We start from the raw sequence: 50038 nt of genomic DNA, 5'->3' as shown, positions 1-50038 counted from the left end.
CTCGCGGAGCCATGCGTGCCCGGCCGAGCTCAGCGATGCTCGCCGAGCCATCGGCGCGCGGCCGAGTCCGGCAGCGCTCGCGGAGCCCATCCGTGCCCAACCGAGTTCGGCGACGCTCGCCGAGCCGGAGCACACCCGCCCGCCTGGGCGGCACCCGCACCTTGCACGGCCGTCCGCGCCCGGCCGAGCTCCGGCGACCTTCGCCGAGCTGTCCGAGCCCGGCCAGGCCCACCGGTGCTCGTGGAGCTATCCGCGCCAGCCGAGCCCCGGCGACCCTCGCCGAGCCACCCGCGCCCAGCCAATCCCGGCGGCCCTCGCCGACCCGAAGCACCCCCGCCCACCAAGCCCCACGTCCCCTCCCACCAGCCCGCCCCCGAGCCGGCCCCTCCTCCTCCGGACCTTCCACTCCACCTATCTCCGCAATCGGCACTAGAGTCGGGCGGTATGTCGCCGGCCGTTGTTTGGGACCGTGCCCTGCTGGGTTATGACCTGGGTGGGGATCACCCCTTCAATCCCGTCCGGCTGGAGCTCACCGTCCGGCTGGCCACCGAACTCGGCGTGCTCCGGGACGTCGAACTGCTCGTCCCGACCGGCGCCGGGGACGAAGAGCTGCTCCGGATCCACGCCCCCGAATACCTCGCCGCCGTGCGGGAGGCTCCGCTCGTCGGGTGGGATGTCGGGCACGGGCTCGGGACCTCCGACAACCCCGTCTTCTCCGACATGCACGACGCCTCCGCCCTCGTCGTCGGCTCCACGCTGCTCGCCGCCCGGAAGGTCGCCGAAGGGGAGGCTCGCCGGGCCGTCAACATCGCCGGGGGCCTGCACCACGCCATGCGGGACCAGGCCGCCGGCTTCTGCGTCTACAACGACTGTGCCGTCGCCATCTCCTGGCTGCTCGACCACGGCTTCGACCGCATCGCCTACATCGACACCGACGTCCACCACGGCGACGGCGTCCAGGCCGCCTTCTACGACGACCCGCGTGTCCTCACCATCTCGATGCACCAGCACCCCTTCACGCTCTGGCCCGGCACCGGCTACTCCGCCGAAACCGGCCGCGGGAAGGCCGATGGCACCTCCGTCAACGTCCCGCTGCCGCCGCGCACCCGGGACCCGGGGTGGCTGCGGGCCTTCAACGCCGTCGTCCCCTCGCTCCTCGCCGACTTCGAACCGCAGCTGCTGTTCACCCAGTGCGGTGTCGACTCCCACGAGGAAGACCCCCTCGCCGACCTCTCGCTCAGCGTCGACGGGCACCGCACCATCTATGCCACCCTCCGCGACCTCGCCGAGACCTACGCCGGCGGGAAGTGGATCGCCGTCGGCGGGGGCGGGTACCAGCTGATCCGGGTGGTGCCGCGGTCGTGGACGCACCTGATCGCCACCGTCCTCGACCGGGACGTCGACCCGGCGACGCCGCTGCCGCCCGAATGGGTCGCCACGGTCGGCAAAGCCGCGCCGCACGCCGAGCTGCCACGGGCGATGACCGACGAGCGCGACACCGGGTTCAAGCCGTGGGGTGACGGCGAGGACGACCCGGTCGACGTCGCCGTCCGGGACACGCGCCGCGCCGTCTTCCCGCTGCACGGCCTCGATCCGGACGACCCCAGGGACTGACCATGGCCGGACGAGATCCCTTCGACTACCCCCGCGACTGGGAGGCCGACGTCGTGCTGTCCGACGGCGGCACCGTCCACCTGCGCCCGGTGGTGCCCACCGACGCCGACGGTCTCGTCGCCTTCCACGCGAAGCTCTCCGAGCGCACCCGCTACTTCCGCTACTTCGGCGCCTACCCCCGCATCCCGGAGAAGGACCTGAAGCGCTTCTCCACGGTCGACCACCACGACCGGGTCGCGTTCGCCGCCTTCCTGGGTGACGACATCGTGGCCGTCGGCCGGTACGAACGGCTCGACCACGGGCCGTCGGCCGAGGTCGCCTTCGTCGTCAGCGACGCCCACCAGGGCCGCGGGCTCGGCTCGATCCTCCTCGAACACCTGGCCGCGGCCGCGTCGGAATGCGGGCTGCGCCGGTTCGTCGCCGAGGTGCTCGCCGAGAACGCCGCGATGGTGCGGGTCTTCCGCGACGCCGGTTACCAGGTCAGCCGCGAGATCGAGGAAGGCGTGCTGCACCTGGAGTTCGACATCGACCCGACCGAGGAGTCCCTCGCCGTCGCGCGCTCCCGTGAACAGGCGGCCGAGGCCCGCAGCGTGCACAACCTGCTGCACCCGTCCTCGGTCGCGGTGATCGGCGCGTCCGCCGAGCCGGGCAAGGTCGGCCACGTCGCCTTCGTGAACCTGCTGGCCGCCGCGTTCACCGGCACCGTCTACCCGGTCAACCCGGAGCATCGCTCGGTGCGCGGCGTCCGCGCGTACCCGTCGGTGCTGGACATCCCGGACTCGGTCGACCTGGCCGTCGTCGCGGTGCCCGCCGAGGCCGTCGAGTCCGTTTTGGACGCTTGCCTGGCGAAGGGCGTGAAGACGCTGCTGATCCTGTCCAGCGGGTTCGCCGAAGCCGGCCCGCGCGGCCTGCACGCCGAGCTGCGGCTGGTCGGCGAGGCGCGGGCGCACGGCATGCGCGTGGTCGGCCCGAACGCGCTCGGCGTGCTGAACACCGCGCCCGGGATCCGGCTGAACGCCACGCTCGCGCCGCGGCTGCCCGGCCGCGGGCGCACCGGCTTCTTCTGCCAGTCCGGTGCGCTGGGCACCGCGATCCTCGCCGACGCCGAAGCGCGCGGCCTCGGCCTGTCGACGTTCGTCTCGGCCGGCAACCGCGCCGACGTCTCGGGCAACGATCTGCTCCAGTACTGGGAAACCGATCCGGACACCGACCTGGTGCTGCTGTACCTGGAGTCCTTCGGCAACCCGCGCAAGTTCGCGCGGCTGGCCAGGCGGCTCGCCCGGACGAAGCCGATCGTCGCGGTCAAGTCGGGGCGGCACGCGGTCCGGCCGCAGCTGGCGGCGACGTCGACGGAGATCGACGAGGCCAGCGTCCAGACGCTGTTCGAGCAGGCCGGGGTCGTGCGCGTGGAGTCGCTGGCGCAGCTGTTCGACACCGCGCTCGTGTTCGCCCACCAGCCGCTGCCCGCCGGGCCGCGGGTCGGCATCGTCGGCAACTCCAGCGCGATCGGGCTGCTGGCCGCCGACACCGCGCGGATGCAGGGCCTGCGGCTGGCGTCGGACCCGGTGGACGTCGGGCCGCAGGCCGGGCCGGAGGAGTTCGCCAAGGCCGTCCGTGAGGCCCTCACCTCGCCGGAGACCGACGCGCTCGTCGTCGTGTTCGCGCCGCCGGTGGCGATCCCCGGCACGGCTTATGCGCGGGCCCTGCGGGAGACCGTCGTCGAACTGGGCCAGCACAAGCCGATCGTCTCGACGTTCCTCGCCGCCGAAGGCGTTCCGGACGAACTCGCGGTGCTGTCCGGCGACGGCGTGCCGACGCGGGGGTCGATCCCGTCGTACCCGAGCCCCGAACGCGCGGTGAACGCCCTCGCCCGGGTCATCCGGTACGCGGCGTGGCGGCAGCGCCCGCAGGGCAACCTGGTGCGCCCCGCGGGGATCCACACCGAACAGGCCCAGGGCATTGTGCGCGAACTCCTGGAGGCCGACAGCGGCAAGACGACGATGCTCTCGGACGCCGAAGTCGTGCGCCTGCTGGACTGCTACGGCATCGACGTCGTGCCCTTCCGCATCGTGTCCACTGTGGACGACGCGGTCGCGGCGGCGGCCGAGCTGGGCTACCCGGTGACGCTCAAGGCGGTCGACGAACGGCTGCGCGGGCGGCCCGACCTGGCCGGTGTCCGGCTCGACCTGGCGTCCGAAGACTCGGTGCGCACGGCCTACGAGTCGTTGCGCGAGGTCTCCCGCGACGACGAGGTGTACGTCCAGCGGATGGCACCCAAGGGCCTGTCGTGCGTGATCGGGCTGCAGGACGACCCGTCGTTCGGCACGCTCGTGTCGTTCGGGCTGTCCGGGCTGGTCAGCACGCTGCTCGGCGACCGCGCCTACCGGGCCGTGCCGCTCACCGACGTCGACGCCGCGACGCTGCTGCGCGAGCCGCGGACGGCGCCGCTGCTCACCGGTTACCGCGGCGACGAGCCGGCCGACCTCGCCGCGTTGCAGGACATGGTGCTGCGCGTGGCCGCGCTGGCCGAGGACAACCCGGAGGTGCGGTCGCTGGTGCTGGACCCGATCCTGGCCTCGCCGGAGGGCGCCTTCGCCGCCAACGCCCGCGTGGTGCTGGGGGCGCCGCCGTCCCGGCCGGACACCGGTCCGCGCCGGCTGCGTGCGATCAACCCCCAGGACTGAGAACGTCGTTCCGGTCGGGATGGCGCCACGGAACGCGACCCGCCCGCGCGAGCGAACCTCGCGCCGGCCGGCGGCGACATAAGGTGCTGAGCATGGCCCCGCTGACCGAACTGCTGACCCCCCACGTCGGCGACCTGCCGGGCGCGGTGGCGCTCGTGGCCCGCGGCGAGCAGGTCGAGGCCGCCTCCGTCGGCTCGGCCGACGCCGAGGGCACCGTGCCGATGGCGCGCGACTCGCTGTTCCGCATCGCGTCGCTCACCAAGCCGATCGTGGCCGCGGCGACCCTGCTGCTCGTCGACGACGGCGACCTGTCCCTGGATGACCCGATCTCCCGGTGGCTGCCGGAGCTGGCGTCGCCGGTGGTCGTCCGGACGCCGGCGGGCCCGATCGACGACGTCGTGCCGGCCGCCCGCCCGATCACGGTGGCCGACCTGCTCACCTTCCGCTGCGGGTACGGCCTCACCGAGGACATGACGCTGCCCGCGGTCGACCTGCTGCTGCAGGTGCTGGGGCACCCGGCCGCGTCGCCGCGGGCGCTGTCGCCGGACGAGTGGCTGGCGGCGCTGGCGCAGGTGCCGCTGCTGCACCAGCCGGGGGAGGCGTGGCTCTACGACACCGGCTCGGACCTCCAGGGCGTGCTGATCGCGCGGGTCGCCGGCCGTCCGCTGCCGGAGTTCCTGGCGGAGCGGCTGTTCGAGCCGCTCGGCATGGCCGACACCGGGTTCACCGTGCCGACCGCGGCGCTCGGCCGGTTCACCAGCGCCTACCGCCGCGGCGAGGACGGGCTGCGGCTGATCGACTCGCCGGAGGGCCGGTGGAGCACCCCGCCGCCGTTCCCGTCCGGGGCCGCCGGGCTCGTCTCGACGGCCGACGACCTGCTGGCGTTCGCGAGGTTCCTGCGCGACGAGGGCACGGCGGGCGGCCACCGCCTGCTGACGCCGGAGTCGATCCACCGGATGACCACCGACCACCTGACGCCGGCCCAGCGGGCCGCGGGCCGGCCGTTCCTGCACGGCCAGGGCTGGGGCTACGGCGGATCGGTGGACGTCGACGCGAAGGAACCGTGGGAGGTCCCGGGCCGCTACGGCTGGGTCGGCGGCGCGGGCACGTCCCTGCACCTGATCCCGGCGACGGGCACGGTCTCGGTGCTGCTGACCCAGGTCGAGCTGACCAGCCCCGAGCCCACCCCGCTGATGCGCGAGTTCTGGACCTACGCGGCGAGCTGACCCGCCCGTACCCGGAGGGTCGGCCGGCGTACCTGGAGGGTCGGTTCGCGTACCTGGAGGGTCGGCCGGCGAGCCGACCACTCAGGTACGTGGGCCGACTGTCCGGGTACGCGAGCCGACTGCCTGGGTACGGGGGCCGACCGTCAGGGTTCGCGGGCGAGGAGGTCGCCCAAGGCCAAGAGCTGGTGGGTGGCCGGGCCGAGCTGGAACTCCAGGCGCTTCGCCGCCGTGAAGTACCGGTGCACCACGTGGTCGACGTCGATGCCGACGCCGCCGTGGACGTGCACCGCCGTGTGGGCGACCCGGTGGCCCGCTTCCGCCGCCCAGAACTTCGCCGTCGCCACCGCTTCGGCTGCCGGGACGGCCGCGGTCAGCTGCCAGGCCGCCTGCTGCGTCGTCAGGCGGACCGCTTCGACGTCCAGGTAGGCGTCCGCCAGGCGTTGGCGGACCGCCTGGAACCCGCCGATCACGTGGTCGAACTGCTTCCGCTCGGCCGCGTACGCCGCCGTCAGCTCCAAGGCCCGCTCGACCACGCCGAGCTGCTGGGCGCACACCCCGACCGTCCCGCGCAGACGCAGCCACTCGCCGATGTCGCCCAGCGACACTCCGGGCACTTCGGACAGGGAAAGCAGGCCCGCGTCCGCGTGGTCGACCGTCTGCTGCGGCCGCACCGACACCCCGGACGCGGCCGCGTCGACCAGGAAGACCTCGTCCGCGGTGGCGACCAGGAACCCGTGCGCGAACGCCGCGAACGGCACCGCCGTCTGCGTACCGGACACCCGGCCGTCCGACGCCGTGAAGCCGGACAGCGCCACCGCGAGAACACGTTCGCCGCGCAGCACCGGCAGCACCCAGCGGTCCACCAGTTCCGGCGTGCCGAACTCCGCCAGCGCCGACGCCGCCATCGTGATCGACGGCAGATACGGGACCGCCGCCACCGCGCGGCCGACCTCGGTCAGCACCGCGCACTGCTCGAGCAGCCCGAACCCGCCGCCGCCGAGCGACGACGGCAGGGCCGCGTCCAGCACGCCCGCCTGGCCGAGCGCCGTCCACGCGACCGTGTCGAAGCCGCCGGTGCCGTGCGGGTCGTGGGTGGCCTTGTCGGCCAGCAACCGCCGGGCCAGCGCCGCGAGGTCGGCCGACGCTTCGGAAGGGGTGAAGTCCATAGGTGCTCCTAGCGCGTGACGGGCAGGCCGAGGGCGGTGGCGGCGATCATGTCCCGCTGGATCTCGTTGGTGCCGCCGCCGAAGGTGAGGATCAGCGCCGACCGGTGCAGCCGCTCGATCCGCCCGGCCAGCAGCGCCCCCGGCGAGCCTTCGCGGACGACGGCCGCCGCGCCGAGCACCTCCATCAGCAGCCGGTAGGCCTCGATCGCGAACTCCGTGCCGAACACCTTCGTCGCCGACGCCTCGGCCGGGCCGAGCTCACTGGCCGCGGCCGCCCAGGCGATCCGCCAGTTCCGCAGCTTCAGGTACTCCGCGCCCGCGTGCACCCGCGCGAGGTGCAGCCGCACCCATTCGTGGTCGATGGCGCCGGTCTCCTTCGCCCACGCCGTGACGTCGGCCAGTGCCTTGCGGATCGGTGCCGACGACGTCAGCGCGACGCGCTCGTGGTTGAGCTGGTTGGTGATCAGCGGCCAGCCCGCGTTCTCCTCGGCGACGCGCGAAGACACCGGCACGCGCACGCCGTCGTAGTAGGTCGCGCTCGTCCCGGCCCCCGCGACCGTGTGCACCTTGGTCCAGGAAAAGCCGTCCGCGGACGTCGGCACGATGAGGATCGACAGCCCGCGGTGCTTCTTCGCGTCCGGGTCGGTCCGGACCGCGAGCCAGACGTAGTCGGCGTACTCGATCAGGCTCGTCCACATCTTCTGGCCGGTGACGACGTACTCGTCGCCGTCCAGCTCGGCGCGCGTACGCAGCGACGCCAGGTCGGTGCCGGCCTCCGGCTCGGAGTAGCCGATCGAGAAGTGCAGCTCGCCCGCGGCGATCTTCGGCAGGTAGAACGCCTTCTGTTCTTCGGTGCCGTAGCGCATGATCGTCGGGCCCACGGTGTTGACCGTGAGGAACGGGACCGGCACCCCGGCGACGGCCGCTTCGTCGGTGAAGACGAGCTGGTCGAGCATCGACCGGGCCTGCCCGCCGTACTCCTTCGGCCAGCCCAGCGCGAGCCAGCCGTCCTTGCCCAGCTGTCGCACGATCTCCTTGTACGCCAGGCCATCGCCGTACTCGCCGCCGCCCGAGCGGAGGCTCGCCCGCCGCTCGGGCGTCATCAGCTCGGCGAAGTACTCCCGGAGCTCCGCGGCCAGCGCGCGTTGTTCCGGCGTGTAGTCGATCCGCACCCGTCACCTCCACCCGGTCCGGCTCGTTGTGGTGCCGTACCGGCTCCCGGCGTTACAGTAGAACCTGTTCTAGTTGTACCAGGGCTCGAGCGGCGGAGGAAGCATGGAGATCGGCGTCGACCGGCAGCTGTGCGAGGCGAACGCGGTGTGCGTGGGGCTCGCCCCGGGCGTCTTCGACCTCGATGACGAGGAAGAACTGGTGGTCCAGCCGGGTCCGGTACCGGCCGACCAGGTAGAACGCGTTTCGAGTGCGGTCAAGGGGTGCCCGAAGAATGCGCTGTTCATTGCCAGTTAGCACCGTTCACTCAGGGGCTTGCCCTGAACGAGAACAGATTCTACTGTAGGCGCGACATCCAGGACTCGACGAGGAGGTCCGCGGTGAGCTTGACCGGCAGGACGGCGATCGTCACGGGCGCCGCCGCGGGGCTGGGCCGGGCCGAGGCGCTCGCCTTGGCCGGGCGGGGCGCCACGGTCGTCGTCAACGACATCGGCGAGCCGAAGGACGTCGTCGCCGAGATCGAAGCGGCCGGCGGCAAGGCCGTCGCGGTCGCGGGTGACGTCGGCGACCGGGCCACGGCCGACGCGCTCACCGAGGCCGCGCTCGACCTCGGCGGACTCGACATCGTGGTCAACAACGCGGGCGTGCTGCGCGACAAGATGCTGTTCTCGATGTCCGACGACGACTGGGACACCGTGCTGCGCGTGCACCTGCGGGGCCACTTCCTGTTGTCGCGCAACGCCGCGAAGCACTGGCGGGACCAGGCCAAGGCGGACGGCGCGCCGGTGTACGGGCGGCTGGTCAACACGGCGTCCGAGGCGTTCCTCATCGGCTCGCCCGGCCAGCCCAACTACGCCGCGGCGAAGGCGGGCATCACGGCGCTCACCATGTCGGCCGCCCGGAGCCTGGCCAAGTACGGCGTCCGCGCCAACGCGATCTGCCCTCGCGCGCGGACGGCGATGACCGAGGGCGTGTTCGGTGCTCCTCCCGCCGAGGGTGCCGATCCGCTCTCGGTCGAGCACGTCGCGCCCTTCGTGGCCTACCTCGCGTCCCCGGCGGCCGAGCACGTCAACGGCCAGGTGTTCGTCGTGCACGGCGGCACCGTTGCGCTGGTCGAGCCCCCGCGGATCGAGCAGCGCTGGAAGCTCGACGAGCTCGAGACGTCCCTCAGTGCCTATTTTGCCGACCGCGACCCCGGCCGGATGTTCGCCGCCACCGAAATCCTGGGAGAGTCATGAGGCTGGACGGGAAGATCGCCCTGATCACCGGCGCCGCCCGCGGGCAGGGCGAGGCCGCCGCGCGCGCGTTCGTCGCCGAGGGCGCCAAGGTGGTGATCGCCGACATCCTCGACGACGAGGGCAAGCAGCTGGCAGCCGACCTCGGCGAGCAGGCCGTCTACCAGCACCTCGACGTCGGCGACGAGGACGGCTGGGCCGCCGCGGTCGAGCGCGCGACCACGGAGTTCGGCGCGCCGAACGTGCTGGTCAACAACGCCGGCATCCTCCATTTCTCGGAGCTGGCGCAGACGACGCTGGCCGATTACGAACGCGTGATCCGGGTGAACCAGATCGGGGCGTTTCTCGGGATGCGTTCGGTCGTTGAACCGATGACCGCCGCCGGCGGTGGCTCCATCGTCAACGTGTCCTCTGTGGAGGGTCTGGCCGGGATGCCCTACCTCGTCGCCTACACCGCGAGCAAGTTCGCGATCCGCGGGATGACCAAGGTCGCGGCGATGGAGCTCGGCAAGAAGCACATCCGCGTCAACTCGGTGCACCCCGGCGCGATCGACACCAAGATGGTCGAGACCGCGGCGGGCGGCCAGAAAGTCGACATGTCGTACGTCGGGAAGAAGGTCGCCCTGAAGCGGGTCGGGCAGCCCGAAGACATCGCCAAGCTGGTGCTGTTCCTGGCCAGCGACGAGAGCGCGTACTGCACGGGTGCGGAATTCGTCGCGGACGGCGGGGCGACGGCGACGCACGCGCTCAACTTCTGAAGGAGAACTGCCGAAGAGGTTGAGTGAACACCGCTAACCAAAAGCGGGAACCGGGTGTGGAGAAGACTCGGAGGTCAACGGCGACTTACTGGGAGGTGTGGTGAGCGGAGGCACTGGCACGCTCCCGGGAACCGCGGCCCTGACCCAGGTCGGCCGCCTGGCGACGCTTTCCTGGGAAGTCCTGCGCGCGATCTTCAAGCGCCCGTTCCAGGCCCGCGAGTGGATCCAGCAGTGCTGGTTCTTCGCCAGCGTCACGATCCTCCCGACGGCCCTGGTCGCCATCCCGTTCGGCGCGGTGATCGCCCTGCAGCTCGGCTCGCTCACCGCGCAGATCGGCGCCCAGTCGTTCACCGGCGCGGCCAGCGCCCTGGCCATCGTGCAGCAGGCCAGCCCGCTGATCACCGCGCTGCTCGTCGCGGGCGCCGGCGGCAGCGCGGTCTGCGCGGACATCGGCGCGCGCAAGATCCGCGAAGAGATCGACGCCATGGAGGTCCTCGGCGTCAACCCGATCCAGCGGCTCATCGTGCCGCGGGTGCTCGCCGCGATGGTCGTTTCGGTGCTGCTGAACGGCTTGGTCAGCGTGGTCGGCGTGCTCGGCGGCTACTTCTTCAACGTCGTCCTGCAGGGCGGCACGCCCGGCGCGTACCTGGCCAGCTTCAACGCCCTCGCCCAGGTGCCGGACCTGTGGGTCAGCGAGATCAAGGCGCTGCTGTACGGCTTCGTCGCCGGGGTCGTCGCCGCCTTCCGGGGGCTGAACCCGGCGGGCGGGCCGAAGGGTGTCGGCGACGCCGTCAACCAGGCCGTGGTCATCACGTTCCTGCTGCTGTTCCTCATCAACGTCGTGCTCACCGCGATCTACCTGCGGATCGTCCCGCCGAAGGCGATGTGATGACCGCGGAACCCCTGGACGCCGACCGGACGCTCGAGTACATCGCGCGGCCCGGCCAGAGCCTGGAAGGACTCGGCAAGCAACTCGCGTTCGCGGCGAAAGCGCTCGCCTGGTCGCCGCGCACGATCCGCCGCTACAGCCGGGAGACGCTGCGGCTGCTCACCGAGGTCTGCTTCGGCACCGGCGGCCTCGCGGTCATCGGCGGCACGCTCGGCGTGATGATCGGGATGACGCTGTTCACCGGGCTCATCGTCGGCCTGCAGGGCTATTCCGCGCTCAACCAGCTCGGCACGGCCGCGCTCACCGGGTTCATCTCCGCCTACTTCAACACCCGCGAAGTCGCGCCGCTCTCGGCCGGACTCGCGCTGTCCGCCACCGTCGGCTGCGGCTTCACCGCCCAGCTCGGCGCGATGCGGATCTCCGAGGAGATCGACGCGCTGGAAGTCATGGGCGTGCCGAGCATGCCGTACCTGGTGACGACCCGGGTGCTCGCCGGCGTCGCCGCGGTGATCCCGCTGTACGCGGTCGGCCTGCTCTCGAGCTACCTCGCGTCGCGGCAGATCACCATCTGGCTCTACGGCCAGTCCGCGGGCACCTACGACCACTACTTCACGCTTTTCTTGCCACCCGGCGACGTTCTCTGGTCGTTCGGGAAGGTGATCGTGTTCAGCGTGCTCGTGATCCTGTCCCACTGCTACTACGGCTTCAACGCCAGCGGCGGCCCGGCCGGCGTCGGCGTCGCGGTGGGCCGCGCGGTGCGGACGTCGATCGTGCTGATCTCGGTGCTGGACTTCTTCTTGTCCCTCGCGATCTGGGGCGCGAACACCACGGTGAGGATCTCGGGATGAGGCGCGAGCTCTGGCAGCGGCTCCGGTACCAGGTGCTGGGGCTCGTCTTCCTGCTCGTCGCCGCGTTGTTCATCACGCTCACCCTCGCCGTCTACAACAAGGTGTTCACGCCGGTGACGCTGGTGAAGCTCGAAACCGACCGGGTCGGCAGCCAGCTGCGCACCGGCGGCGACGTCAAGGTCCGCGGCATGCTCGTCGGCGAAGTCCGGTCGGTGCTGGCGAAGGGCGACCACGCCGAGCTGGAGCTGGCCCTCGACCCGGACAAGACGCCCGTCATCCCGGCGAACGTGTCCGCGCGGCTGCTGCCGAAGACGCTCTTCGGCGAGCGGTACGTCGCCCTGCAGCTGCCCGGGAAGCCGGAACGCGCGATCCAGGCCGGTGACGTCATCCCGCAGGACCGCAGCAGCGCCGCGATCGAGCTGCAGAAGGTCCTCGACGACGTGATGCCGCTGCTGCAGGCGGTCCAGCCGGAAAAGCTGTCGAGCACGCTCACCGCGGTGGCGACCGCGCTCGACGGCCGCGGCAAGCAGCTCGGCGAGACCCTGGCCGGGCTGTCGGACTACCTCGGCAAGCTCAACCCGTCGCTGCCCGACGTCAAGGCCGACATCACCGGGCTCGCGAACGTCGCCGCCACCTACGACAAGGCGGCGCCGGACCTGCTGCAGGCGCTCTCCGACCTGACGACCACGAGCCGGACGATCGTCGACCAGCGCGCGCAGCTGAGCGACCTCTACGCCACGGTCACCGCGGCTTCGGTGGACCTCACGAGCTTCCTGCAGGTCAACGAGGACAACCTGATCCGGCTCACCACGGCGATCCAGCCGACCCTGGACGTCCTCGCCAAGTACGCGCCCGAGTACCCGTGCCTGATGCGGCAGCTCGCCGAGTCGGTGCCGCGGGCGGAGCTGGCGTTCGGCAAGGGCACCGCGCACCCCGAGGTCAGCCGGGTCACCATCGAGTTCGCCGCCAGCCGCGGCAAGTACCTCCCCGGTGTCGACGAGCCGAAATACGAAGACAAGCGCGGCCCGCGCTGCTACCCGACCGTGCCGAAGCCCGGGGTGTGGCCGCAGTACCCGCCCGACGGCGCCATCAAGGACGGCTCCAGCAAGCCGGCGCCGCCGAAGAACCCGCCCGAGAAGCTGCCCGGCCCGATCACCGCGGGCGGCGGGGCCGTCGGCGGGGACGGCACGATCGTCGGCTCGGCCTACGAGAACGACCTGATCGACCTGCTCGCCTCGCCCGCGCTCGGCACTTCGCCGGGTGCCGTGCCGGGCTGGGCCGGCCTGCTCGTCGGGCCGCTCTACCGCGGGGCGGAGGTGGAGCTGAAGTGAGGAGCTTCGTCCCGTCCCTGCTCAAACTCGTGGTGTTCGCCGTCGTCACCGTGCTGTTCACCGGGATCCTCGCGGCCACCATCGCGAACACCAACTTCGGCGAGACATCGGGTTACCTGGCGAAGTTCACCGACGCGTCCGGGCTCAAGGAAGGCGACGACGTCCGCATCGCCGGGGTCAAGGTCGGCCAGGTCGACACGATCGAGGTGGTCGAGGGCGAGCGGAACCTCGCCGAGGTCCGGTTCGACGTCGAGCACGCCTACCGGCTGCCGGAAACGGTGACCGCGACGATCAAGTACCGCAACCTGGTCGGGCAGCGCTACCTCGCGCTCGGCACCGACGTCCCCGGGGACAAGGCGCTGCCCGAAGGCGGCACGATCCCGCCGGAGCGCACGAAACCCGCGTTGAACCTCACCGTGCTCTTCAACGGCTTCAAGCCGCTGTTCAAGGCGCTGAGCCCGAAGGACGTCAACCAGCTCTCGGCCGAGATCATCAGCGTTTTCCAGGGCGAGGGCGGCACGATCACCAGCCTGCTGCGGCACACGGCGTCGCTGACGTCGGCGATCGCGAGCAAGGACCAGGTGATCGGCCAGGTCATCGCCAACCTCAACACGGTGCTCGGCACGGTCAACGCCCGCGGCCCGCAGCTCGGCGACCTCATCGAGCAGACCCAGAAGCTGGTCAGCGGGCTGGCCGAGCAGCGCAAACCGATCGGTGACGCGGTCAGCGCCCTCGGCGACCTCGCCGTGTCGACCACCGGGCTCCTGGCCGACGCGCGCCCGGCTCTCAAGGACGACGTCGCCCAGCTCGGCGTGCTCTCGCAGAACCTCGGCGACTCCGGCGAGCTCCTCAACCACCTCCTCGAAGTACTGCCGGGCAACCTCCAGAAGTTCACCCGGACCCTGAGCTACGGCAGCTGGTTCAACTACTACCTGTGCGGGATCACCGGCACCATCGGCATTTCCTCGCTGGACATCACCCTGCCGATCATCCCGATCCCCGGCACCGAGCGCGCGGAGAGGTGTGGTCCGTGAAGCCGCTGAAGGAACGCAACCAGGCGATGGTCGGCGCGGTCGCGCTCGTACTGATCGTGCTCGTCACGGCCACGACGTACTTCTCCGACCAGCTCCCGTTCTTCGGCAACGGCACGACGTACTCGGCGTACTTCGGCGAGTCCGCCGGGCTGGCCGCGGACAACGAGGTCGAGGTCGCCGGGGTCAAGGTCGGCACGGTGTCGTCGGTGAAGCTGGCGGGCAAGCAGGTCCTGGTCAAGTTCCGCGTCAAGGACGTCCGGGTCGGCGACGCGACGACGGCGTCCATCGAGATCAAGACGCTGCTGGGGGAGAAGTACCTCGCGCTCGACCCGAAGGGCGGCGGCGCGCAGGAGCCGAACCAGACCATTCCGCAGGCCCGCACGCGCACCCCGTTCCAGCTGCAGGACGCCTTCGAGCAGCTGTCGACGACGGTCGGCGACATCGACACGAAACAGCTCGCGGACAGCTTTAACGCGTTGTCCGACAGCCTCAAGGACAGCCCGCAGTACCTGAAGGACACGCTCACCGGGCTGTCGTCGCTGGCCCGCACGGTGTCCTCACGGGACGCCGACCTGCACACCCTGCTGGCGAACACCAGCCAGGTCTCGAAGACGCTGTCCGACCGCAACGCCCAGCTGCAGCGCGTGATCAGCGACGGCAACCTGCTGCTCACCGAGCTGCAGAACCGCAAGCAGGCCATCAACGCCCTGCTCACCGGCACCCAGCAGCTTTCGGCGCAGCTGACCGGGCTCGTCCAGGACAACCGCGAGCAGCTCAAGCCGACGCTGGACAAGCTCGGGAAGGTGACCGACATCCTGCAGCGCAACCAGGGCAACCTCGACCAGAGCCTGCAGCTGATGGCGCCGTTCGCCCGCGTCGGCGCGAACGCCACCGGCAACGGCCGCTGGTTCGAGGGCTACCTGTGCGGGCTGCTGCCGCCGACGATCACCGTGGGCGGGCTGCACATCAACCCCGAAGGCTGCACCCCGCCGATCGCGGCGCCGAACCAGGGGGTGGGCCGCCGATGACCATCCACACGTCCCGCGGCCGCAGCCTGGTGACCTGGCTGGCGTTCGCCTGCATCCTCGCGCTGGTCGTCACCGCGGGGCTGTACCTGGTGTTCCGGTCGTCGAACGGCACCAAGCTTTCCGCGTACTTCGGCAAGACCGTCGGGCTGTACGCCGGTTCGTCGGTGCGGGTGCTCGGCGTGCCGGTCGGCGAGGTCACCGACGTCACGCCGCAGGGCGACGCGGTCCGCGTCGACATGCGGGTCGACGACGTGCCGCTGCCGGCCGACGTCGGGGCCGTCGTCGTCGCGCCGAGCCTGGTCAGCGACCGGTACGTCCAGCTGACCCCGGCCTACGACAGCGGACCTGTCCTCGCTTCGGGCACGGTACTGGCGAAGGACCGGACGGCGACTCCGGTCGAGCTGGACGACCTGTATTCGAGCCTCGACAAGCTGTCGACGGCGCTGGGCCCGAACGGTGCCAACAAGGATGGCGCGCTGTCCGGTGTGCTCGACACCGCCGCGAACACGTTGAAGGGCAACGGTGCTTCGCTGAATTCGACGGTCGGGCAGCTGGCCGACCTCGCGAAGACCCTCGACGGCTCGAAGGACGACCTGTTCTCGACCGTGCAGAACCTGAACTCGTTCACCGGGGCCCTGGCCCAGAGCGACCGGCAGCTCAACGAGTTCTACGGCCGCGTCGCCGACGTCAGCCGGTTCCTCGCCGCGGACTCCTCAGAGGTGGGCGCCGCGCTGCAGTCCCTCGGCGGCGCGCTCGGCGACGTCCAGCAGTTCGTCAACGACAACAAGACGGCCTTGGAATCCAATGTGGACAAGCTGGCGTCGCTGTCGAAGGTCCTGGTCGACCAGCGCGCCGCGCTCGCCGAGGTGCTCGACATCGCGCCGACCGGCGCCACGAACTTCATCAACTCCTACGACGCGGCGTCGGGCACCATCGCCGTCCGCGACAACCTGAACGAGCTGACCAACCCGCCGATCCTCACCGTGTGCCGGCTGATCAGCGCGGTCACCCCGAAGGAAGTCCCCGACGCGCTCGGGAACATCTGCAAGAAGCTCGCGCCGATCCTGGACGGCGCGCTCAAGCTGCCGACGATCCCGCAGGTGCTCAACTCCCTGCAGAACGGGACGCTGCCGCCGTTGCCGCTCCCGCTGGTCGACGTGATGGAACAGCTTTCCGGCGGTGCGAAGTGAAGGGGCGCCGGCGGATCGCCGGGGCGCTGGCCGGGGTGCTGGTGCTGGCCGGCTGCAGCGACGGCGGGTTCAACGGCCTCTACGGCACACCGCTGCCGGGCGGCGCCGACGTCGGCGACCACCCGTACCACGTCACCGCGTTGTTCACCGACGTGCTCGACCTGGTGCCGCAGTCCAGCGTGAAGGTCAACGACGTCGCCGTCGGGCGGGTCGACAAGATCACGCTGACCCCGGACACGCGGTCGGCGCTGGTGGCGATGACCGTCAACGGCGACATCGCGCTGCCCGCCAACGCCCGCGCCGAACTCAAGCAGTCGAGCCTGCTGGGGGAGAAGTTCGTCGAGCTGAGCGTGCCGACCGCCGAGCCGGCCGCTGGTCGCCTCGCCGACGGCGGGCAGATCCCGCTCGGGCGCACCAACCGCAACCCCGAGGTCGAGGAGGTGCTCGGTGCGCTTTCGCTGCTGCTCAACGGCGGCGGCGTCGAGCAGATCCAGAAGATCAGCCACGAGCTCAACGACGCCCTGTCGGGCAACGAGCCGGAGATCCGCGCGCTGCTGTCCCGGGTGGACGAACTGGCGACCCAGCTCGACGGGCACAAGAGCGAGATCCTCCGCGCGATCGACGGCCTCGCGAAGCTGTCCCACACCTTGACGGGGCAGACGCAGAACCTGACGAACGCGCTGGACAACCTCGCGCCGGGCCTGAAGGTCGTCACGGACCAGCGCGACCAGCTCGTGGGGATGCTGAATGCGCTGAACACGCTGTCCGGCGTCGCGGTGGACACCGTGACGAAGAGCCGCGACCAGCTCGTCGCGAACCTCAAGGCCCTGCAGCCGACGCTGGCCAAACTCGGGGAGGCCGGCCAGAACCTGCCGAACGCGTTGCAGATCCTGCTCACCTACCCGTTCCCGGACTACGCGGGCAACGTGATCAAGGGCGACTACGCGAACGTCGAGGCGAACGTGAACCTCGACCTCGACACGCTGATCTCGAACTTCACGAACTCGTCGCAGCCGCCGATCGCGCTGCCGTCCGGGATCGGCGGCCAGCCTTCCGCCGTCGCGCCGCCCCTGCCGCTGCCCGACCTGGGTTCGGCCCCGCCGGCGGCCGGTCCCGGCCTGCTGGGCGGGCTGCTCGGCCTGATCGGGGGCGGCCGGTGACCCGCAAGATCCGGATCCAGCTCTTCGCGTTCGTCGTCATCGCGGTGGTTTCGGTCGTCTACGCCGGCGGCCGGTACGCCGGGCTGGACCGGCTCTTCGGCAACCGCGGGTACGTCGTCACCGCGCAGCTGACCGACTCCGGCGGCGTCTTCGTCAACTCCGAGGTCGCCTACCGCGGGGTCACGGTCGGGCGGGTGACGTCGATGACGCTCACCGAGCACGGCGTCGACGTCGCCCTCGACATCGACTCCGGCGCCCCGGACATCCCGGCCGACGCGCACGCGCAGGTGGCGAACCGGTCGGCGGTGGGGGAGCAGTTCGTGGACCTGCTGCCCCAGCACGACGGCGGGCCGTTCCTCAAGGACGGCTCGGTGATCACGGCGGACAAGACGTCGTTGCCGCCGTCGCCGGACACCGTGCTCACCCACCTCGACGACCTCGTCGCCAGCGTGCACCCGGACTCGCTGCGGACGGTCGTCGACGAGACGTACAACGCGTTCGCGGGCGCGGGCCCGGAACTGCAGCAGCTGCTGGACAGCACCGGGTCGTTGACGGCGGTGGCCGCCCAGTACGTGCCGCAGACGCAGGGGCTGCTGGCGAACTCGCGGATCGTGCTCGGCACCCAGGAGCGCCAGGCGGCGAACATCACCGACTTCGCTTCGGGGCTCCGCACCATCGCCGGTCAGCTCAAGAAGTCCGATCCGGACCTGCGGCGGGTGATCGCGGAAGCGCCGCGGCTGAGCCGGCAGATCAGCGACGTGCTGGCCGCGTCCGGGACCGATCTGGGCGTGCTGTTCGCCAACCTGCTGACCACCGCGCAGATCACGACGTCCCGGAAGGATTCGATCGAGGAGCTGCTGGTCGCGTACCCGATCATTTCCGCGTTCTCGCCGTCGACGTCCCCGGACGGCACCGGTCACCTGGGCGTGGTGTTCAACTTCTTCGACCCGGCTTCGTGCACGAAGGGGTATGAGGGGACGAAGCAGCGTCCGGCGAACGACGAGACCGAAGCGCCGGTCAACATGAACGCCTACTGCGCCGAGCCGCCGGGCAGCCCGACCGGGGTGCGCGGGGCGCAGAACGCGCCCTACGCGGGGAAACCGCCGGCGATTCCGGCCGCGCCGCAGCAGCAGGCCGCGCCGGCGCCGCAGCAGCTGCCCGGGATGCTGAGCCTGCTCACCGGGCCGTCGGCGGGCGGGCTGGCCCGGTTGCTGGGCGCGCCGTGAAGCTGCGGTTCCTGGTGGTGCTGGCGGTCTTGTCGGTCTTGGCGGCGGCGTTCTCGGGCTGGTCCTGGTGGCGCGCGGCGGCCGACGATTCCTACGCCCGGGGCCGCGAGCGTGACGCGGTGCTGGCCGCGTCGGGTCCCCAGCTGGTCACGTTGAACACGATCGACTACCGCACGGCGGCGGCGGACGTGGACCGCTGGATCACGGCGACCACGGGCCAGTACGGGAAGGACCTGGCCGGGGACCGCCAGCTGCAGATCGACCGGGCCGCCACGGCCCGCACGGTGTCGTCCGCGTCGCTGGTCCAGGCGGCGGTGACGGAGATCGACGTGCCACGCGGGACAGCGCGGCTCCTGGCCGTGGTGGACGTCCGGGTGTCGACGGGCGGATCTCCCGCCGCACCGCGCTTGAACCGGCTGACGGTGGACGTGTCCCGCGCCCCGGACGGGTGGAAGATCGCGGGTGTCCAGGCGGCGGGCTCATGACGAGGGTCCTCGTGGCGATTGTGGTCCTGGCGCTGGGCTGCACGGCGTGGTTCGGCATCGAAGCGGCCTCGCTGACCCCGGGCGACAACCTCGCCTTGGTGGATCCGCCGGCGACGGCGGCGGTGTCGTCCGAGGTGAGCGACGCGGTGAAGGCGGTGTTTTCGTACGACTACGCGAACCTGCCGCGCACCGAGCGGGCGGCTTCGGAGGTCCTGACCGGAGACGCGGTCCGGCAGTACCAGGCCCAGTTCGCCTCGGCCCGCACCCGTGCGACGGCGGAGAAGCTGACCCGCACGACCACGGTCCGGGCGATCGGGGTCCGGTCGTTGCGGGGCGACTCCGCGGATCTGCTCCTGTTCCTGGACCAGCAGACGGTGGCCCACGGCGGGGGAGCGCCGACGTCCTCGGTGGCCCAGCTGGCGGTGACGGCGAAACGGGTCGACGGCCGCTGGAAGCTGGCCACCCTGACGGCGCTCTGAAAATCGCGCCGGCGATCGGGCTTGCCCCTCGTCACTCGTCAGTCAGGTGGCCATCCGCCGCGCGGAATGTCGCCCTCGGTGCGCCGCAGTTTCTCGAGGTCGTCGATGATCTTCTTAATCAGTTCGTCGCTTTGCGGTGCCGGCAGCTCACGCGCGAGCGCGAACCGGTCGTGGAGTGAGCGGTAGCTGTCGCGGAGACGACGGTGGTAGCGCCAGCGTTCCCCGAAGTTCAAAGCGCGTTCGACGCCGATCAAGAAAGCGGCGAGGCCGGAGAATGCGCGTGGTAACCACGAGAAGTCGGCCGGCCAGCTTGCCGCGGTCGCCAGGATGGTCGCGCCCAACGCGAGGACCGTGCCCCCGTTGAACAGCGCGGAATCGAGACGAGGATCGTGCTCGGCGATCGACTTCTTGAGGGATGCGTCGATGGCCTCGTGGCTGCCGGACCGGTTCATGGTCCCTCCGGGTCTCGGGTAGCGGGATTCCGCTCGGCCGAGGTGGTGCTCGACGGGGACCGGCCGGTACCCGCGTGGTCCATCACCCATTCGACGACCGCGACGGTGTCGGGCTCGCGCCAATGTGTGTGGTGGTCGAACCCGCAGTCGCGATGTTTCCAGCCACGTGACCGGGGCTCACCGCGGAGACCGACCGCTTCGCTGCGGGGGGAGTAGGGGGCGGCGAACTTCTGCCCGATCCCGAAGACCTGCCGGAGCACCTTGTCCGAGGGGCTGTACTCGACCGCCTCACGGCGAGCGAGTGGCACGACGGTGAAGGAACCGTCGTTTTCCATTTCGGCGACGTCCACCGCGGCGCCGAGCAGGGCGAAACCACGCGCGGTTCCCCGGCCGCGCAGCCGGTCGGCTGCGGTCAGCGCCACGAGGCAACCCAGCGAATGGCCGACCAGGACCGCCGAATCCCGGTTCCGGGTGGCGAGGTAGTCGCCGAGCTGCCGGCCGGAACGGGCTGCGCGATCGATCATCGCGGGGTAGGCCATCCTGGACCACGAACGGCTGAAGTACCGGTCGCTCGGCCAGAGGAAGGCACCCTTCTGGATCCGGCTCGGCGGATTTCCCCCGAACAGGTTGGTCCAGAGGGTGCGTCCCTGGTGCAGTGCCCGCTCCTGATCCACGTTGAAGCCGTGGATGTAAATGACCCAGATCTGATCACCGAGAGGCCGCGGTTCTTCGAGGATGGAGGCTCGCCGCCCGCCTCCGCGCGGCTTTTCCCGCACACTGATGACGAAGTCGTGGCCGGTCATCTCCGGGCACCCCGCTCGATGATCCGGATGATGTCCCGCACCGTCCAGGACACCGGGCCGCCGACGACCAGGCCGAGCGCCAGAGCGATCGCGATGGCCGGTACGGAGGCGCCGCTGGCCAATGTTCCGGCTCCGGAGAGGGCGCAGGCGATCAGTGCGGATGCCGCCCGCAAAGACGAATGCCAGTGTGCGGTGGCCTCGATCTGGAAAGCGTCGACCCGTCGTTCGATCTGTTCGTCGGCGAGCTGCAACAGTTCTTCGTAGCTGAGTCGCTCGACCAGCCGAGGTGAGAGCATCGGCCACTGCGGACCCAGCGAGCTGATGAACCGGCGAAGGGCGTCACGATCCTCCGTCGCTTCGCTGAGGTCGGCGCGGCACTGCTCGCGCAACGACTGTGAAACCTGGGCGGCCACTTGGCGGAGATTCCCGGCGTAGGAGATCTTGGTGGGCAGCCCGGAGAGCTCGGAGAAGGCCGCACCGGAGCGGAATTTGCCGTCTTCGATCTTCGTGCCGAAGCTCGACACGACGGCTCTCCGGTTGAACCGCATCGCCAGTGGGGACAGCTTCTTGACGAATTCCAGTGCGGCGCAGGACAGCGCCCCGGAGATGAGGGCGATGACCGCGAGGTGCCAGGCGTTGACGGCCGGATCCGCCGGCGTGGTTGTCTGGGGTAGCCGGAGGCCCGATCCGCCGCGAAGCACCAGGACAATGCCGGTGACCAAGGAAATCGCCAGTAGGGAAATCGGCACCATCCCGATTCCCGGGGTAGGTGGGGAACTCGTCCTGCGCCGGGCAAAAAACACTGCGGTGAGCAGCCCGGTGGACAGCGTGACAACCACGACGGAAACCCAAGCCGGCTGGTCGTTCTGGACAATGTTGGCAACAGCGAGGGCCGCGCTGAACACGGTAACGGCTACGGCTCCGGCATTGATCAGCGAGATCCAGGTGTCCGAGCGGGCCATCCCCCTCCTCCCAGTGGATCGAGTCCGGCGCACTGTGCTCACGTGCGAAACCGCCCGCCGGCCGGGCGGAAGTCCGGGGCCGCCGCCACATCTGCGGTCGGCGTCGATGTGCTCTCTGTGATGGTCGGTGCACTGAGAGATCGGTTCGGTCGCCGAGCGTGTTACGGCCGATACGGGAAAGCGTCAGATTGTGGTCCGGCCCGTCGCAGCGGCGGCCCAGAAGGCTGTGTTCCCGTCAGCCGTCCCAGACGGTGGCGCCCTGGCGGAGAACCTCCACATCGGACGGTTCCTCGACCGGCCACAGCTCCACCACGTACCGGTAGTGCTCCCCGTACTCGTGGTCGTTCCAGTCCACCGACGGCGGCCCGGCCGGCACGTACGACACCCGCGCCCGGTACCGCCCCGGCAGCACCGAAAAGAACTTCTCCTGCGACGGGTAGTCGGCCGGTCCGGAAATCACCAGCCGGCCGCTCGGAACCGGAAGATCCGCTTCCACGACGTGCTCGGCGTCAGGCGCGAGAGAAGGTGCCGAGGGCAGCAGGGTCACCGAAGACTCCACCAGGTCCGACCGCGCCGTCGCGATCGCGAGACCGCCGGGCTCCACCCCGATCCGGTGGGATTCCACCGCGACCGGAGTCCACCCGCTGCCCGTCAACCGAGAACGGGAGTCCCGCACCGAGAACTGACGCTGGTCGGCGTGGACGACGAGTTGCACCCTTACCACCCTAGCCAGGACCCGCCCCGAAATGGTATCGACGGCGGGTTTAGCGTTGAGGCCATGACCACTGCTTCCGTCGACGTCGACACGGCCCGCAGCGACTACGCGGCCCTGGTCGGCCGAGGCCTCTCCCTGGACATCACCCGCGGCAAGCCGTCCCCCGAGCAGCTCGATCTCTCGAACGCGCTGCTGTCCCTCCCGGGCGACGGCACCTTCAAGGCCGAGGACGGCACCGACGTCCGCAACTACGGCGGCCTCAACGGCCTGCCGGAGCTGCGCCGCATCTTCGCCCCCGCGCTGCAGGTGCCCGCCGGGCAGCTGCTCGCCGCGGGCAACTCGAGCCTCGAGCTGATGCACGACGCCGTCGTCCAGGCCCTGCTGAGCAAGCTGCCCGGCGCCGAGCGCCGCTGGGCCGACGAGCCGCAGGTCAAGTTCCTCGCGCCGGTCCCGGGCTACGACCGCCACTTCGCGCTCACCCAGCGCTTCGGCATCGAGCTCGTCGGCGTCGCGATGACCGACGAGGGCCCCGACATGGACGTCGTCGAGACGCTGGTCGCCGAGGACCCGGCCGTCAAGGGCATCTGGTGCGTGCCGAAGTACAGCAACCCCACCGGGGTCACGTTCAGTGACGACGTCGTGAAGCGGCTCGCCACCATGCGCACCGCGGCGCCGGACTTCCGGATCTTCTGGGACAACGCCTACGCCGTGCACCACCTCACCGACGCCGAGGCGGAGCTGGCCGACCTGCTGGCCCTGGCCACCGAGGCCGGCCACGCCGACCGCGTCTTCGTCTTCGGCTCCACCTCGAAGATCACCCTCGCCGGGGCCGGCGTCGGCTTCTTCGGCGCCTCCGAGGCGAACCTCGCCTGGTGGACCGGCAACACCGGCAAGCGCACCATCGGCCCGGACAAGGTCAACCAGCTGCGGCACGCGCACTTCCTGAAGGACGAGGCCGGCGTCCGCGCCCACATGCGCAAGCACGCCGAGATCATCGGCCCGAAGTTCGCGGCCGTCGACCGCATCCTCACCGAGGAGCTGGCCGACCTGGCGTCCTGGACCAAGCCGACCGGCGGGTACTTCATCACGCTGACCGTCCCGCAGGGCACCGCGAAGGAGGTCGTGCGGCTGGCGAAGGAGGCCGGTGTCGCGCTGACCCCCGCCGGGGCGACCCACCCGCACGGCGACGACCCGGCCGACGCCGTGATCCGGATCGCGCCGACCTTCCCGAAGCTCGCCGAGGTCGAAGAGGCCGTCCGCGCGCTGGCGGTGTGCGTCCGGCTCGCCGTCGCGCAACGCGGCTGACCTGGGAAAACCGAAGTCGATCAAAATTTTTTCCCTTTTGACCGAGCCGGGGGGCGTCCGGGTACGTATGACCGGTGGGTGAGGTGGACGAACTCGTCACGAGAGGACGTCCCCCGGTGTTCGGAAAACGCTACACAGAGCAGCTGATCGAGCGCAGCGCGGAGAACGCGACCGACCGCCGCCGCTTCCTCAAGGCTGCGGGAGCGGCGGGGCTCGGCGTCGCGGGTGCCGGCGCGCTCGGCACGGCGCTGTCACTGGGCCTCGGCTCGGCCGGTGCCACATCGCAGTACGGAGCGCAGGGAGGTGACAAGGCGAAGGAGGCGGCGAGCGATGCCGCCGTGCTGAACTTCGCCCTGAACCTCGAGTACCTCGAGGCGAACCTGTACTCGTTCGCCGTCTACGGCTACGGGCTGAACGACAAGTACGTCAACGGTGTCGGCAACCTGGGCAAGGTGTCCGGCGGGCACGCGGTGCAGTTCAAGAGCGAACACACCAAGCAGATCGTCCAGGAGATCGCCGGCGACGAGGTCGCCCACGTGACCTTCCTGCGCAAGGCGCTGGACAAGGCCGCCGTCGCGCAGCCGGAGATCGACTTCCAGAACAGCTTCACCGCGGCCATGCAGGCCGCGGGGGTGATCAAGCAGGGCCAGACGTTCGACCCCTTCGGGAGCGAGAACAACTTCCTGCTCGCCGCCTACCTGTTCGAGGACGTCGGAGTGTCGGCCTACAAGGGCGCGGCGCCGCTGGTGAACAACAAGACGTTCCTCGACGCGGCGGCGGGCATCCTCGCGGTCGAGGCGTACCACGCGGGCATCGTGCGCAGCCAGCTGTTCGAGCGCGGCCTCGGCGACATCACGAACAAGATCTCCGACGCCCGCGACAGCCTCGACGGCAAGGCCGACGACGACGAAGGCGTGCTGAAGTACGGCAAGGCGAACCTCGTCCCCGCGGACGCGAACGGCATCGCGTTCGGGCGGTCCGCCGACCGCGTGCTCAACATCGCCTACCTCAACCCGGACAAGGTGACCTCGGGCGGGTTCTACCCGCGCGGCCTCAACGGCGAAATCGCCACCAGCGGTGCGAAGGAGCAGTAGGCGCCGGGTGCCGCCGTCGCGGTAACGTCAACGGCGGCGGCACGCGGAGTCGAGGGGGCGCGAAGTGCGGGTACTGGTCGCGGGTGGCGGGATCTCCGGCACGGTCACGGCGATGGCGCTGAAGCTGGCCGGGCACGAACCCGTCGTGTTCGAGGCCCATCCCGCCGGCGGGGACGACGTCGGCGCGTTCCTCACGATCATGCACAACGGCATGGACGCCCTGCGCGCCATCGGCGCCGACGGGCCCGTGATCGACAGTTCCTTCGCGGCGTACGGCGTGGAGCTCGTCGCCCCGACGGGGGAGACCGTCGGGCGGCGCGAGTTCGAAACCGAAGGTCTCGACGGGCCGCGCACCCTCACCCGGGCGACGCTTTACCGCGTCCTGCAGGAGGAGGCCGCGCGCCGCGGTGTCCCGCTGGAGCGCGGGCGCCGGCTGGTGCGCGCGACGCCGGAAGCCGGTGGCGTCACGGCGGAGTTCGCCGACGGCACCACCGCGACCGGCGACGTCCTCGTCGGTGCGGACGGGGTGCGGTCGGTCGTCCGGCAGCTGATCGACCCGGCCGCGGACGAGCCCCGCTACACCGGGCTGACCGTCGTGTACGGCTACACGCGCGCGGGCGGGCTGCCCGCGGCGCCGGGGATCTACCGGATGGTCCGCGGCAGCCGGGCGGCCTTCGGGTTCACCACGGACCCGGCCGGAGCGACCTTCTGGTTCGCCCGCATCCCGGACGCCGAGCGGCCTCGCGAGGAGATCGCCGCGGTCACCCCGGCGGGCTGGCGCGAGTTCGCGCACGCGGCGTTCGACGGCGACCCGTTGCCCTGCGCGGACATCATCGCCGCCACCGGGGACGAGGTCTTCGGCGGCCACTCCTACGACGTCCCCGAGACGCGGGTGTGGTCGACGCCCGAGCTGGTCCTCGTCGGGGACGCCGCGCACGCCGCGTCCCCGGCCGCCGCCCAGGGCGCTTCGATGGCCATCGAGGACAGCGTGGTCCTCGCACAGTGCCTGCGTGACCGGCCGGACCCGGCATCGGCGTTCGCGGCGTACGAAAACCTGCGCCGCGAGCGGGTGGAGAAGCTGGTGGCGGCGAGCGCGGGCCAGGACGTCGGCGAAGAAAGCGGCTGGCTGTACGCCCACCACATCGACTGGGAAACGAAGATCATCGTTTAGGGGTCTGCCGCGGCTTGTCGTGAGTGGTAAAGGGGGTTCTAACCCGCGTTACCACTCACGACCGGGAGCCGCAGGAGTCGCGGACCACGAGTTTCGTCGGCAGCAGCACCGGTTCCGGGGTCGTCGCGTTCTCGAGCATCGCCAGCAGCGCGCCGGCCGCCGCCGTGCCGAAGCCCGGCTTGTCCTGGGCCACCGTGGTGAGCGCCGGGTCCACCAGGGAGGCCACCTCGATGTCGTCGAACCCCACCACGGCCAGGTCCGCCGGCACCCGCAGCCCGGCCGCGCGGGCCGCCAGCAGCGCGCCGACCGCCATCTCGTCGCTGGCCGCGAACACCGCCGTCGGCGGCTCCTTGCGGGCCAGCAGCCGGCGCATGCCGACGAACCCGCTCTCGCGGTAGAAGTCGCCGCCGATCACGAGGTCTTCCGACACCGGCAGCCCGGCGTCGGCCAGCCCGCGCCGGTACCCCTCGGTGCGGGCCGTGGCCGGCGCGTTGCCGCGGGGGCCGGTGATCGTCGCGATCCGGCGGTGCCCGAGGGCGGCCAGGTGCCGGACGGCTTCCGCCGCGCCTCCCGCGTTGTCCGAGGTCACGTGGGTGGCCCGCGGTCCGGACAGGGCGACGTCCAAAGCGACGCACGGCAACCCGGACTGCGCGAACGCGGTGAACGCGTCGGCGTCCGTCCCGCTGTCGATGAGCACCAGCCCGGCCAGGTGGTGCCGGCGGGTCATGCTCACGTAGCCGATCGGGTCGGCCAGCGAAACGCCGGGGTGACGGTCGCGGGCGTCGTCGCTCGTCGCGAGCATCAGCAGGTGGTAGCCGTGCGAGCTCAACGCGGATTTGAGGCCCAGCAACAGGTCCTGCAGGAACGGGTGCCGCCAGCCGGGCCGCCGGTGGTCGGTGTCCCAGACCAGCCCGACCATCGCCGACTGCTGCCGCGACAGCGCGCGCGCCGACTCGTTCGGCGAGAAATCGAGGTCCCGCGCCACGCGTTCGACGCGTTCGCGCGTCGTCGCGCTGACCGTGGCGGGGCGGTTGAACACCCGCGACACAGTGGCGACGGAAACCCCGCATAGCTGCGCGACCTCGCGAGCGGTGACCATGGCGAACTCCGTTCTTGTAACCGGTTACATCTGTAGCACACCCGCTCAGACTGCGTAAACGCCAGGTCTGTTTATCATTTCGTTACTTGACGACGAGGCGTTGGGAGCGCTCTCATGGGACCCGCGTTTTCCGACCGGCCCGCAGAACAACGGAGATCTCATGCGCCCGAAAACGACAACCCGCCGGATCCGCCTGCTCGCGGGGGTGGGTGCCGCCCTGGTCGCGCTCACCGCGTTGAGCGCGTGCGGCGACAGCGGTGCCGCCGGTGGCAAGGTCAAGCTGAGCCTCGGCCTGTTCGGCAACTTCGGCTACACCGACCTGATCAAGGAGTACCAGGCGGCGCACCCGGACATCGAGATCACCGAGCGGACCGCCGCCTACTCCGACCACCACAAGAACCTCGCCGCGCACCTGGCCACCGGCGCGGGCGCCGCGGACGTCGAGGCCATCGACACCGGCTACGTCGCCCAGTTCAAGGCGACGCCGGACAAGTTCGTCGATCTCAACACCGTCGGTGGTGACAAGCTCAAGGACCGCTGGCTCGGCTGGAAGTGGGCCGGGTCGCTGGCCAAGGGCGGCCAGCAGATCGGCTACGGCACCGACGTCGGCGGCCTGGCCATCTGCTACCGCCGCGACCTGTTCGAGCAGGCCCAGCTGCCCGCCGACCGCGACGCCGTCTCCGCGCTCTGGCCCACCTGGCAGGCGTTCTTCGAGACCGGCAAGCGCTTCCAGGCGAAGGCGCCGAACGGCGTCAAGTTCATGGACGGCGGCCCGACCGTGCTCAACGCGATCGTCGGCCAGGCCCCGCAGGGCTACTACGACCAGAACGACAAGCTCATCGTGGGCAGCAACCCGGCGCTGCGCCAGGGCTGGGACCTCGTCGCCGACGCGGTCAAGGCGAACCTGAGCGCCGGCCTGCTGTACAGCACGCCGCAGTGGAACACCGGCTTCACCCAGGGCCAGTTCGCCACCGTCACGTGCCCCGCGTGGATGATGACCAAGATCAAGGACCAGGCGCCGGACACCGCAGGCAAGTGGGACATCGCTAGCGTGCCCGGCGGGGGCGGCAACTGGGGCGGCTCGTACCTGACCGTGCCCAAGCAGGGCAAGCACACCAAGGAAGCCGCCGACCTCGCCGCCTGGCTGACCGCGCCCGAGCAGCAGGCCAAGGTCTTCACCAGCAAGGGCCTGCTGCCGTCGGCGCCGTCGCTCTACGACGACCCGAAGATCACCGGCTACACCAACCCGTTCTTCAACAATGCCCCGGTCGGCAAGCTCTTCACCGACGCGGCGAAGAAGCTGAACCCGCAGTACCAGGGCCCGAAGGCCGGCGACGTGCAGACCGAGTTCGGCAACGCGATGCAGCGCGTCGAGCAGGGCAAGCAGGACGGCGCGGCGGCGTGGCAGCAGCTGGTCGGTGACGTCGCGAAGATCAAGTGATGGCCGGCACCACCACGCTGACCTTCGCCGAACGGCGGCAGAAGTGGGACGTCAAGCTGTCGCCGTTCGGGTTCATCAGCCCGTACTTCCTCATCTTCGGCGTCTTCGGGCTGTTCCCGCTGCTGTACACGGCCTTCGTGTCGCTGCAGAAGCGGAACCTCATCGACGCCGAGGGCGCGACCTTCATCGGCTTCGGCAACTACGACCAGCTGCTGTTCCACGACCCGTACTTCTGGAACGCGATGGGGAACACGGTCAGCCTGTGGCTGCTGACCACGATCCCGCAGATCCTGTTCGCGCTCGGCATCGCGCACCTGCTCAACCGCCGGCTGCGCGGGCGGACGATGTTCCGGATGGGGATGATCCTGCCCAACATCACCTCGGTGGCGGCGGTGACGATCATCTTCGCGCAGCTGTTCGGCCGGGACTTCGGCTTGATCAACTGGGTGCTGAGCTGGTTCGGCGCCGGGCAGGTCGACTGGCAGGCCGGCACGGCCAGCTCGCACACCGCCATCGCGTCGATGGTGGTGTGGCGCTGGACCGGCTACCACGCGCTGATCTTCCTGGCGTCGATGCAGGCGATCCCGTCGAGCATGTACGAGGCCGCCACCCTCGACGGCGCCAAGGGGTGGCAGCAGTTCTGGCGGATCACCGTGCCGCTGCTGCGGCCGCAGATCATCTTTTCCACGGTGATCGCGACGACCGGCAACATGCGGCTGCTCGCCGAGCCGCTGCTGTTCAACCCCGGCGCCGCGGCGGCGACCGGCGGGTCGGACCGGCAGTTCCAGACCGCCGCGCTCTACCTCTACGAACAGGGCTTCACCAAGTACGACTTCGGCTACAGCTCGGCGATCGCGCTGATCCTGGCCGTGGCCACGATGCTCGTCGCGGGCCTGTCGTACCTGGTGACCCGGCGCATCCAAACGGACTGAGGAGCGGACATGACCACCGTGCTGACCCCGGCCGCCCCCGCGCCGCCGGGCTCGCGACCCCCTGGGCGGGCCCGGCGGCTCGCCCGGCGGGTCGCCAGCCCGTGGACCTACGCCGCGCTGGTCGCGATCCTGGCCGGCTCGGCGTTCCCGGTGTACTGGTCGTTCGTCGTCGCCTCGCAGACGACGGAGGCGGTCGGGAGCGTGCCGCCGGTCCTGGTGCCGGGCGGGCACCTGTTCGAGAACATCGCCCGCGTCTTCGACCAGACGGACTTCGCGCTGGCACTGGGCAACTCGCTGATCGTCGCGGGCACGATCACCGTCTCGGTGGTGCTGTTCTCGACGCTGGCGGGGTTCGCCTTCGCCAAGATGCGGTTCCGCGGGCGGACCGCGCTGCTGCTCGTCGTGGTCGCCACCCAGGCGATCCCGACCGAGCTGGGCGTGGTGCCGCTGTACATGATGATGGCCGACTTCGGGTGGGCCGGGCAGCTGCAGGCGGTGATCGTGCCCGGCCTGGTCACCGCGTTCGGCGTGTTCTTCATGCGCCAGTACTTCGAGCGGGCGCTGCCGCTGGAGCTGCTGGAAGCCGGCCGGATGGACGGCTGCGGCTCGCTGCGGCTGTTCTGGCACGTGGCGCTGCCCGCCGCACGCCCGGCCGCGGCGGTGCTCGGCCTGTTCACCTTCATGCAGGCCTGGAACGACTTCTTCTGGCCGCTGGTGGTGCTGGTGCCGGAGAACCCGACCGTCCAAACCGCACTGTCCACACTGGCCAGTGGCTACACCACCGACTACACGCTCGTGCTCACCGCCGCCACCATCGGCACCGTCCCCGTCCTCATCGTGTTCCTGCTGTTCGGCCGCCAGATCGTCGGCGGCATCATGCAGGGCGCGCTCAAGGGCTGACCCACCGGAGCTCACCGTGACTTCCAGCTTCCCACCCGGCTTCCGCTGGGGCGTGGCCACCTCGGCGTTCCAGATCGAGGGCGCCACCGACGTCGACGGCCGCGGACCGTCCATCTGGGACACGTTCGCGGCGGTCCCCGGCGCGGTGGCCGGCGGCCACACCGGCGAACCGGCGGCCGACCACTACCACCGCTGGCGCGAGGACCTCGGCCTGCTCGCCGGCCTGGGCGTCGACTCCTACCGGTTTTCGGTGTCCTGGCCGCGGATCCAGCCGGACGGGCACCGCCTGGAGCGCCGGGGCCTCGGCTTCTACCGGCAGCTCGTGGAGGGCCTGCGGGAGCGGGGGATCGAGCCGTTCCTGACGCTGTACCACTGGGACCTGCCGCAGGCCCTGGAGGACGTGGGCGGCTGGCGGTCCCGCGACACGGCGTTCCGGTTCGCCGAGTACGCGGCGCTGGTGCACGAGGAGCTGGGCGACGTCGTCGACCACTGGACGACGCTGAACGAGCCGTACCCGTGCGCGGTGGCCGGGTACGGCGAAGGCCGCCACGCGCCGGGAGCCCGGGAGGGGCACGGCGCGCTGGCGGCCGCCCACCACCTGCTGCTGGGCCACGGCCTGGCGGTGCGGGCGATGCGCGAGCGGGCGGCGCTGCCGCACCAGTTCGGCATCGTCCTCAACCAGTCGCCGGCGGTGCCGGTGTCGTCCTCGCCCGCCGACACCGCGGCGGCCGCGCGGCAGGACACCCTGCTGCGCCGCCAGTTCACCGACCCGCTGTTCGGCGGCCGCTACGCACCGGGCCTGCCGGCGATGTTCGACGGCGTCTCGGACTTCTCGTTCCGCCACGACGACGACCTCGAGACGATCGGGGCACCGCTGGACTACCTGGGCGTGAACTACTACTACCGCCTGCACGTCGCGGACGCCCCGCACCGCGAACCGGACCCGGCCCGGCGGACGGTGACCGACATCGGGGTGGACACCACACAGCTGCCGGACGACGTCCCGCGCACCGGGATGGGCTGGCCGGTCGAGCCGGAGGGCCTCACGGAAGCGCTGGTCGGCCTGCACAACCGCTACGCGGGGCTGCCCCCGGTGTACGTCACGGAGAACGGGTGCGTGTACGCGGACCGGAGCGACTTCGCGGACTACGAGCGCATCAGTTTCTTGAGCGAGCACCTCGAGGCGGCCCGCGCCGCCGCGACGGCGGGAGTGGACCTGCGCGGCTACTTCTGCTGGTCGCTGCTGGACAACTTCGAGTGGGCGCACGGGTACAAGCACCGCTTCGGCCTGGTCCACATCGACTACGAGACCCAGCAGCGCACCCCGCGAGCCAGCTACCGCTGGTACCGCGACTTCATCGCGGCCCAGCGCGACTGAGCCCGAGCGCCCCAATGCGGCCTTCGGTGCGTTCAACGCACCGAAGGCCGCCTTGGGTGCGTTGAACGCAACCAAGGCCACATTGGGGCGCTTACTTCCGGTACAGGCCCTCGATGTCGTTCGCGTAGTTCTTCGTCACCACGTTGCGCTTCAGCTTCAAGCTCGGCGTGATTTCGCCACCGGCCTCGGTGAAGTCGTTCGCCAGCACGGTGAACTTCTTGATCGCCTCGGCCTTGGACACCGACTTGTTCGCCTCGTCCACCGCGGCCTGGATCTCCGCGAGCAGGTCGGCGTCCGAAGCCAGCTCCGCGACCGTGGCCGCGGCGGGCTTGCCGTGCTGGGACTTCCAGGAGGGGAAGTACTCCTCGTCCACCGTCACCAGGGCCGCGATGAACGGGCGCTGGTCGCCGACCACCATGGCCTGGCTGATCAGCGGGGACGCCTTGATCGTGTCCTCGAGGCCGGACGGGGCGACGTTCTTGCCGCCCGCCGTCACGATGATCTCCTTCTTGCGGCCGGTGATCTTCAGGAAGCCGTCCCGGTCGAGCTCGCCCAGGTCGCCGGTGTGGAACCAGCCGTCGGTGAGCGCTTCCTTCGTGGCGACAGGGTTGTTGTAGTAGGCCCGGAACACGACGTCGCCCTTGAGGAGCACTTCGCCGTCGTCGGCGATGCGGACCGAGGTGCCGTTGACCGGCTTGCCGACCGTGCCGACGCGGAACGCCGTCTGGGTGTTGACGTTCGCCGCCGCGGACGTCTCGGTGAGGCCGTAGCCCTCGAACACCGGGACGCCGATGCCGCGGAAGAAGTGCGCCAGCCGCGCACCCAAAGGCGCGCCGCCCGAGACCGCCGCGACGCAGCGGCCGCCGAGGGCCGCGCGCAGCTTGCCGTAGACCAGCTTGTCGAACGCCAGGTGCTTGAGCTTCAGGCCGAGCCCGGCGCCGCCCTTGTCCTGCGCCTCGCTGTAGGCGACCGCGGTGGCCTCGGCGGCGTCGAAGATCTTGCCCTTGCCTTCGCTGTGGGCCTTCTGCTTCGCCGAGTTGTAGACCTTCTCGAACACGCGCGGCACGGCGACGACGAACGTCGGCCGGAACGTGCCCAGGTCGGCGACCAGGTTCTTGACGTCCGGGGTGTGCCCGAGGGTGACGCGGGCGGTCAGCGCGGTGACGGCGATCGCGCGGGCCAGCACGTGCGCCAGCGGCAGGAAGCACAGCAGCGAGTTGCCCTGCTCCATCAGCTGCGGGAACGCCTCGATGTCGGCGCGGATCTCGGCCAGGAGGTTCCGGTGGGTCAGCTCGACGCCCTTGGGGCGGCCGGTGGTGCCGGAGGTGTAGACGATGGTGGCGAGCTCGTCCGCGGACACCTCGCGCCGCCGGTCGTGCAGCTCGTCGTCCGACAGCGAAGCGCCCAGCGCGGACAGCTCCTCGACGGCGGGGGAGTCGCCCTCGATCTGCCACGTGCTGGCCAGGTCGGTGAGCCGGTCCCGGATCGATTCGAGCGCCGCGGCGTGGCCGTTCGTCTCGACGAACACGCCCTTCGCGGCCGAGTCGGACAGGATCCAGTGCACCTGTTCGGGCGAGGACGTGTCGTAGATCGGGACGGTGACCGCGCCGGCCGCCCAGATCGCGAAGTCGATCAGCGTCCACTCGTAGCGGGTCTTCGACATGATCGCGACGCGGTCGCCGCGGCCGATCCCGGCCTTGGCCATGCCCTTGGCCACGGCCAGTACCTCGGCCGCGAACTCCTTGGCGGTCACGTCCAGCCAGCTGCCCTCGACCTGGCGGCGGAAGCTCACCACGTCGGAGAACCGCTCGGCGTTCGCCCAGACGACGTCGGACATGTTTTCGTCGTCGGCCACCGGCTTGCCGGCGGGAGCGCTGTATTCGCGCACGTGGACCTCCGTGTTCAACGCGTGCGGCAGGTGACACCGCTGTTACCCGCCAGTCAACTTAGCGTGGTGAGCACCTTAAGACCATGCTGATCGGCGCCGCGAGGCGAGGGCGTGACATTCTTCGCACGTGAACGCGCCACCCTCACTCGACATCGTCGACGAGACGTTCCTCGCCGTTCCGCCCGCCACCGTGGCCGCGGTCTTCGCCGAGCCGGCCTCCTGGCGGCGCTACTGGCCCGACCTGGTCCTCGAGGTCTACACCGACCGGGGGGACAAGGGCCTGCGCTGGACCGTGACGGGTGCGCTCGTCGGTACGATGGAGGTCTGGCTCGAGCCGGTGCTCGACGGCACCCTGCTGCACTACTTCCTGCGGGCGACCCCCGCCGACGCGGCCGGGACGCCCCGGGAGCTGGCGCCACGCGACCTGCGGCGGGAGTTCGACCGGCGCGCCCGCGCGGCCAAGGCGAACGCGCTCGGGCTCAAGGAGATCCTGGAGGACGGGCGCGAGCCCGGCGTCCCTCCGCGCGGCGAAGGCAGTGACGTCGAAAGCTAGGGGGAGCACCGGTGCGGGTACACGTCGTCTCGGACGTGCACGGCAACGCGGACGCGTTGAAACGGGCGGGCGACGGGGCGGACGCCCTGGTCGTGCTCGGCGACCTGATCGACTTCGTCGACTACCACGACTACGAAAAGGGCATCATGGGCGCCCTGTTCGGCCCGGAGAAGGTCGGCGAGTTCGCCCGCCTGCGCCGTGAGGGCACCCGTGACGAAACCGTTGCCTTCTCGCGCACGCTCTGGGCCACCCTCGACGACCCGGGAGCCGCGGTCGACGAGGCGATCCGCGCCCAGTACGCGACGCTGTTCGCGGCGATGACCGCGCCCACCTACGCCACGCCGGGCAACGTCGACACCCCGGCGCTGTGGCCGGAGTTCGCCGGCGAAGGCGTCCGGGTGCTCGACGGCGAGGTGGCGGAGATCGGCGGCCTGCGGTTCGGGTTCGTCGGTGGCGCGCTGCTGCCCGACGGCGTCGTCCCGCGGCCCCGCAAGGGCGCCGCCTGGCGTCCCTACCTGCGGGATCGCGCGGACTACGACCGGAGCGTGGCCGCGCTCGAGCAGGTCGACGTCCTCTGCACGCACGGCCCGCCCGCGCTGCCGGAGCTGACCTACGACGTCGTCGCGCGCCGCAGCGAGATCGGCTCGACGGCGCTGCTGGAGCTGATCCGGGCCCAGCGGCCGCGCTGGTCGGTGTTCGGCCACGTGCACCAGCCCCTGGCGGCGCGCGCCCGGGTCGGCCTGACCGAGTGCCGTAACGTGGGTCACTTCAAGGAGACCGGGCAGCCCTACGTGCTGCGCTGGTGACCAACCGCGGCGGCTACGCTTCGACCCATGGCCGAGCAGTCCACACAGTCCATCGAGGTCGACGCCGAGCCCAGCCGGGTGATGGCCGTGATCGCCGACTTCCCCGCGTACCCGGAATGGGCCAAGGCCGTCCGGCAGACCGAGGTCCTCGACACCGACGCCGAGGGCCGGGCCAAGCAGGTCAAGCTGACCTTGGACGCGGGGCCGATCAAGGACGTCTACACTCTCGAGTACGACTGGGACGATGACGGCCTCGGCGTCAGCTGGCACCTGGTCAAGGGCCAGATGCAGAAGGCGCAGAACGGCCGCTACGCGCTGGCCGACCTCGGCGGCCGCACGCGGGTCACCTACACGCTGTCGGTCGAGCTGGCGCTGCCGATGATCGGCCTGCTGCGCCGCAAGGCCGAGAAGATGGTCATGGACACCGCGCTGAAGGAGCTCAAGAAGCGGGCCGAGGGCTAACGTGCGGATCCTGCTGTGCACCGGCAAGGGGGGTGTCGGGAAGACCACGCTGGCCGCGGCCACCGGCGCCGCCCTCGCCGCTCGCGGCAGGAAGACCCTCGTCGTGTCCACGGACCCGGCGCATTCGCTCGGTGACGCCTTCGGGCAGCCCCTCGGCGCCGAACCGTCCGAAGTGGACACCCTCCTTTCGGGCGTGCAGGTCGATTCGCGCACCCTGGTGGACACGAGCTGGGATCGGCTGCGCGGCGAGCTGCGGACGGTGCTGGCCGGTGCGGGCCTGGACACCCTCGACGCCGAAGAGCTCACCGTGCTGCCCGGCGTCGACGAACTGCTCGCCCTCACCGAGGTCCGCCGGCTGGCCGAGGACGGGCCGTGGGAGACCGTCGTCGTCGACTGCGGGCCGACGGCCGAGACGCTGCGGCTGCTCGCCCTGCCCGAGGCCGTCTCCGGCTACCTGACGCGGGTGTTCGGGCCGCGCGGCCGCGTCACGGACTCGGTGCGCCGCCTCGGCGCCCACCTCGACGGCCTGCGCGGGCTGCTCACCGACCCGTCGGTGACGACGGTCCGGCTGGTCCTGACGCCGGAGCGGGTGGTCGTCGCCGAGGCGCGACGCACGCTCAGTTCCCTGGCCCTGCGCGGCATCGCCGTCGACGGCCTGATCGCCAACCGGCTGATGCCCGCGCCCGGCATCTGGCGCGGCGGCGCCGCGTCCTGGCTGCGCACCCGGCGGACGCAGCAGGACGCCGTGCTCGCCGAACTCGCCGCGGCCGGGATCGCGCCGGTCGCCCGGGTCGAGCACCGCGCCGTCGAGCCGGTCGGGCTGCCCGCGCTGCTGGAGATCGCCGCCGAGCTTTACGGGAGCGAAGACCCTCTCGCGGGCAACGGCGCTCCCGTCACCCCGCTGCTGCGGGTGCGCCCGGCCGCGGACGGGTACACCCTGCGCGTCGCGCTCCCGCTGGCGCGGGACGCCGAGGTCGACCTCGCCCGCGTCGACGACGACCTGGCGATCACCGTGGACGGCTTCCGCAGGCTCATCGCCCTGCCGGAGCCGCTGCGGCCGTGCCGGATCACCGGCGCGGAATCCGACGCCGACGGCCTGGTCGTGCACCTGGCCGGGAACCGGGGACGCGGGTGAGCGAAGAGGAACACGGGCCGCGCCTGACGGAGGAGATCCGCCTGCTCGCCGAGCTGGTCGCGGAGAAGGCGGCGCCGTGGCTCGAAGGCCTGCTCGCGGCCGGGCACGGGACCACTGACGAGGCGAAACCGGACGGTTCGGCGTGCGGCTGGTGTCCGCTCTGTGCGATCGTCGCGGTGGTGCGGGGGGAACGGCCCGAGCTGGTCGCGCGGCTGGCCGAGCAGCTCGCGCAGCTGGTCGCCCTGCTGCGCGCGGTGCTCGCGGACCGGTGGGAGCCGGAGGAGGGCGTGCACATGCCCGGGTTCCGGCCCGCGGCGCGGCCCGCGCCGGACGCCACGGCGCCGGCGAGGGTGCAGCACATCGCCGTCCGCAGGCGCGACGAGTGGGAGAGCTGAGTGCGGACGATAGGGGTGGACGTCGGCGGGACGAGCATCCGGGCCGGCGTGGTGGACGAACGCGGCTCCCTGCTCGACACGGCCCGCGTCGCGACGCCGACCGAGGAAGGTGCTCTCGAGGACGCCATCGCCGGCGTGGTCGAGGACCTGCGCAACCGGCACGAGGTGGCCGGGGTCGGGCTCGCGGTGGCGGGTTTCGTGGCGCGCGACCGCCGGTCGGTGATGTTCGCCCCGCACCTGGCGTGGCGCGGCGCCCCGGTCGCCGACCGGATCGAAAAGCGCGTCGGCCTGCCGGTGCTGCTGGAGCACGACGTCAATTCGGCGATCGTGGGCGAGCACCGCTTCGGCGCGGCCCGCGGCGCCCAGGTGGCGGCCCTGGTGGCACTGGGCACGGGCATCGGCGCCGGGCTGTTGCTGGACGGCAAGCTCTACCGCGGCGCGTACGGCGTCGCGCCCGAGCTGGGCCACTTGACGGTGGTCCGCGGCGGCCGCCCCTGCCCGTGCGGCAAGTACGGCTGCTGGGAGCGCTACTGCAGCGGAACGGCCCTGGCGGCCACGGCGGTGGAGCTCCTGGCGCGCCACCCGGGCCGCTCGACGGTGCTGGCCCCCCAGGTCGCGGGCGACCCGGGCTCGGTGACGGGCCGCAGAGTGGCGGGCGCGGCCCGCGACGGCGACCCGATCGCCCAGCTGGCGATGGCGGAGCTGGCCAAGTGGCTGGGCGAGGGCCTGGCCCTGGTGGCGGACGTGTTCGACCCGGAGATCATCGTGATCGGCGGCGGCGTGTCGGAGTCGGCGCCCCTGTTTTTGGACGAGGCCCGCGAGCACTACGCGGCGACGATCACGGGGGCGCGCCACCGGCCGTTGGCAAGGATCAGGACGGCTCACCTCGGCGACGACACGGCGATCGTCGGCGCGGCGGCTTTGGCGCTGGAAGCGGCGAAGACTCTGGTCTGACCTGGCTTGCGTGCGGCGGCCTTGGCTCTGGGAGCGGGCGATGACCTGGCCTGGGCGCGGCCCGGGCTTCTGGAAGCGGCGATGATCCCGGTCTGACCTGGCCTGTGCTCGTCGGAGTTGTGGATGGTGGCCCGGTGCGGCGGTCCGCTCGGGCGGGACTGTCGGTGGCTCCCGGTAGCGTGGCAATCGGGGGCGGGCCCGCAACGGCCGCCCACGTTCGGCGATCATCACTCGGTCCCGTGGCCGACCCATCCGGCGGCCGGTCCATGCGGCGGCCGCTCCAGTAGCCGTCCCGTCGGCGGTCTTCCCCGCCACCCCGAAGCCTGATTGTGACTACGGCCGGCGGCACCGCGTCAAGGCGGGAAAGCGTGCCTTGACCCGGCGCCGCCCGCCGTGTTGTGGCTTCGGATCGGGGTTGCGGGGGGTGTGGGCCCCGTTCACGTTCCGGTCTGTCTGCTGCCGTGGCTTTCCCGCGAGCTCTTCGCCGGCGGCCGGCGGGAGGGAGCCCGGCGGGAGGGAGCCCCGGCGGCCGCCGGCGAAGAGCCTCGGCTTCCGCTGAGAGATGATCCGCGGGCGACCTGTGACACGCTGAACACGTGAGCCTGCCGTCCGCCAGCGTCTTCGTCCGCTGTTCCTGCGGGCACCTGCACTGGGGCCGCTACGGTGCCGCGGGCCTGCTGCTCGTCGATCCCGCCCGCGGTGTTCTCCTGCAGCGTCGCGCCTGGTGGGTGCACCACGGCCGCACCTGGGCGCTGCCCGGCGGGGCCATCGAAGCCGGCGAAACCGCCGTCGGCGCGGCCACGCGGGAAGCCTTCGAAGAGGCCTCCGTTCCGGCCGATGCCTTCCGTGCGGTCTCCGCCTCCGTCGTCGATCATGGCGACTGGAGCTACACCACCGTCCTGGCCCTCGCCGACGGCGCCGAGGCGCGCGTCGCCAACACCGAAAGTGCGGAGGTGCGCTGGGTGGATCCCGACGACGTCCCCGGTTACCCCCTTCACCGCGACTTCGCCGCCGCGTGGCCGGACCTGCGCGACCGGGTCGGCCGCGAACTCGTCCTGGTCGTCGACGGCGCCAACGTCGTCGGCTCGCGTCCGGACGGCTGGTGGCGCGACCGGCACGGCGCCGCCGAGCGGCTCCGCGACCGGCTCGCCAAGCTCGCCGAAGCCGGCGTGCCCGACCCGGACGACGCCACCGTGACCTGGTGGCCGCGGATCATCCTGGTCGTCGAAGGGCAGGCCAAGCGCGTCACGTCGGCCGCGGGTGTCGAGGTCGTCGCCGCCGACACCGACGGTGACTCGAAGATCGTCGAGGTCGTCGCGCAGCAAAAAGCGAGCGTTCTGGTCGCGACGGCCGACCGTGAGCTGAAGAGGCGCGTCGAGGCCCTCGGCGCCTCGATCCTCGGCCCCGGCACGCTCCGCCGGCAGCTCGACGAGCTTTAGTCCTTCGCGATCCCGTCGCGCATCTCGGCCACCAGCGACGCGACGACGGCCTTGAGGCTGCCCTTGTGCCGCTCCGCGACGGCTCGTTGCCGCCGGTAGCTCGGCCCGTACCGCAGGATCGACTCGACGTCCCGCAGTTCGGCCACGCAGTCCAGCCGCCGCGCCACCGGCTCGAGCCGGTCCAGCAGGTCGGCCACGTCGTCGGTGACCAGCCGCTCGCGGCCGGCCGCGTCCAGGATGATGATCGCGTCGGTGCCGTAGCGGGCCGCGCGCCACTTGTTCTCCTGGACGTGCCACGGCGGCAGCGTCGGCAAGATTTCGCCGTCTTCCAGGCGCTCGACGAAGTCGTCCACCAGGCACTGCGTCAGCGCCGCGATCGCGCCGACCTCCTCCAGCGTCGGCAGGCCGTCGCAGACGCGCATCTCGATCGTGCCGAGCTTCGGCGACGGCCGGATGTCCCAGCGGATCTCCGAGAAGCTGTCGATCACGCCGGTGGTGAACATGTCCTCGACGTAGCTCTCCAGCTCCGCCCACTTCCGGAACTGGAACGGCAGCCCGGCCGTCGGCAGCTGCTGGAACATCAGCGCCCGGTTCGACGCGTACCCGGTGTCCTCGGCGCCCCAGTACGGCGAAGACGCCGACAGCGCCTGCAGGTGCGGCGCGTAGTTGAGCAGCGCGTCGAGGACGGGCAGCACCTTCTCGCGGTGGTCGACCCCGACGTGGATGTGGACGCCGTAGATCAGCATCTGCCGTCCCCACCACTGGGTCCGGTCGATCAGCTTGGCGTAGCGCTCCTTGTCGGTGACCTTCTGCTGGTACCAGTTCGAGAACGGGTGCGTCCCCGCCGAGAACATCTCGACGCCGAGCGGGTCGGCGACGCCGTGCACGACGTCGAGCGAGTCGTTCAGGTCGGCCTTGACCTCGGCGATCGTGCTACAGACGCCGGTGATGATCTCGATCGTGTTGAGCAGCAGCTCCTGCTTGATCTTCGGGTGCTCCGCCTGCTCGTCGGGCCGGACGGCCTCGAGGATCTGCTCGGCCACCGAGGACAGTTCGCCGCTGCGGCGGTCCACCAGGCCGAGCTCCCATTCCGCGCCGACGGTCGATCGCCGCGAAGGACTGAACTCGATGTGCATCGCCGTCCGATTAGACCTGGGCGCCGGTGCTGGGGTCCGCGCCGGGCGGCGGACCCTGCCGCACGCGGAGCAGCAGCAGCGCGATCGAGGTCGCGAGCGCGAGGATGCCCAGCGGTGTCGCCACCGTCGGGCCGACGCCGATCGCGCCGGGCAGGATCAGCAGGAACAGCCCGGCCAGGAACAGCAGCAGGATGAGGAACGCGCCCAGCTTCGGCCGGGGCAGCGGCGGCGGGTCGGGCGGGACGTAGTGCTCGTCGTCCTCCGCCGGGTCGTCGGAGAACATCGTGGCGTCCCACGACGTGCCCCCGGACCGCCAGCCGGGCTCCGGCGGGGCCTCCACGGCCGGCGGGTCGGCGGGCCGCTCGGGCGTCCTGCGCGACTCCGGCTCCGCGCCGGCCGTGCCGGCGGTGTCCGCAGTGTCCGCAGTGTCCGCGGTATCCGATTCCGGGAGCCCGAACCCGGCGGCCCGCAGGTCGGCGACGATCTCGGCGAACGTCGCGTCGACGTCCTCCGGCCCGTCCTTCCCCCGGCTCATGCGGTCTCCTCCGGCTGGGCGGCGTGCGCCTTCGCGAACTCGACACTGCGGGTGAAGATCACTTCGGCGTCGTTGTCCTGCGTCGCCACGTGGTAGCTGTTCTCCAGCACGACCTCGGTGACGTCGGTGCTCGAGACGCCGTCGAGCACCAGCTGCGAGTTCACCGGCTCGACGACGTGGTCGACCGACGAGTGCAGCAGCAGCACCGGCTGCGTCACCTTCGCCAGGTCGGCGCGCACGACCGCCCACAGCTTCGCCAGGCTCGCCGCCGCGCGCACCGGCGTCCGCGGGTAGGCCAGCTCCGTCTCGCCCGGCTTCTTGATGTCGTTCGCGATCGCCGGCACCGACGGCACGATCCGGCCCAGCACCGGCAGCAGCCGCGTGTCCCACTTCAGCCGCGTCACCGACGGGTTGACCAGCACGATCCCGGCGATCCGGTCGCCGAACTCCTCGGCCAGGCGCAGGGTGAGCGTGCCGCCCATGGAGAGGCCGCCGACGAACACGGTCTTGCACGTCGCCAGCAGCGCGAGCAGGGCCTCGCGGACGGCGCAGTACCAGTCCTCCCACGTCGTGCGGTTGAGGTCCGGCCAGCGGGTGCCGTGGCCGGGCAGCAGCGGGCAGCGCACCGTGAACCCGGCCCCGGCCAGGTGGTCACCCCAGGCCCGCATGCTCGCCGGGGTACCGGTGAACCCGTGGCAGAGCAGGAACCCGGTTTCGGCCGAACCGGTGTGGCCGAACGGTTCCGCGCCGGCGAGCACGCCCATGCGATCGCCTTCCGTGTGAGCGGTGCAGTCACTCCATGCTCTCACGGCCGGTGGACGTTGTGGGGGTCCGCCCGGGCCCGGAATTCGCTGTGAGATCGATCGCTGCCGAAGCGGTAACCGGGTGGTCGCCGTTGTGCGGCGGCCACCCGGGTTCGTAGGCTGTTCGTCTCGGGTGAACAGGGGCTGCGGCTGCGATGGAGGACTGAGACACCGGTGCTGTACTGGCTCATGAAGTGGGTGTTCCTCGGACCGCTGCTCAAGACGCTCTGGCCGACCAAGGTCGTCGGCGCGGAGAACATCCCCGAGACGGGTGGCGCGATCCTGGCCGGCAACCACCTGGCGGTCGCGGACTCGTTCTTCATGCCGCTGCGCGTCAAGCGCAAGGTGACCTTCCCGGCCAAGTCCGAGTACTTCACCGAGCCCGGGTTCAAGGGCACGCTCAAGAAGTGGTTCTTCACCGGCGTCGGCCAGTTCCCGATCGACCGGTCCGGCGGCAACGCCGCCCAGGCCGCGCTCGACACGGCGACCCGCCTGGTCCGCGAGGGGCACCTGCTCGGGATCTACCCGGAGGGCACGCGCTCCCCGGACGGACGGCTGTACAAGGGCAAGACGGGCGTGGCGCGGATCGCCCTGGAGTCCGGCGGCGTCGTGGTCCCGGTCGCGATGGTCGGCACGGACAAGGTCAACCCGATCGGCTCGAAGATGTGGTGGCCCCGCCGCCTCGAGGTCCGGTTCGGCAAGCCCCTGGACTTCTCGCGGTACGAAGGTCTCTCGGGTGACCGCTTCATCGAGCGGTCGATCACCGACGAGATCATGTACGCCCTGATGGAGCTCTCGGGCCAGGAGTACGTCGACATCTACGCGGCCAAGGCCAAGGAACTCCTGGCGGCGGAGGCGGCCGGGGTGAAGCCCGCGGTGCCAGCCCAGCCCGGCGCGCGCGACGCGGCCCGGGTGCCGGATTCCAAGGTCGGCTGAGCCACCACTACTGTTCACCAGTGCGTTTTTTCTACGACACCGAGTTCATCGAAGACGGCGTGACCATCGATTTGGTGTCGATCGGGGTGGTGGACGAACGGGGCCGCGAGTTCTACGCGGTCTCGACGGAGTTCGACCCTTCGAAGGCGGGGCCGTGGGTCCGGGACAACGTCCTGGACAAGCTGCCCTCACCGGCCGACCGGGCGTGGCGGAGCAGGGAGAAGATCCGCAGCGACCTGCTGGAGTTCTTCGGCAAGCCACCGGGCGGGATCGAGCTGTGGGCCTGGTTCGCGGCGTACGACCACGTGGCGCTGGCCCAGCTGTGGGGCCCGATGCCGGCACTGCCGCGGCAGCTGCCGAGGTTCACCCGTGACCTGCGCCAGCGCTGGGAGGACGCCGGGAAGCCGAAGCTGCCCGCGGCGCCGACCGACCAGCACGATGCGCTGGCGGACGCCAAGCACAACCTGGCCCGGTGGGAAATCATCGAGAACTACTTCCCGCGCCGCTGACCCGCCGCCCCAAGCGCCCCAATGTGGCCTTCGGTGCGTTGGGCGCACCGAAGGCCACATTGGGTGCGTTGGGCGCACCGAAGGCCACATTGGGTGCGTTGGGCGCACCGAAGGCCACATTGGGTGCGTTGGGGGCACCGAAGGCCACATTGGGGCGCTTGGGCGAGAACCGGGAGCCGGCAGCTGCTGACTCGCCGGCCGCCGGGCCGAACGAACCGTCCGGCCCGGCCGACCTCACCTGGCAAGCCGCTCGGCCCCGACGCGCGGCCCGGAATTGTCGGGGGTCCCCGGTAACGTGAAAACCGGGGGACCCCCAGGCCGGGGACCTCTCAGCGGCGCGCCCGCACCGCCGAGGCCAGCTCGTCCAGCAGCGGCGCGGTGTCGTCCCAAGCCAGGCAGGCGTCGGTGATCGACTGCCCGTAGGTCAGCTCCGAAGCGCGCCCCAGCGAAAGCTCCTGCCGCCCGCCGGCCAGGAAGCTCTCCATCATCAGCCCGGCGATCCCGCGCTCGCCCGACGCCAGCCGCTCGGCCAGCTCACGCACCACCTCGCCCTGCCGCACGTGGTCCTTGCCGCTGTTGCCGTGCGAAGCGTCGATGATCACCCGCTCCGGCAACCCCGCCTTCGCCAGCCGCGCCAGCGTGTCCGCCACCGTGGCGGCGTCGTAGTTCGGGCCCCCGTTGTGGCCGCGCAGGATCACGTGGCAGTCCGGGTTGCCGGACGTCGTCAGCAGCGCCGCCAGGCCGTCGGTGTTGATGCCCGGGAACACGTGGCTGGCCGCCGCCGCGCGGGTGGCGTCGATCGCCACCTGGACGTCGCCCTCGGTCGAATTCTTGATGCCCACCGGCATCGACAGCGCGCTGCACAGCTGGCGGTGGACCTGGCTGGCCGCCGTGCGGGCGCCGATCGAACCCCACGTGACGATGTCCGCGATGAACTGCGGCGTGATCGGGTCGAGGAACTCGCAGCCCACCGGCAGGCCGAGCGCGGACACGTCGAGCAGCAGCCGGCGCGCCATCCGCAGGCCCTTGTTGACGGCGAACGTGCCGTCGAGGTCCGGGTCGTTGATCAGGCCCTTCCAGCCCAGCGTGGTGCGCGGCTTCTCGAAGTACACGCGCATCACGATGTGCAGCTCGCCGCGCAGCTCCTCGGCCTTCGCCGCCAGCCGGCGGGCGTAGTCGAGGGCGGCTTCGGGGTCGTGCACCGAGCACGGGCCGACCACGACGAGCAGCCGGTCGTCGCGGCCTTCGAGGATGTCGACCGTCTCGGCGCGGCCGTGGCGCACCACCTTCGCGACCGCGGCGTCGACCGGATGGTCTTCGCGCAGCAGCGCGGGCGGGATGAGCGGACTGATCGACGTGGTACGCGCGGCGTCGAGGTCACCGATGGTGGCCGGTCCGGCGGAGAGCGTCATGGCGGGGGTGTTCCTTCCTGGTGGACACCGACCCGCGGGGGACTCGCCGAGCCGGTTCAGAAATCCGGCTCGGGGGTGGGAGTCAGCGCGGGTTCACGCCGCCGTGCCCACCCGGGGCCGGCTTCGTAAACCAGAAATAGCGCCGCATGCGCATCAACGTAGCACAGCCGTCACCGAGGACCGATCCGGCAGGTGGTACGGCCTGCACCGATCAAGACGAGAGCCGCTACGCTGACGTCTGACGAAATGTGACTGTCATCTCCCGAGAACAGACGGAGGCTTCTCATGCGTGTCGGTGTGCTGACCGGCGGCGGCGACTGCCCGGGACTCAACGCGGTGATCCGCGCGGTGGTGCGCAAGGGCATCGAGGTGCACGGCTGGGACTTCGTGGGCTTCCGCAACGGCTGGAACGGCCCCCTCACCGGCGACAGCCGCCCGCTGGGCCTGAACGACGTCGAAGACATCCTCACCCGCGGCGGCACCATCCTGCGGTCCTCGCGCACCAACCCCTACAAGGTCGACGGCGGTGTCGACAAGATCAGGCAGGTCCTCGCCGATCAAGGCGTCGACGCGCTGATCGCGATCGGCGGCGAGGACACCCTCGGTGTCGCGAAGCGGCTGACCGACGACGGCATCGGCGTCGTGGGCGTGCCCAAGACGATCGACAACGACCTGGGCGCGACCGACTACACCTTCGGCTTCGACACCGCGGTCTCCATCGCGACCGAGGCGATCGACCGGCTGCACACCACGGCCGAGTCGCACCACCGCGCGCTCGTGGTCGAGGTCATGGGCCGGCACGCCGGCTGGATCGCGCTGCACTCCGGTCTCGCCGGCGGCGCCAGCGTCATCCTGGTGCCGGAGCGGCACTTCAACGTCGACCAGGTCGTCTCCTGGGTCGAGCGCCGCTTCGAGAAGGAGTTCGCGCCGATCATCGTCGTCGCCGAGGGCGCGCTGCCCGAGGGCGGCGAAGAGAAGCTGCTGACCGGTGAGAAGGACGCCTTCGGGCACGTCCGCCTCGGCGGCATCGGCACCTGGCTGGCCGACGAGATCGCCCACCGCACCGGCAAGGAGTCCCGCGCGGTCGTGCTGGGCCACGTCCAGCGCGGCGGCACCCCGACGGCGTACGACCGCGTCCTGGCGACCCGCTTCGGCCTGCACGCGGTCGACGCGGTGGCCGACGGCGACTTCGGCGTGATGGTGGCGCTTAAGGGCACGGACATCGTCCGCGTGAAGCTCTCCGAGGCGACGGCCGAGCTGAAGACGGTTCCGGTCGAGCGCTACCAGGAAGCCGAAGTCTTCTTCGGCTGAGTTCCCCGTTCGAAGGGCCGCTCCGGGATCCCCGGAGCGGCCCTTCGCGCGTTCAGGGCCGTTGCCGCACCGCGTCGACGATGCCCTGGTTCACGACCACACCGGTCGTCCCGGCGCCGAGGTAGGCGAAGGTCACCGGGTCGAACAGGAACTCGTCCTGGTTGCCGATCCCGTGCTCGGTCGTGCTGTTCCAGGTGATGCCGAGGACCGGACGGCCACCGGCGCCCTTGGCGTCCGGCCGGGCGACGAGCCCGGGCACCTTCGCCACCGCCTCGTAGAGCGCGGCCCGCGCCGCCGGGCGCAGGTAGCCCCCGGCCAGAGCGACGACCTCGTTGCCGAGGTCGTGCAAGGTGTCGCCTTCGCCGTAGGTGCTCCTGTGCAGGTAGGCGAGCATGGCGTCGGCGTCCGTGGGCAGGTCCGGGTGGGCGGCGGGCCGCGGCTCGCACCGCTGGGTCACCGTTCGCCCGCGGCCTTCCTTTTGCACGCGCTTCCCATCGCGGCAGCCGGCGATCTCCGATTCGTGGCCGAAGAGGATCTGGAACCCGTCGTGGGTTCCGTCCGCCGACGCCCAGAACTCGTTCTCCCGGCCGTCCGCGAGGTGGGTCCTGGTGTAGAGGAACTGGTCCGGCCGGGGCTCGACGTCCGGCAGGGCGCGGGCCTTGGCGGCCGCGGTGTACAGGATCGACACCGGGTCGGTCGCCGTCCGGGGCGCGGGGCCCGGCGGCGCGGTGGTTCCGCCGGGCGAGAGCACGACGACGGCCGCGACGGCCGCGGCGAGCCCGGCCGCGCCGGCCGAGCCCCACACCAGGCCGAGCCGGCGAGCCGGCCGTCGTGCGCTCGCCGCGGCGATCAGCTCGGCCCGCTTCCGGGCCAGCTCATCGGGTGCCGGGAGCCCGGCCGGCCCGGCGAAGTCGCGAAGCAGCTGCATCTCATCCATGGTTCGAGACCTCCTCGGCGGGCACGTGCCCCAGTTCTGCGCGGACCTTCCGGCGAGCCCGGTTCAGCCGCGATCGGACGGTGCCGAGCGGGATGCCGAGCGCGGCCGCGACCTCTTCGTAGCTCAGGCCTTCCCAGGCGATCAGCAGCAGGACGTCGCGGTCCCGCCGGGCCAGCACGGCCAGCGCACCGGCCAGCCGTCCGGTCATCGCCTGGGCCGCCACCCGCTCGGCGACCCGGTCGGCGTGGCAGTCCTGGTCGGCGGGCGGGCCGAGGGCGGCCCGCAGCCGGTACTCGCGCGCTTCTTCGCGGCGGCGCTGGCCGACGAGGTTCGTCGCGATGCCGTAGAGCCACGGCCGGGCGCTCGGGAACGCCGGGTCGTAGCGGGCGCGGGCGCCGAACGCGATCAGGAACGTCTCGCCCATCAGGTCGTCGGCGACCTGGCCGCCGAGCCGCCGGGCGAGGTAGCGATGGATCTGCGGGGCGTGGCGGTCGAAGACCACCGCGAACCGCTCGGGGCGTTCCAGCGACGCGGTGATCACGTCCGCGTCGTCCCCGGCTGCACCTGCTGAACTCATGAACCGCCTGCCTGTCGTGAGGCCATCTGCCCCGTTGTTGGCGGAACGGGCGATCCGGGTTCACGGCGGCGTCAGATGCGTGCGAGCTGCTCCAGGACACCGACGGCGGCGGCGATGTCGCCGGTGAGCGGCCGGTCGTCGAGGCTCTCCTCCAGCACCGCCGACGCCGTTTCGAACGCGTCCCGCACCGGCAGCTCCAGCAGGTCGGCCTCCCGCATCCGCAGCGCGCGGACCGCCGCGACCAGCTCGCAGGCCAGCACCTGCTGGTAGGCCGAGCACGCCGCCGTCGCCGCGCGGGCCGCCTGGGTCGAGAAGCTCGCGTGGTCCTCGATGCCGCGGGACACCACCGCCGTGCCGAGCGTGGCCGGGAGCGCCGCCTGGCGCAGCTCCGTGAGGGCGTCGTGCGCCACGTACTCCAGGATCATCACGCCCGAGCTGCCCGGCGGCCCCGCCGCCAGGAACGGCCGCAGCCCGGTGAACTCCGGCTCCACCAGGTCGCCGAGGCGCGCCACCGACAGCTCCGCCACCTGGTGCACGGTCGCCCGGGCCTGGTCCAGCGCCGTCGACACGTAGGCGGTGTGGAAGTGCGCGTGGTGGTAGGCGTCGTTGTGGACCGTCGAGATCATCGGGTTCTCCGTGCTCGCGTTGATCTCGACGGCGAGGACGTCCCGCAGGTAGTGGATCGCGTCCAGGGCCGGGCCCTGGACCTGCGGGAACGCGCGCAGCCCGAACGGGTCCTGGATCCGCCGTCCCGGCTTCGGCGTCTGGTGCATGCCCAGCAGCCGCCGCATCTCGGCCGCGCAGGCGACCTGCCCCGCGTGCGGACGCGCTTCGTGCACCGGCGTCGCGTACGCCTCGGGGTTGCCGTCGAGCGCGACGTACGTCAGTGCCGCGACGGCGTGGCTCGCGCGGGTCAGCGTGTCCAGGCGCATCGCCGCGAGGGTCGCTTCGGCGAGCGTCGCGGCGTTGCTGCTCATGAAGGCCAGCGCGTCGCCCGCCCGCACGGGTACCGGTGGCACGTGTCCGGTGACCCACGGCCGTTCGCCGGTGAGCGCCAGCGCTGCTTCGGCGAGCGGCGCCAGGTCGCCGGTACCGATCGCGCCGAGCCGGTGCACCAGCGGCAACGCGCCGGTGCGGACCGCTTCGGCCAGCGCGCCGATCAGCTCGGGACTGATCCCGGACCGGCCGGACAGCAGCTGGTTGAGCCGGATCAGCAGCATCGCCCGCACCTGACCGGTCGGCATCTCGTCGCCGCTGCCGCCCGCGTGGCTGCGCAGCAGCCGCAGGCCGTGCTCGACCGAGCTTTCGACGGTGTCGTCCTTGTTGGCCCCGACGCCGGTGGTCCGGCCGTAGACCACCCGCCGCGTGCTCAGTTCTTCGGCCAGCTTCCACGCGTGCTCGGCCGCCCGCAGCGCGGCGATCGAGACGTCGATACCCAGCGGCCCCCCGGTGCGCGCCGCGGTCACCACGTCCGCGCACCGCAGGGTCCGGCCGTCCACCCGGATCATCAAGGGCAGTCTCCTTCCGACTGCCCTCACTATGCGGCTAGGGCGACGGCGGCTGCCAGGGAGGGAGCGGCCAGTCCCACTGCGGGACGGGCTCGTGGAGATTCGGCTCGGCGCCGGGCGCGGAGAAGATGACGGCGAGCCGGCTGCCCCATTCGAGGTAGCCGGCGAAGGCGGCGCGGAACTCGGGATCGCCGGGCAGGCCGGCCTCGTCGGCGGCGTCGAGCAGCAGGTTCACCCACCGGCGCCGCTGCTCTTCGGTGATGCCGCGCCCCAGGTGGCGGCCGATCATGTGGGCGTGGCCGCCGTGGCTCGCCGAGTACCCGGCCGGCCCGCCGAAGACTTCGCCGAGCCACACCGCGACGTGCTTCGGGTGCTCCGGGTCCATGCCGCGGAAGACCGGCTCGAGCAGCGGGTCTTCCAGGACGTGGCCGTAGAAGATCGTCAACAGCTTCACGAGGGCTTCGTGGCCCCCGGCCCAGTCGTAGAGGGTGGGGGTCGGCGGGGTTTCTGGCACGATCACCGGATCAGGCAACCAGGGGCGGCCCGGCCGGGCAACCACGTACTTTCCGGTGCGTAGGGGAGAGCGGGATGAAGCGGTACCACTGCGCGACGGAGCTGGCGGTCGACCTGATCGGAGGCAAGTGGAAGCCGGTGATCCTGGCCCACCTCAAGGAGGGCGCCCACCGCTACGGCGAGCTGCGGCGCCGGATGCCAGGCGTGAGCGAGAAGATGCTGACCCAGCAGCTGCGCGAGCTGGCCGCGGACGGCGTCGTCCGCCGCGAGGAGTTCGACGGCCGGGTCCCGCACGTCGAGTACCACCTGACCGAGGTGGGGGAGGAGCTCCGCCCGGCGCTGACGGCGCTGTACGAGTGGGGCGAGCGCCGCGCGGCCGAGCGCGGCATCACCTTCGAGCCGGGCTGACCAGAGCGCCCCAATGTGGCCTTCGGTGCGTTCAACGCACCGAAGG

General features: G+C 71.3%; 50 protein-coding genes. 34 read left to right on the top strand and 16 right to left on the bottom strand.

Annotated features, from left to right (window positions below; translation table 11 throughout):
• The first annotated feature begins 444 nt into the window (after nt 1-444).
• The 3 genes from AB0M30_RS09750 to AB0M30_RS09740 all read left to right on the top strand — a co-directional run bounded on the left by AB0M30_RS09750 (nt 445) and on the right by AB0M30_RS09740 (nt 5524).
• The gene (locus AB0M30_RS09750) at nt 445-1614 is read left to right on the top strand and encodes an acetoin utilization protein AcuC (RefSeq protein ID WP_364582011.1); all 1170 of its coding nucleotides are present in this window, start codon (nt 445-447) and stop codon (nt 1612-1614) included.
• Between the two features lie 2 nt (nt 1615-1616).
• Entirely contained in the window at nt 1617-4298 is a 2682-nt protein-coding gene (locus AB0M30_RS09745; RefSeq protein WP_364582009.1) for a GNAT family N-acetyltransferase, read from the top strand.
• Between the two features lie 92 nt (nt 4299-4390).
• Nucleotides 4391-5524 (top strand): serine hydrolase domain-containing protein, encoded by a 1134-nt coding sequence (locus tag AB0M30_RS09740; RefSeq protein ID WP_364582006.1) that lies wholly within the window; start codon nt 4391-4393, stop codon nt 5522-5524.
• A gap of 143 nt (nt 5525-5667) precedes the next feature.
• On the opposite strand, the gene AB0M30_RS09735 is transcribed toward AB0M30_RS09740, so the two are convergent.
• Entirely contained in the window at nt 5668-6690 is a 1023-nt protein-coding gene (locus tag AB0M30_RS09735; protein WP_364582004.1) for an acyl-CoA dehydrogenase family protein, read from the bottom strand.
• A gap of 8 nt (nt 6691-6698) precedes the next feature.
• Nucleotides 6699-7862, bottom strand: a complete 1164-nt coding sequence (locus AB0M30_RS09730) for an acyl-CoA dehydrogenase family protein (RefSeq protein ID WP_364582001.1) — start codon at nt 7860-7862, stop codon at nt 6699-6701.
• 103 nt (nt 7863-7965) lie between these two features.
• On the opposite strand from AB0M30_RS09730, the gene AB0M30_RS09725 reads away from it, so the two are divergent.
• The 13 genes from AB0M30_RS09725 (at nt 7966) to AB0M30_RS09665 (ending at nt 19523) form a co-directional block, all read left to right on the top strand.
• Entirely contained in the window at nt 7966-8157 is a 192-nt protein-coding gene (locus AB0M30_RS09725; RefSeq protein ID WP_364581998.1) for a ferredoxin, read from the top strand.
• Nucleotides 8158-8240: 83 nt separating this feature from the next.
• A complete protein-coding gene (locus AB0M30_RS09720; RefSeq protein WP_364581997.1) occupies nt 8241-9098 on the top strand; it encodes a 3-oxoacyl-ACP reductase in 858 nt (285 codons plus the stop codon).
• On the top strand, nt 9095-9853 hold the full coding sequence (locus AB0M30_RS09715) for a glucose 1-dehydrogenase (RefSeq protein WP_364581994.1): 759 nt from the start codon (nt 9095-9097) through the stop codon (nt 9851-9853). The genes AB0M30_RS09720 and AB0M30_RS09715 overlap by 4 nt, the downstream gene beginning before the upstream one ends.
• A gap of 100 nt (nt 9854-9953) precedes the next feature.
• Entirely contained in the window at nt 9954-10742 is a 789-nt protein-coding gene (locus tag AB0M30_RS09710) for an ABC transporter permease (RefSeq protein WP_013224299.1), read from the top strand.
• The gene (locus tag AB0M30_RS09705) at nt 10742-11590 is read left to right on the top strand and encodes an ABC transporter permease (protein WP_014466821.1); all 849 of its coding nucleotides are present in this window, start codon (nt 10742-10744) and stop codon (nt 11588-11590) included. The genes AB0M30_RS09710 and AB0M30_RS09705 overlap by 1 nt, the downstream gene beginning before the upstream one ends.
• Nucleotides 11587-12921 (top strand): MCE family protein, encoded by a 1335-nt coding sequence (locus tag AB0M30_RS09700; protein ID WP_364581991.1) that lies wholly within the window; start codon nt 11587-11589, stop codon nt 12919-12921. The genes AB0M30_RS09705 and AB0M30_RS09700 overlap by 4 nt, the downstream gene beginning before the upstream one ends.
• Nucleotides 12918-13955: an MlaD family protein gene (locus tag AB0M30_RS09695; RefSeq protein ID WP_364581990.1), complete on the top strand. Its 1038-nt coding sequence runs from the start codon at nt 12918-12920 to the stop codon at nt 13953-13955. Before AB0M30_RS09700 ends, AB0M30_RS09695 begins: the two co-directional genes overlap by 4 nt.
• The gene (locus AB0M30_RS09690) at nt 13952-14983 is read left to right on the top strand and encodes an MCE family protein (RefSeq protein ID WP_364581987.1); all 1032 of its coding nucleotides are present in this window, start codon (nt 13952-13954) and stop codon (nt 14981-14983) included. The genes AB0M30_RS09695 and AB0M30_RS09690 overlap by 4 nt, the downstream gene beginning before the upstream one ends.
• Nucleotides 14980-16173, top strand: a complete 1194-nt coding sequence (locus AB0M30_RS09685) for an MCE family protein (RefSeq protein ID WP_364581985.1) — start codon at nt 14980-14982, stop codon at nt 16171-16173. The genes AB0M30_RS09690 and AB0M30_RS09685 overlap by 4 nt, the downstream gene beginning before the upstream one ends.
• Nucleotides 16170-17333, top strand: a complete 1164-nt coding sequence (locus AB0M30_RS09680) for an MCE family protein (RefSeq protein ID WP_364581982.1) — start codon at nt 16170-16172, stop codon at nt 17331-17333. Before AB0M30_RS09685 ends, AB0M30_RS09680 begins: the two co-directional genes overlap by 4 nt.
• Entirely contained in the window at nt 17330-18559 is a 1230-nt protein-coding gene (locus AB0M30_RS09675) for an MCE family protein (RefSeq protein WP_364581979.1), read from the top strand. Before AB0M30_RS09680 ends, AB0M30_RS09675 begins: the two co-directional genes overlap by 4 nt.
• The gene (locus AB0M30_RS09670; protein ID WP_364581976.1) at nt 18556-19044 is read left to right on the top strand and encodes a hypothetical protein; all 489 of its coding nucleotides are present in this window, start codon (nt 18556-18558) and stop codon (nt 19042-19044) included. Before AB0M30_RS09675 ends, AB0M30_RS09670 begins: the two co-directional genes overlap by 4 nt.
• Nucleotides 19041-19523 carry a hypothetical protein gene (locus AB0M30_RS09665; RefSeq protein ID WP_364581975.1) on the top strand — a complete coding sequence of 161 codons (483 nt, stop codon included), beginning with the start codon at nt 19041-19043 and terminating at the stop codon, nt 19521-19523. The genes AB0M30_RS09670 and AB0M30_RS09665 overlap by 4 nt, the downstream gene beginning before the upstream one ends.
• A gap of 38 nt (nt 19524-19561) precedes the next feature.
• Here AB0M30_RS09665 and AB0M30_RS09660 read toward each other — a convergent pair whose 3' ends face one another.
• The 4 genes from AB0M30_RS09660 to AB0M30_RS09645 all read right to left on the bottom strand — a co-directional run bounded on the left by AB0M30_RS09660 (nt 19562) and on the right by AB0M30_RS09645 (nt 22455).
• On the bottom strand, nt 19562-19975 hold the full coding sequence (locus AB0M30_RS09660) for a hypothetical protein (RefSeq protein WP_364581973.1): 414 nt from the start codon (nt 19973-19975) through the stop codon (nt 19562-19564).
• Nucleotides 19972-20778 carry a hypothetical protein gene (locus tag AB0M30_RS09655; protein ID WP_364581971.1) on the bottom strand — a complete coding sequence of 269 codons (807 nt, stop codon included), beginning with the start codon at nt 20776-20778 and terminating at the stop codon, nt 19972-19974. Before AB0M30_RS09655 ends, AB0M30_RS09660 begins: the two co-directional genes overlap by 4 nt.
• Complete coding sequence (locus AB0M30_RS09650; RefSeq protein ID WP_364581968.1) at nt 20775-21740, bottom strand: hypothetical protein; 966 nt, start codon at nt 21738-21740, stop codon at nt 20775-20777. Before AB0M30_RS09650 ends, AB0M30_RS09655 begins: the two co-directional genes overlap by 4 nt.
• A gap of 235 nt (nt 21741-21975) precedes the next feature.
• Nucleotides 21976-22455: a hypothetical protein gene (locus AB0M30_RS09645; RefSeq protein WP_364581966.1), complete on the bottom strand. Its 480-nt coding sequence runs from the start codon at nt 22453-22455 to the stop codon at nt 21976-21978.
• Between the two features lie 63 nt (nt 22456-22518).
• Here AB0M30_RS09645 and AB0M30_RS09640 point away from each other — a divergent pair, with 63 nt between their 5' ends.
• The 3 genes from AB0M30_RS09640 (at nt 22519) to AB0M30_RS09630 (ending at nt 26025) form a co-directional block, all read left to right on the top strand.
• Nucleotides 22519-23760: an aminotransferase class I/II-fold pyridoxal phosphate-dependent enzyme gene (locus AB0M30_RS09640; protein ID WP_364581963.1), complete on the top strand. Its 1242-nt coding sequence runs from the start codon at nt 22519-22521 to the stop codon at nt 23758-23760.
• A gap of 116 nt (nt 23761-23876) precedes the next feature.
• Nucleotides 23877-24854 (top strand): ferritin-like domain-containing protein, encoded by a 978-nt coding sequence (locus AB0M30_RS09635; RefSeq protein WP_364581961.1) that lies wholly within the window; start codon nt 23877-23879, stop codon nt 24852-24854.
• A 64-nt stretch (nt 24855-24918) separates the two neighbouring features.
• Nucleotides 24919-26025 carry an FAD-dependent monooxygenase gene (locus AB0M30_RS09630; protein ID WP_364581959.1) on the top strand — a complete coding sequence of 369 codons (1107 nt, stop codon included), beginning with the start codon at nt 24919-24921 and terminating at the stop codon, nt 26023-26025.
• Nucleotides 26026-26080: 55 nt separating this feature from the next.
• Here AB0M30_RS09630 and AB0M30_RS09625 read toward each other — a convergent pair whose 3' ends face one another.
• On the bottom strand, nt 26081-27124 hold the full coding sequence (locus tag AB0M30_RS09625) for a LacI family DNA-binding transcriptional regulator (RefSeq protein ID WP_364581956.1): 1044 nt from the start codon (nt 27122-27124) through the stop codon (nt 26081-26083).
• 160 nt (nt 27125-27284) lie between these two features.
• On the opposite strand from AB0M30_RS09625, the gene AB0M30_RS09620 reads away from it, so the two are divergent.
• From AB0M30_RS09620 to AB0M30_RS09605, 4 genes are read left to right on the top strand one after another with little or no spacing between them, the layout of a single operon-like run.
• On the top strand, nt 27285-28565 hold the full coding sequence (locus tag AB0M30_RS09620; protein ID WP_364581955.1) for an ABC transporter substrate-binding protein: 1281 nt from the start codon (nt 27285-27287) through the stop codon (nt 28563-28565).
• Entirely contained in the window at nt 28565-29497 is a 933-nt protein-coding gene (locus tag AB0M30_RS09615; RefSeq protein ID WP_364581953.1) for a sugar ABC transporter permease, read from the top strand. The genes AB0M30_RS09620 and AB0M30_RS09615 overlap by 1 nt, the downstream gene beginning before the upstream one ends.
• Nucleotides 29498-29506: 9 nt before the next feature.
• Nucleotides 29507-30397, top strand: a complete 891-nt coding sequence (locus AB0M30_RS09610) for a carbohydrate ABC transporter permease (RefSeq protein WP_364581950.1) — start codon at nt 29507-29509, stop codon at nt 30395-30397.
• A gap of 16 nt (nt 30398-30413) precedes the next feature.
• Nucleotides 30414-31775 (top strand): GH1 family beta-glucosidase, encoded by a 1362-nt coding sequence (locus AB0M30_RS09605; protein WP_364581947.1) that lies wholly within the window; start codon nt 30414-30416, stop codon nt 31773-31775.
• Nucleotides 31776-31866: 91 nt separating this feature from the next.
• On the opposite strand, the gene AB0M30_RS09600 is transcribed toward AB0M30_RS09605, so the two are convergent.
• Nucleotides 31867-33663 (bottom strand): long-chain fatty acid--CoA ligase, encoded by a 1797-nt coding sequence (locus AB0M30_RS09600; protein ID WP_364581944.1) that lies wholly within the window; start codon nt 33661-33663, stop codon nt 31867-31869.
• 127 nt (nt 33664-33790) lie between these two features.
• Between AB0M30_RS09600 and AB0M30_RS09595 the strand changes: the two genes are divergently transcribed.
• The 7 genes from AB0M30_RS09595 (at nt 33791) to AB0M30_RS09565 (ending at nt 39407) form a co-directional block, all read left to right on the top strand.
• On the top strand, nt 33791-34216 hold the full coding sequence (locus AB0M30_RS09595) for a polyketide cyclase / dehydrase and lipid transport (RefSeq protein WP_364581942.1): 426 nt from the start codon (nt 33791-33793) through the stop codon (nt 34214-34216).
• A gap of 11 nt (nt 34217-34227) precedes the next feature.
• Nucleotides 34228-35022, top strand: coding sequence for a metallophosphoesterase (locus AB0M30_RS09590; RefSeq protein WP_364581941.1), 795 nt, complete (start codon nt 34228-34230; stop codon nt 35020-35022).
• Nucleotides 35023-35049: 27 nt separating this feature from the next.
• Nucleotides 35050-35484 (top strand): SRPBCC family protein, encoded by a 435-nt coding sequence (locus AB0M30_RS09585; RefSeq protein WP_360184917.1) that lies wholly within the window; start codon nt 35050-35052, stop codon nt 35482-35484.
• A 1-nt stretch (nt 35485) separates the two neighbouring features.
• On the top strand, nt 35486-36619 hold the full coding sequence (locus AB0M30_RS09580; RefSeq protein WP_364581938.1) for an ArsA family ATPase: 1134 nt from the start codon (nt 35486-35488) through the stop codon (nt 36617-36619).
• Nucleotides 36616-37014: a hypothetical protein gene (locus tag AB0M30_RS09575; protein WP_364581935.1), complete on the top strand. Its 399-nt coding sequence runs from the start codon at nt 36616-36618 to the stop codon at nt 37012-37014. The genes AB0M30_RS09580 and AB0M30_RS09575 overlap by 4 nt, the downstream gene beginning before the upstream one ends.
• Before the next feature lie 15 nt (nt 37015-37029).
• Entirely contained in the window at nt 37030-37968 is a 939-nt protein-coding gene (locus AB0M30_RS09570) for an ROK family protein (protein ID WP_103342877.1), read from the top strand.
• 596 nt (nt 37969-38564) lie between these two features.
• The gene (locus AB0M30_RS09565) at nt 38565-39407 is read left to right on the top strand and encodes an NUDIX hydrolase (RefSeq protein WP_364581932.1); all 843 of its coding nucleotides are present in this window, start codon (nt 38565-38567) and stop codon (nt 39405-39407) included.
• Here AB0M30_RS09565 and AB0M30_RS09560 read toward each other — a convergent pair.
• From AB0M30_RS09560 to AB0M30_RS09550, 3 genes are read right to left on the bottom strand one after another with little or no spacing between them, the layout of a single operon-like run.
• Nucleotides 39404-40543, bottom strand: a complete 1140-nt coding sequence (locus tag AB0M30_RS09560; RefSeq protein WP_364581930.1) for a glutamate--cysteine ligase — start codon at nt 40541-40543, stop codon at nt 39404-39406. The genes AB0M30_RS09565 and AB0M30_RS09560 overlap by 4 nt on opposite strands.
• 10 nt (nt 40544-40553) lie before the next feature.
• Nucleotides 40554-41078 carry a hypothetical protein gene (locus AB0M30_RS09555; RefSeq protein WP_364581927.1) on the bottom strand — a complete coding sequence of 175 codons (525 nt, stop codon included), beginning with the start codon at nt 41076-41078 and terminating at the stop codon, nt 40554-40556.
• Nucleotides 41075-41842, bottom strand: a complete 768-nt coding sequence (locus tag AB0M30_RS09550; protein WP_364581924.1) for an alpha/beta fold hydrolase — start codon at nt 41840-41842, stop codon at nt 41075-41077. Before AB0M30_RS09550 ends, AB0M30_RS09555 begins: the two co-directional genes overlap by 4 nt.
• Nucleotides 41843-42055: 213 nt before the next feature.
• Between AB0M30_RS09550 and AB0M30_RS09545 the strand changes: the two genes are divergently transcribed.
• Nucleotides 42056-42817 carry a lysophospholipid acyltransferase family protein gene (locus AB0M30_RS09545; protein WP_103342881.1) on the top strand — a complete coding sequence of 254 codons (762 nt, stop codon included), beginning with the start codon at nt 42056-42058 and terminating at the stop codon, nt 42815-42817.
• Between the two features lie 20 nt (nt 42818-42837).
• Nucleotides 42838-43326, top strand: coding sequence for a polyadenylate-specific 3'-exoribonuclease AS (locus AB0M30_RS09540; RefSeq protein ID WP_364581921.1), 489 nt, complete (start codon nt 42838-42840; stop codon nt 43324-43326).
• Between the two features lie 329 nt (nt 43327-43655).
• Here the strand turns inward: AB0M30_RS09540 and AB0M30_RS09535 are convergent, their stop codons facing one another.
• On the bottom strand, nt 43656-44738 hold the full coding sequence (locus AB0M30_RS09535) for a 3-deoxy-7-phosphoheptulonate synthase (protein ID WP_364581918.1): 1083 nt from the start codon (nt 44736-44738) through the stop codon (nt 43656-43658).
• A gap of 285 nt (nt 44739-45023) precedes the next feature.
• Between AB0M30_RS09535 and AB0M30_RS09530 the strand changes: the two genes are divergently transcribed.
• A complete protein-coding gene (locus AB0M30_RS09530; protein WP_103342884.1) occupies nt 45024-46049 on the top strand; it encodes a 6-phosphofructokinase in 1026 nt (341 codons plus the stop codon).
• Nucleotides 46050-46101: 52 nt separating this feature from the next.
• Here AB0M30_RS09530 and AB0M30_RS09525 read toward each other — a convergent pair whose 3' ends face one another.
• The 4 genes from AB0M30_RS09525 to AB0M30_RS09510 form a co-directional block, all read right to left on the bottom strand.
• Nucleotides 46102-46986: a CU044_5270 family protein gene (locus tag AB0M30_RS09525; protein ID WP_364581915.1), complete on the bottom strand. Its 885-nt coding sequence runs from the start codon at nt 46984-46986 to the stop codon at nt 46102-46104.
• A complete protein-coding gene (locus tag AB0M30_RS09520) occupies nt 46979-47563 on the bottom strand; it encodes an RNA polymerase sigma factor (RefSeq protein ID WP_364581912.1) in 585 nt (194 codons plus the stop codon). The genes AB0M30_RS09525 and AB0M30_RS09520 overlap by 8 nt, the downstream gene beginning before the upstream one ends.
• A 71-nt stretch (nt 47564-47634) precedes the next feature.
• On the bottom strand, nt 47635-49071 hold the full coding sequence (locus AB0M30_RS09515; RefSeq protein ID WP_364582622.1) for an aromatic amino acid ammonia-lyase: 1437 nt from the start codon (nt 49069-49071) through the stop codon (nt 47635-47637).
• Between the two features lie 37 nt (nt 49072-49108).
• A complete protein-coding gene (locus AB0M30_RS09510) occupies nt 49109-49591 on the bottom strand; it encodes a group II truncated hemoglobin (RefSeq protein ID WP_364581909.1) in 483 nt (160 codons plus the stop codon).
• A 68-nt stretch (nt 49592-49659) separates the two neighbouring features.
• Between AB0M30_RS09510 and AB0M30_RS09505 the strand changes: the two genes are divergently transcribed.
• Nucleotides 49660-49992, top strand: a complete 333-nt coding sequence (locus AB0M30_RS09505; protein WP_364581906.1) for a helix-turn-helix domain-containing protein — start codon at nt 49660-49662, stop codon at nt 49990-49992.
• Nucleotides 49993-50038 lie beyond the last annotated feature (46 nt).

Source organism: Amycolatopsis sp. NPDC051716 (assembly GCF_040681595.1).
Lineage (GTDB): Bacteria > Actinomycetota > Actinomycetes > Mycobacteriales > Pseudonocardiaceae > Amycolatopsis.
The sequence above is the reverse complement of the archived record's forward strand: the minus strand, read 5'-3'. Positions and strand labels throughout refer to the sequence as shown.

Excerpts from the sequence above, each read along its gene's own strand:
- AB0M30_RS09750 (WP_364582011.1), top strand. The coding sequence starts at position 445 with ATGTCGCCGGCCGTTGTTTGGGACCGTGCCCTGCTGGGTTATGACCTG.
- AB0M30_RS09745 (WP_364582009.1), top strand. The coding sequence starts at position 1,617 with ATGGCCGGACGAGATCCCTTCGACTACCCCCGCGACTGGGAGGCCGAC.
- AB0M30_RS09740 (WP_364582006.1), top strand. The coding sequence starts at position 4,391 with ATGGCCCCGCTGACCGAACTGCTGACCCCCCACGTCGGCGACCTGCCG.
- AB0M30_RS09735 (WP_364582004.1), bottom strand. The coding sequence starts at position 6,690 with ATGGACTTCACCCCTTCCGAAGCGTCGGCCGACCTCGCGGCGCTGGCC.
- AB0M30_RS09725 (WP_364581998.1), top strand. The coding sequence starts at position 7,966 with ATGGAGATCGGCGTCGACCGGCAGCTGTGCGAGGCGAACGCGGTGTGC.
- AB0M30_RS09715 (WP_364581994.1), top strand. The coding sequence starts at position 9,095 with ATGAGGCTGGACGGGAAGATCGCCCTGATCACCGGCGCCGCCCGCGGG.
- AB0M30_RS09705 (WP_014466821.1), top strand. The coding sequence starts at position 10,742 with ATGACCGCGGAACCCCTGGACGCCGACCGGACGCTCGAGTACATCGCG.
- AB0M30_RS09700 (WP_364581991.1), top strand. The coding sequence starts at position 11,587 with ATGAGGCGCGAGCTCTGGCAGCGGCTCCGGTACCAGGTGCTGGGGCTC.
- AB0M30_RS09685 (WP_364581985.1), top strand. The coding sequence starts at position 14,980 with ATGACCATCCACACGTCCCGCGGCCGCAGCCTGGTGACCTGGCTGGCG.
- AB0M30_RS09665 (WP_364581975.1), top strand. The coding sequence starts at position 19,041 with ATGACGAGGGTCCTCGTGGCGATTGTGGTCCTGGCGCTGGGCTGCACG.
- AB0M30_RS09660 (WP_364581973.1), bottom strand. The coding sequence starts at position 19,975 with ATGAACCGGTCCGGCAGCCACGAGGCCATCGACGCATCCCTCAAGAAG.
- AB0M30_RS09655 (WP_364581971.1), bottom strand. The coding sequence starts at position 20,778 with ATGACCGGCCACGACTTCGTCATCAGTGTGCGGGAAAAGCCGCGCGGA.
- AB0M30_RS09650 (WP_364581968.1), bottom strand. The coding sequence starts at position 21,740 with ATGGCCCGCTCGGACACCTGGATCTCGCTGATCAATGCCGGAGCCGTA.
- AB0M30_RS09640 (WP_364581963.1), top strand. The coding sequence starts at position 22,519 with ATGACCACTGCTTCCGTCGACGTCGACACGGCCCGCAGCGACTACGCG.
- AB0M30_RS09625 (WP_364581956.1), bottom strand. The coding sequence starts at position 27,124 with ATGGTCACCGCTCGCGAGGTCGCGCAGCTATGCGGGGTTTCCGTCGCC.
- AB0M30_RS09620 (WP_364581955.1), top strand. The coding sequence starts at position 27,285 with ATGCGCCCGAAAACGACAACCCGCCGGATCCGCCTGCTCGCGGGGGTG.
- AB0M30_RS09615 (WP_364581953.1), top strand. The coding sequence starts at position 28,565 with ATGGCCGGCACCACCACGCTGACCTTCGCCGAACGGCGGCAGAAGTGG.
- AB0M30_RS09610 (WP_364581950.1), top strand. The coding sequence starts at position 29,507 with ATGACCACCGTGCTGACCCCGGCCGCCCCCGCGCCGCCGGGCTCGCGA.
- AB0M30_RS09585 (WP_360184917.1), top strand. The coding sequence starts at position 35,050 with ATGGCCGAGCAGTCCACACAGTCCATCGAGGTCGACGCCGAGCCCAGC.
- AB0M30_RS09560 (WP_364581930.1), bottom strand. The coding sequence starts at position 40,543 with ATGCACATCGAGTTCAGTCCTTCGCGGCGATCGACCGTCGGCGCGGAA.
- AB0M30_RS09555 (WP_364581927.1), bottom strand. The coding sequence starts at position 41,078 with ATGAGCCGGGGGAAGGACGGGCCGGAGGACGTCGACGCGACGTTCGCC.
- AB0M30_RS09550 (WP_364581924.1), bottom strand. The coding sequence starts at position 41,842 with ATGGGCGTGCTCGCCGGCGCGGAACCGTTCGGCCACACCGGTTCGGCC.
- AB0M30_RS09535 (WP_364581918.1), bottom strand. The coding sequence starts at position 44,738 with ATGACGCTCTCCGCCGGACCGGCCACCATCGGTGACCTCGACGCCGCG.
- AB0M30_RS09530 (WP_103342884.1), top strand. The coding sequence starts at position 45,024 with ATGCGTGTCGGTGTGCTGACCGGCGGCGGCGACTGCCCGGGACTCAAC.
- AB0M30_RS09525 (WP_364581915.1), bottom strand. The coding sequence starts at position 46,986 with ATGGATGAGATGCAGCTGCTTCGCGACTTCGCCGGGCCGGCCGGGCTC.
- AB0M30_RS09520 (WP_364581912.1), bottom strand. The coding sequence starts at position 47,563 with ATGAGTTCAGCAGGTGCAGCCGGGGACGACGCGGACGTGATCACCGCG.
- AB0M30_RS09515 (WP_364582622.1), bottom strand. The coding sequence starts at position 49,071 with ATGATCCGGGTGGACGGCCGGACCCTGCGGTGCGCGGACGTGGTGACC.
- AB0M30_RS09505 (WP_364581906.1), top strand. The coding sequence starts at position 49,660 with ATGAAGCGGTACCACTGCGCGACGGAGCTGGCGGTCGACCTGATCGGA.